Here is a 52,125-nt window from a genome sequence, read left to right on the forward strand (position 1 = left end):
CCGAACGCTGGGGCCGGATCCCCGTCGCTACACTGAGTGTTCTCGTCTTCTCCCTCGGCAGCCTGGCCCTGGCGTTCTCGCCCAACTTTGTCTTCTTCCTGGTGGTCCGGTTTATCCAGGGCATCGGGCTCGGAGCGGAGGTCCCGGTCGCCGCCACGTACATCGCCGAGATCACCGGTGCCCACAAGCGGGGACGCTTCGTCCTGCTCTACGAACTCGTATTCCCCGCAGGCCTTCTGGTCGCAGCTGTCGCAGGCTTCTGGATCGTCCCCAACCTGGGATGGCAGTGGATGTTCATCCTCGGCGCCCTGCCCGCCCTCATCGCGCTCTACCTGCGCCGCAAAATGCCCGAATCACCGCGCTGGCTCCAGCGGGCAGGCCGCGACGAGGAAGCGGACCGCGTACTGCGGCACGTCGAGGAAACCACCCGCCGGGAAACCGGCAAGGAACTTCCCGAGCCCGCACCGGTGGACGCCTCACATGTCTCCCGGCGCGCGAGCTGGCGCGATCTCTTCGCCGGGATCTACCTGCGCCGCACCCTCGTCGTCTGGGTCCTCTGGTTCAGCGCCTACCTGACCACCTACGGCCTCACCGCGTGGCTGCCCACCATCTACCGCACCATTTACAAGCTGTCCTTGAACGATTCCCTGCTCTACTCCCTTGTGACAACGGGCGCGGGTCTGCTCGGCGCGGCCATCTACGCCTTCACCATCGACATCGTCGGCCGTCGGGTTGCACTGGCAGGCGGACTCCTCATTGGCGGCATCCTGCTACTGATCCTTACCGGACTGGGTGCGGGCAGCGCCCCTGAGGTCCTGCTGTGGTCCTCCCTGGCCTACCTCTGGATCAGCGCGGTGTCACTCACCGCCTACTTGTATACCCCTGAGCTCTATCCGACCCGTGTCAGGGCGTTCGGGGTTGGTGTTGCCTCGGCCTGGCTCCGTATCGCTTCGATCCTTGGTCCGTTCGTCGTCAGCGCCGTCATCAGCAGCAGCGGAAACATCACCATCGTGTTCCTCATCTTCGGCGCCGTCGCCCTCGCCGGCGGCCTCATCGTGGCTCTCTTCGGCGTCGAAACCCGCAACAAGATCCTTGAGGAGTTCTCCCCCTAACGTCCCTCAACTAACTATGTTCAGCAGTTCAATCACACAAAGGAAAAAATATGTTCGACCAGTCAAAGAAATACCTGTTCGTCACTCCGGTTCTCCCCTACGCCGCCGACGGCACGATCGACGAATTGCAGTACCGTTCCCTCCTCCGCAGGTACCTCGAACCCCAATACATCGCAGCCGGCATGGCCCTCATCGCCAACCCCGAAGCAGGCGAAATCTTCTACCTCGACCGCGAAGAGAAGCGCCGTATCGTTGAAATCACCATCGAGGAAGCTGCAGGACGCGTCCCCGTCTTCGCCGGCGTCATCGACACCACCACGACAGGCACCGTTGCCGTAGCCGAAGACGCCGCCGCAGCAGGCGCCGACGGACTCTTCGTCATGCCCCCAATCGGAGCCCTGGACATCAGCAGCTCCTGGAACGCGGACCTCTACCCCGAAGTCTTCATCGACATGCTCCACGCCATCACGGACTCCGTTGACCTGCCAATGATCGTCCACCCCACCTCATCAGCAAGCGCCCGCTACGGGATTGGCATTCCGGCGAAGGCGACCCGCGCGATCATCGACGCAGTTCCCCAGATCGTCGGGTGGAAGATGACGTACAACTATGACGGATTCCGTGAGCTGACGCGGACCCTGCGCAGTGTCGAGCGCCCAATTGCGATACTGGGGGCCGTGGCGTCCTACTTCCATGAAAACCTCGCTACCGGTGCCTTCGACGGCACCGCGACGGGCACCTGGAACTATGCTCACGAAGCCATGTTTGAACACATTCAGGCGTGGGAACGCGGAGATATAGAGACCGCAAGAAAAATTTGGGAGGGCGGCCTCGCCCAACTCCACGAGTACGTTTACAGTGACTTCTCCAGGCTCCACATCCGGTACAAGGTTGCTTGCTGGCTCCGCGGAGCCATTGACAGCCCCGCCATGCGCGCACCCCTGCCCCGCCCCCTGCAGGACGAAATCGACACCCTCAAGCAGCTACTCGCCCGCACCGGCCTCCCAGTGATCGACGACTCCGCCATCGAGGCCTACACCACCAGCCACAAAAAGGCACTGGTCGGATAAAATCGCCCCGACACGCCGCGAAACGGACCTCCAAGAGTGGCGCCCCAGGGCTGCGACACCTGCGTCGCAGCCCAGGGGTTTCGGTCTTCGACTGCCACTTTGCCGGGTCCGTGAGGGAGAATCAAGCAGCCTGCAGGAGCGGTGCTACCGAATAGGGTGTCTCCTGGGCCTCCACCATGCACTGTGCACAAGGTTCTTGGACGCTTCGGTGAGGAACGCGCCGGTGGCCAGGTGCGCGATGGTGTCGCGTCTGAGACCTGGCTGGTGGTCAAAGCTGAACTCCTCGAGCGACTTGCGGGCAGGGAACCCGGCTGCCTGGCACGCATCTCCGCGCCGGAGGCTTCGCGGGCGGCGACTTCCCGGGACAGGACCGCGGCGAGGTATTCCTCCTGGGTCCAGCCGGTCTCGCAGGCCTGGTCCGCGAGCCTGGCTGTAACTTCCCAGATCCGTGGTGCCTTCATGGCCCGGGAGTAGTACTCGATCTGCCCGGCAATTTCCTTGGCGTTGGTCATCACGCGACCTGCCCGTCATCGAGCACGACCCCGAACGCCCGGTCGTAGTCAGCCAGATCCCTCAACCCGGCCGTGTCCATGGATGGTGGAGGGTTTTGGAAGGCTTTCCGCATCGTCCGGGAGGCCTCGACATGGTCAGGTCGGTGATCGTCAGGCCAGCGCCCCGGGACCGGGAATGGCATCCGACGCAGCGACCGTCCAGGCTGATCGTCACGGTGTCCAGGTCAGCGGTGACCTCGACGAACCTGCCGATCGCCTGCGGGTGCACGGAGTAGTCGTTGGATCCCATCCGGACGTAGTAGTCCCGCGGCAGCCGAACCCTTGAGGTGAAGCCGGTAACCGGTGGAACCGGTGGCAGCGCCAGCATGGCCGCTTTGTCCGCAGCGAGCAGGTCCGTCGGGCGTGAGCCAGTCCGCCTGACCAGCCGGGTGTTGGCCTTCGGCAGCCACTGGCCGAGCTGGGCGTTGAAGTCCTCCGGTGAGGTGAAGACCCGGCCCGACAGGAAGGAAGTCTCCAGGAACTGGTTGGCCCGCTCCACCACCCCCTTGCTCTCCGGATCATAAGGCTTGACCTGCACGATCCTGGTGGCCAGGACCCCGGCGAATGCCGCGACCCGGCGGCGTAGCTGTTCCGCCGGCCGATGCCGGTTTCGTTGTCCCAGATCAGCCGCCGCGGAACCGCGCCCAGGGATCCGAGCAGCTCCCACATTCCGGCCAGCAGGTCTCCGGTCATCCGGGACGGGATCATCCTGGCCATAATGAACCGTGAATGCGAAGACACCATCACCAGCACCGGCACCGGCACCGGCACGGGCACGGGCAACACCCTAGCTTTGCCGGTGCTGACAGGTATCCGGACCTCTGGGAACCACCGGTCGCACTGCGCCTGATCCCCGGGATCGTACGAAATCCGATCAGCAGGATCAGCCGGAACATACTCGGGCCGGATCCTGGCAACGTTCTCACGAAACCAGGCCGGGGACCCGGACCAGCCCACCCGTTCGGCCAGCACTGTCGCCGGCATCCGCGGGTTCTCCAGCAGCAGCGCACGAATCGCCGGTTCCACAGCCTTGATCCCGGAGTCCTGCGGCGACCGGACGTAAGTGGGCGGACTGTCAGCACTGACTGCCTTCGCGACGGTGTTCCGGGAGATTCCCAGCCGTGCCGCTATCGATCTCATCGGCTCACCCCCGCAAGATGCAACCGCCGAATAAGCGCCCAATCCTTCACTGTGATCACCCACCCAATCGTTTGAAACAGGTGGCTCAGTTTTCAACCGTCACAATGGCTCACTTTTCGACCGTCACCGACAAGGTTATCCACCGCTACTGCTACCAGGGGGCTACCCCAAAGGCTCCCACTTCCAGCCGTGGATAACCCGAATTGACCACGGCCATGGACCGAATGGAGTCGTCACCAGTTCCGGCTGCGTGATCAGCAAGCAAAGGCTTTGCCCGGCCGAGTCAGGTTGACGGAGTAACTGTTATCGGCGTTCCAAGCCGGGTGGGGGAGGGTGCCGAAAAAGTGGGCTTCCGGCGCCTCGGCCGTGAGGCCGGCGGGAGCCAGACGATGCTCATAAATCAGCCGCGTTCAGGGCCGAATGCTAGGAGCCGTGCTCCTTCAGAGCAGATCGAGTTCTCGGGTGAAGCCGAACGGGATATCGGGGCTGAGTGCGACCGTGTAGGTGGTGAAATCCACCCTGGTGACGAGAAGGCCCCAGCTCGTGGCCTTCTCACGCAGTACTGCGCTGGCGTGCTCCAGTTCGCGGTCTACCGAAGCGGCGTCCTTGACTTTGACAACAATAGGCGACGTCTCTGCTGACATGGTGGTTCCTTTTCTGCGCGTGGTTTTCGGGACCTTTTGCGGTTTCATTACGGCGCGTGACGTGCGATTAGAAGTTTGGTGGCCTTACGGCTTGCTCTAGCAGCGGACGCCTAAGTCAGCTCTACAAAAGGTCCGTTATCGGCGCTGAAAGCACGGGAGTAGAAGTAGCTGCGAGAACTCCCGCTCCTTGACGAGTTTGAAGTTCCCGCAGGTCAGAGACGCTTGTGGCGATGACTGCATTCAGCCGCCGGGGTCCGAATTTTGCCGCCGGATTGCTTGCTCCCGCAGGCTTCCTGCATCTAATGCATGTTTCCAGGGTTTAGCGTTGCGGTCAGTGGTGCCATTAGGGGTTTCGGCTCCGGCCAGGCTCGAACGGCCGAGCATTCGACTCATCAGCAAACTACCCGCAATGCATCACAGGATCCGGACTCGGGCCCTCAAGATCTCCACTTCGGTGAGCTCGACACGTTCGTCAGGTATGTTGTTGGGCCAGTGGAAGACCAAGCAGTCGTCTCCGCTGGAGGTGCGGAGGATCATGCCATGGCCGCGGATAAGCGAAGGCGTCATTCCAGAACGGCCTTCTAACTCCTCTGAAGCGGTAGCATCGCAGGCACTACTCCCGTCTCATGAATAACCGCGCATGCCAGTTGAGTGAGAAGAGTAGAAGCGGTTCGGAACTACCGCTGAAACGGCGGGTCGCACGCTTCCTGGTTTTGGTTGTGGGTAGGTGCTGCGGATGACCCGCCTAGGTCATCCTGAAGCGCCGCGGCCAGGCTGAAGCGTCTCTTGAAAGTAGCGGGGACGGTCGCGCAGTGCAGTGCGCAACCGTCCCCCCTACCTTTTTATCCGTGAGTCGCGGCATTCGTCGTGCCTGCGATGTTTCTGCAGGTGGTTAGTGTGGGAGGACTTGGCTTGACACGCCTGCTGCTCCGGGCGTTTGGCTGGTCTCGGGAGTTCCTGCAGCCTGGGTGGGGTTGGGTACGGTCATAACCGCGATCACGCCGACGGCTGCTGCTATGGCCCAGACGGAGAAGTTGATGAAGTTACCGAGGTTCGCCGCTACCAGCACTCCGCCGCCTGAGATGGCGAGAACGGCGCCGATGCGTCCGATTCCTAGCGTGATTCCCAGGGCTGTCGCCCGTGTAGCTCCGGAGAAGTAGGTTGCTACGAACCCGTTGACGAGGATCTGGGCTCCCACTGAGCCGAAGCCGACTACGCCGACCAGGAAGTACATGGCGGGCAGGGGCATGATTCCGGTTCCCATGAGTACAAGGGCTACGCCTGAACATGCGAACGCGGTGGCCGTGACCTTGCGGGGGCCGAATTTGTCGGCCAGGCGGGAGGAGACGAGGACGCCCACGACGGCTCCGATGTTGACCGTGAGCAGGAAGGATAGGGACGAGGCCAGGGAGTATTTGGCAATGACCATCAGCTGGGGAAGCCAGGTGTTCAGGCCGTAGACCAGTGTCTGGCCGCAGATGCCGGCGAGGCAGAAGAGGATCATGGCTCCAAGCAGCCGTCCAGTGAGCAGTGTGCGGAACCGGCCCTTTTCCGGAGCGTCTCCTTCAACACGGGCGGGCGGGAGTTGGTCGAGTCCGTAATCAGCGATGATGCGTTCTGCGCCTGCCCGGTCGCCTTTAGCCGCGAGGTACGCCGCGGACTCCGGCAGAAATTTGAAGAGCACCGGGACGACTGCCACCAGGGGGATGCCGCCGAGGGCAAGCATTCCTTGGAATCCCAGGGAGGACAGGAAGGCCAGCGAGAGCAGGGCGGCGAGGATGCCGCCCACGGCGTACCCGGAGAACATGAGGGCGTTGTTGAAGTTGCGGCGGTTGGATTTCGAGAATTCGACTGTCAAGGCTATGGCCGTGGGAATAACGCCGCCCAGGCCCAGGCCCGCGAGGAAACGGAAAATTCCGAACAGTTCCGGAGTCGGTGCCCACGCAGTCAGCAACATCAGGAGTGAGAAGGCGGCGATGGATACCATCATGATCTTCCGGCGCCCGACGATGTCCGTGAGGTAACCGATGAGGATTGCACCGATGAACATTCCGGCCAGGGCGTAACTGCCGATGGCTCCGGTTTGTACGGGGGTCAGGCCCCAGGGTTCGTAAGCGAGGAGCTTGGGAACGATGGCGCCGTAAACGACCAGGTCGTAGCCGTCGAAAACGATGGCGAGGAAGCAAAGGAAAATGACAGCGGCAGCAGATTTGCGGTGGCGTGCCGGCGATGAGACTGGCGATTGAAAAGCCATTGGGACTCCAGGTGGGATACACGGCATTGTGGTTGGTCCAGAGATTTTGGAGAGCTGTTGTGAGCTACCCCATAACCAAATGTAACATTAGCTCGTTGCCCGTCCATAGATGTGTTGCATGTGTATGGATGCCCGGGCTCGGCGGACGTAACCGAAGTGTGTTGCTCGTACTTATACTTGTTGCACATCGCTCAAGCTGGCCCCAACCCGGGCGGCAGGCAGAATTGGAGGGGTCCTGTGCAGTGGAAACCCAGAGCGCTCATCCTTGACCTTTTCGGGGATTATCTCCGGTACGCCGGCAGCGAGGTAAAACTTGCGGACATCACCGCACTGCTCGCTGTCTTCGAGATCGAGGCCGCTACCGTGCGCGTCAACCTGTCACGGCTGCGCAAGGAAGGGTGGTTCACGACCCGGCGCGTCGGCAGGGAGACGGTCTACTCCCTTACCCCGCACATGTTGGAAATACTTGATGAGGGGCGCGAGCGAATCTTTCACCGTCGCAATGAGGAATGGGACGGCAGATGGACGATGGCCATTTACCAGGTCCCCGAATCCGAGCGGGCAGTCCGCGAGCAGTTGCGCAAGCAGCTCGCATGGCACGGCTTTGGGCAACTCTCGCCCTCCACATGGCTCAGCCCCCACAGCCTCATGGCGGAGGTCCGTCAGGTTGCCGACGAGAACCCCCAGGCAAAAGTGGACGCCCTATGGTGCGGAACCGGAGACCTGCAGGAGGATAGGGACCTCGCAGCGCGGTGCTGGGATGTGGAGCAGCTCGGAAAGGATTACGAGCACTTCATCCGGACCTACGCCGCCCTCGACAATGAGTCCTCCAACGCCGCCAAGGATGGCCGCACCGCTCTGATGGAACGCATGCGCATCATCGGCGACTTCCGCCGCTTTCTCTTCCGCGATCCGTACCTGCCCAAGGATTTGCAGCCCCACGGCTGGCCCAGCGACGAAGCGTGCCGTCTTTTTGGCGCCGTGCACCGCCAGCTGGGCCCGGCGGCCACTGACTACGTCTCCAACATCCTTGGCGAACCGGTCGGCCCCGGTGCAGAGGTTACGGAGGAACTTAGAACCGGCTGATATGTAACAAAATCTTGACGCCTTACATGGATTAGTTTCATAATGGTTTCCGAGACCTCTCTCAATGAATCCCAATCCCTAGAAGGTGGCATCGATGGCACTTCGCGTAGCCTGCATTGGCGGCGGTCCTGGCGGACTGTTCTTCTCAACCTTGTTCAAGCAGACCGTTCCGGACGCCGAGGTTGTATTGTTCGAACGCAACCAGGCCACCGATGCCTTTGGCTTCGGGGTGGTCTTCTCGGATGCGACCCTGAACCGGATCAACGAGGCGGACCCTGTGGTCCGGGACGGACTCCGCGACCACGGGACGCATTGGGACGACATCGAAGTCTGGCTCAAAGGTGAAAAAAAGTCGTTTTCCGGAAACGGTATGGCAGCCATTTATCGGAAGACGCTCCTGCAGCTGATGCAGGAACGCGCGGCGGAAGCCGGCGTCGAGATGCGGTTCGGCCAGTACTTGCCGGACCTGTCAAAGCTTGACGGCTTTGACCTGATCGTCGGGGCCGACGGCGCCAACTCATCAACCCGCGAACAGCTGGGCGAGAGCCTTGGCCACACGGCAGAAACCGCAACCGCCAAATTCATCTGGTTCGGCACCACGCACCTTTTCAAGGGTATGACCTTCCTGCACCGCAAGAGCGAATTCGGCAACTTCGCGGTCCATGGTTACCCGATCAGCGAAAACCTGAGCACCTTCATCGTTGAAACCGACGAGGCGACGTGGCGTAAAGCCGGACTCGACGAGTTCGATGTCAGCCAGCCCCCGGGACCTTCTGATCTGAAGACGCAGCGGTTCCTGGAAAAGCTGTTTGCTGAGGACATCGCCGGCCAGCCGCTCGTGGCGAACAGCTCGCGCTGGGCGAACTTCCGGACCCGTAGGACCCGTTCCTGGCACAAGGGCAACGTTGTGCTGCTGGGCGACGCCGTCCACACGGCACACTTCTCTGTCGGCTCCGGCACCAAGATGGCCATGGAAGACGCCATCTCGCTGGTCCGTGAAGTCGCTGCACATCAGGACGACCTCGAGACGGCGTTCACGAATTACGAAGCCGAACGTCAGCCCCAGGTCGCCAAAATCCAGAACCAGGCCCGCGGCGGACTGAGCTGGTGGGAACACTTCGGCAGGTATTACGACTCCTTCGAACCCACCCAGTTCACCTTCCACTTCTTCTCCCGCAGCATCGACATCGACAAAATCCGCCTGCGGGATCCGGAACTCGTTGAATCCGCAGAACGGGACTGGCTCACTCGCCACGGAAAGGCCCCGCTGGAAACTCCGTTGCCTGCCGGTCCTGCCCGGTTCAGCGGCCGTCTGCTGTCCCTGACCCACGAAAGCGGCAAGGTCCAGTTGCAGGACGGCGGCGCTAGCCTCGCCTTGGTGACCGACCCGGCCCAGGCCGACGCAGGCACCGGCCTGCTGCTCACGGCACCGGACCACGAAGAAGGCTTGAAGGATGCCTTCGAGCAAATCCCCGCCGAAGCAGCCGTTGTGGTGATCCAGGGCGGAAACCCGTTCACCCGTATCCTGCTTTCTGAGGAAGTCCGCCTGGGCCGTGGCGTGACCAGCGTCATTGTTGATGACCGGGGTCCGGCGTCGAACCTGACCCTGGTACTTTCCGGCCGTGCCGACGCCGTTGTTGCAGCCACTGCGGAGGCTTCCCATGCATAGCCTGTCCTCTCTGTTTGCCCCTCGCGGCATCATCGTGGTTGGCGCATCGTCCAGCCCCGAAAAGCTCGGCGCCGTCATGGCGCAATCACTGTCCAGCTACCCCGCGCCGGTGGAACTGGTCAACAGCCGCGGTGAAAACGGCATGCACACCAGCATCGCCGAGGCTGCTGCGGCAATTCCCGGCGGCCCCGATCTCGCCGTGCTGTGTGTGCCGGCTGCTGCCACGGCACAGGCTCTGCGGGACAGCGCCGCGAACGGTGCCAAAGCAGCGTTGGTCTGCGCCGGTGGTTTCGCAGAAGCAGGTGGTCCCGGCATCGAATTCGCGTCCCAGGTCGAGTCCGCTGTCCGGGAAACCGGCATCAGGCTGCTGGGCCCCAACACGTCCGGGTTCTTCGTTCCCCACCGCAACCTCCGCGCCAGCTTCGTCCCGGGTGTCGCTGAATTGGAGCCGGGTTCGGTAGCGGTCGTCGCAGCCAGCGGAGGAGTCAATCACGTACTGGCATTTCATCTGCAGCGCTCTGGAGCAGGGGTCAGCCTTGCCGCCGGTATCGGAGCAGGAACTGACATCACCGCACCGGACGTGCTGGACTACCTCATCACCGATGATCAGACCAAGGCAGTAGCCCTCCATCTGGAAACTGTTTCGGACGGGCCTGCCCTCGTTGACGCCGTCTCACGCCTGAGCGCGGTCAAGCCCGTCGTTGCATTGGTCGTCGGCCGAAACGATGTGTCCGAATTCGCTCAATCACATACCGGCGCCTTGGCTACCTCCTGGCGTACCACACGATCGGTACTCCAGCAGGCGGGTGCGGTAATCGTCGATGACGAGAACCAACTGGTCGCCGCAGTGACCGCCCTGGCCGGTCGCCGGCTGCACCCGGCCGCAGATCCCGGAGTAGGCCTCATCACGGGCCAGGCCGGACCGGGCCTGTTGATCGCCGATGCCCTGCACAGCGCTGGTGTGACGCTTCCGCGACTCGCGCAGAGCAGCCAGGACACCATCGGCGCCTTGCTCCCGCCGCTGACGTTCCAGGCAAATCCGGTAGACACCGGCCGACCCGGGCCCAGCTATGAGCAAATCGTTGCCGCCGTGTCACAGGACCCGGCAATCGACCTTGTGGCGCTTTACGGCCTGACAGAACCGGTGACCGACCTCCCGCTGGCCGTAGCCAATTCGGGCGCGGCGGAGACAATGCCGTTCCTCATCGGCGTCGACGGCCCCGACGGTGACCTGGAGCGAGCCCGCAAGTCTGCGCGACAGCACGACCTTCCGCTGATTACGGGGCCAACCTCGCTGGCTCACGGTATCGCCGCCCTGGTGAACGATGCCCGGGGTCAATTCCAGAGGGCCCAGGCTGCTGAGGGTGCCACAGCCTGGCCGGAGGTAGAAGGTCCGTGGGATGAGAACCGCTCCAAGGAACTTCTCGGTGCACTTGGCATTTCTACGCCCGAACGGCGCGTGTGCAGCACCCGTGACGCTGCCCATGCGGCGCTGGCGGAACTTGGCGGTCCCGTAGCCGTGAAGCTGCTCGACGCAACCGTCCTGCACAAAACAGAAATTGGAGGCGTGCACCTTGGCGTCAAGACCGCCGAAGACATGGACCGGGCCCTGGCAGGTCTCGAAGCCGCCGGCGCCCGCGAGTTCCTGGTAGAGGCAATGGCGCCCTCCGGCGTCGACCTTGTCGTCGGCGTCCGACGCGACCCCGTTTTCGGACCGATCGTGGTTCTGGGGCTGGGCGGCACCGCGGCCGAAGTCTTCGCCGACATCTCCATACGAACCGCGCCCCTTGCACTGCGGGCAGCCGAAAGCATGCCCGCCGAGCTGCAGGCACGCGAACTCTTGTATGGCTTCCGTTCCGGTCCGATGCTGGATACGTCTGAACTGGCCGGCCTCTTGGTCAGACTCGGGGATGCACTCGTCTCCAACGAGACTGTCGCTGAAATCGAAATTAATCCCCTCCGCCTGACCAACAACGGGCTCTTGGCGTTGGATGCAGTAGTTATCAATGTCGAGGAGGACATTCAATGACCAGCCACACCAGTGAAGGTACTTTCCCCTGGCCAGCAGAACTTGCTGCAGAATTCCGCCGGAAGGGCTACTGGGAGGACAGGGCCCTGGGCAGCTATGTCCTGGACACCGCCGACCGCTTGCCCGACAAGGTGGCGTTGGTAGAGGGCGATGTCCGCATCACCTATGCCGAGCTTGCCAACCGGATGGACGCCGCAGCCGAGCGCCTCCTCCAGCTCGGACTCAAGGCAGATGACCGCATCATGCTCCAGCTGCCGAACGGATGGCAGTTCACAATCCTCACCCTGGCTTGTTTCCGTGCAGGGATCATCCCTGTCATGGCGTTGCCTGCGCACAGGAAATACGAGCTGTCCTTCCTGACAGAACTCTCCGAGTCCCGCGCCATCGCAGTACCGGACGTGATCAAGGATTTCGACCACCAGGCCTTGGCCGAGGAACTCGCTTCATCCATTGCGTCCCTTGAGCTGATCCTCGTATCCGGCGCCGCGAACCCCCTGAACATTCGCCTGGACGAAATCCTTGCCCCCGGGACGGACGCTGCCGGTGCCCGGGTCAGGCTGGATGCATCGGCGCCCTCTCCGGATGCACCTGCTCTGTTCCTGCTCTCAGGGGGCACTACGGGGCTGCCCAAGCTCATCACCCGCACCCATAACGATTACGCGTACAACATCAAGGCGACGTCCCTGCCAACGGCCGTTACTGAGGACACTGTTTACCTCGGTACTCTGCCGGCGAGCCATAACTTTCCCCTCGCCTGCCCGGGGATCCTGGGCATACTGTTCGCCGGCGGCCGGGTGATCATGCTGCCCAGCCCCGAGCCACGCAAAGCCTTTGCCGCCATTGAACGCGAAGGCGTCACACTTTCCACCGCGGTCCCGGCAGTGGCGCAGCGCTGGATTGAACACCAGGAGGAAGTGGGCGGCAACCAGCTGGCGAGCCTGCAGGTCATTCAGGTTGGCGGTTCCAGACTTCCGGACGAGATCGCCTACAAGGTCAGGCCCGTGTTGGGTGCAACCTTGCAGCAGGTCTTTGGCATGGCAGAGGGGCTCATCAACACCACCCGGCTGGACGACCCCGAGGACGTCATTTGCACGACCCAGGGCCGTCCGGTATCCGAGGCTGACGAAGTCCGGATCGTTGATGAAGCAGGCAATGACCTGCCCGATGGAGTTGCCGGAGCCATCCTGACCCGGGGCCCCTACACCCCTCGCGGCTATTACCGCGCGCCGGAGGCCAACGCCCGGGCTTTCACTCCTGATGGCTGGTACGCCAGCGGGGACATCGTGGAGCGCCGCCCGGACGGAAATCTCATTGTCCAGGGGCGGGACAAGGACATGATCAATCGCGGCGGCGAAAAAATCTCCGCGGAGGAAATTGAAAGCCTGGTGTACCGGATTGAGGACGTCACCATGGCGGCCGCCATCGCCATGCCTGATCCGGTGCTGGGCGAAAAGCTTTGCCTCTACATCACCGTCAAACCAGGAACAGAAGTAACTCTGGAACAGATCCAGGACCTGCTTCGCCGGACCGGAGTGGCAGCATTTAAGATCCCGGAGCACCTGGTGGTGGTGGATGAGCTGCCCACGACCAAAGTCGGAAAGATCAACAAAAAGGACCTTCGCGCCGACATCGCCGAGCGCCTGGCTTCCACCTCCCCTGCGAAGTGAAAGGAAGACGATGATGGAAAACATTACCCATGAGTCTGTGGCGGCCGGGGTGGTCGTTCCGGAGCCGACTCCGGAGGAAGCGGCCCAGCTTGAACAGCTCTACCGGGATTTCGACAAGGAGAACCTGATCCCGCTGTGGACAGAGATCGGTGACCTGATGCCGATGGTCCCCACCCCCAAGGCAGTCCCCCACGTCTGGCGATGGAACGACCTGTACCCGCTGGCCGCCCGCGCCGGGGACCTGGTCCCGGTGGGCCGCGGCGGGGAACGCCGTGCCATTGCCCTCGCGAACCCCGGCCTTGCTGGAACCCCATACGCCACACCGACACTGTGGGCGGCAATCCAGTACCTCGGTGGCCGGGAAACAGCCCCCGAGCACCGCCACTCCCAGAACGCGTTCCGCTTCGTCGTCGAGGGCGAAGGCGTATGGACCGTCGTGAACGGGGACCCCGTCCGCATGTCCCGCGGTGACTTCCTGCTCACCCCCGGCTGGAACTTCCACGGCCACCACAACGACACCGACGAGCCGATGGCCTGGATCGACGGGCTGGACATCCCGTTGGTGCACTACGCCGACGCCGGCTTCTTCGAGTTCGGCACCGAACGCGTCACCGACGAAGCCACCCCGGACATCTCCCGCTCCGAACGGCTCTGGGCCCACCCCGGCCTGCGCCCCCTCTCCGGCCTGGACGACACCACCAACTCCCCCATCGCCGCCTACCGCTGGAAGTACACCGACGCCGCACTCCGCGAACAGCTCCTGCTCGAGGACGAAGGCCACCCGGCGACCGTCGCCCAGGGCCACGCCGCGGTCCGCTACACCAACCCGACCACCGGCGGGGACGTGATGCCCACCATCCGCGCCGAGTTCCACCGCCTCCGCGCCGGCGCCACCACCGAGCCGCTCCGCGAGGTGGGCTCCAGTGTCTGGCAGGTCTTCGAGGGCACCGGCTCGGTGGTGCTCAACGGCGAAACGAAGGAACTGGCCAAGGGCGACCTGTTCGTCGTCCCGTCTTGGCAGGAGTGGTCCCTGCAGGCCGATACCGAGTTTGATTTGTTCCGTTTCAGCGACGCCCCCATTTTCGAACGCCTGAGCTTCAACCGCACCTACATCGAAGGACGCACCAAGTAATGAGACTCCTTACCCTCCGCACCGAAAACGGCACCAAAGCGGTGCGCCAGGACGGCGACACCCTCACTGAAATTCCCGGGTTTGCCGATGTCGGCGCCCTGCTGCAGGACCCCGCCTGGGAAACCACGGCTTCCGCGGCCAGTGGCCCTACGCACGCCCTGGACGGCGCCGACCTCGCCGCCGTCGTACCTTCCCCGGGGAAGATCATCTGCGTGGGGCACAACTACCGCAACCACATCAAGGAGATGGGCCGGGAAGTCCCCGAGCACCCCACCCTGTTCGCCAAGTACGCCGAGGCCCTGATCGGGCCCAACGACGACCTCGCGCTGCCGCAGGAATCCGACGCGGTGGACTGGGAAGCCGAACTCGCCGTGGTCATCGGCAAGCAGGGCCGCCGCATCAGCGAGGCCGACGCCGCGGACCACATCGCCGGCTACGCCGTCCTGAACGACGTGTCCATGCGGGATTACCAGTTCCGCACTATCCAGTGGCTGCAGGGCAAGACCTGGGAAAAGTCCACCCCGTTCGGCCCCGCTTTGGTCACCAAGGACGAATTCACTGCCGGGCCGCTGATGACCTCGGCCGTGGATGGGGAGGTGCAGCAGAGCACCCCCACCGGAGACCTGGTGTTCACCCCGGAATTCCTGGTCTCCTACATCTCCACCATCATCACCCTGAACCCGGGCGACGTGATCGCCACCGGCACCCCCGGCGGGGTAGGCCACGCACAGGACCCCAAGCGGTACCTGCAGGAAGGCCAGGTCCTGGTCACCACCATCGAAGGACTCGGCCAGCTGACCAACCGCGTGGTCAAGGAAGCCTGATGGTCGCCCGCCACGACCAAGCCACCGACCCGCGCCTGCAGGAACAACTTCTGCAGGCGCGGCGGGGCACCGCTTTTTTCGCGCGGAAGCTCAACGAGCTCACCGACGCAGAACTGGACGGCGACTCGCTGCTGCCCGGCTGGACCCGCCGGCACATCGTCGCGCACGTGGGCTACAACGCCCGCGCGATAGCGCGGCTGGTCGAATGGGCTGCCACCGGAGTTGAAACACCGATGTACCCCTCCCCCGAGGCGCGCAACCATGAGATCAACTTTGGCGCCACGCTCTCCCCCATCGCGCTGCGGAACCTTTTCGATCACTCCGCGGTACATCTGTCCGTCGAGTGGCGTGACCTGCCGGACCCGGCATGGCAGCACGAAGTCCGCACCGCGCAGGGACGCACCGTCCGCGTCTCCGAAACGGCGTGGATGCGCACCAGGGAAGTCTGGATCCACGCAGTCGATCTGAACAACGGGGCGACCTTCAACGACATCCCCGCACCCGTCCTCGAGCGCCTCCTCAGGGACATCACCGGCGCCTGGAAAACCCGCGGCACCGACACGGGCCTCATCATGGAGGTCTCCGGCCAGCCCCAAACAATGACCTTCGGGGACACCGGCGCCGCCCACGCAACGGTCATCGCCGGCTCTTTGCCCGCCATCGCTGAATGGGCAGCAGGCAGAGGCGCCAACGGTGTGACAGCGGAAGGTCCTGGCGCCAACGGCGCGGTTCCCGCTACCCCGAAGTGGATCTAGGCCAGAAAGGGCTTTTGCGATGACGAGAATGCTAATTATTGGACCTCCCGGTTCCGGAAAAGGAACCCAGGCGGAGCGGATCTCGGGACGCCTCGGCGTCGCGGCGATCTCCACCGGCGATATCTTCCGCGCCAACGTGAAGGGCGAAACGCCGCTTGGCATCGAAGCCAAGAAGTACATGGACAACGGCGACTTCGTCCCGGACAGCGTCACCAACAAGATGGTCCGCGACCGGCTCAGCGAGGCCGACGTCGAAAACGGCTTCCTGCTCGACGGCTACCCCCGCACCACCGCGCAGGTGGATTACCTCGACGAGATCCTCGCCAAGGGCGACGAGAAGCTCGACGTCGTCCTGCAGCTCACTGCCGACGACGAGGAACTGGTCCACCGCCTCCTGGGCCGGGCCAAGGAAACCGGCCGGAGCGACGACAACGAAGCCGTCATCCGCCACCGCCTGGACCTGTACCACGAGCAGACCGAAGTCGTGGTGGCCAAGTACGCCGAGCGCGGCATCCTCACCCAGGTCGACGGCTTCGGCCCCATCGACGAAGTGACCGACCGCGTGATGCAGGCCCTCACGACTGATTACAACGTGGTTGCCTGAATCCGCCCCTCGACCCTGTAAGTGAATTACCTGTCGAACAGCAGGAGGTGACATCGCCCGCCCCTTCGCTGCGGCTTTCATCAAGACCCGATTTTTCGGACTATCTTGATGGTTCTCCGGCTACCGCAGCCCGGTTTCCTGCCCCTCCAGCTGTCAGGGTGGGCTCTGAGGACATCATGAGCCACCGTCAACAATGCCGAATCTCGCGCTAATCTGACGCCAGACCGACGCCCCAAGTTGCCTGCACTCCCCCGCCACCCTGTCCAACACTGCTCTAGGGCGAGGCGACCTCCGAGAAACCTTAACAGGCAATGCGTGCGGGGAACCCTCACATGGCTCCTGCTTCCTGGCATTACCCGATAGCTACTTGACCGAATATTTATTATCGGCGCTGGAATTAAGGGGAGTCGAAGGGGCGCTCGTCAATATGTGCCAAGAGGTCATCGGCCCCACCAGCAAGACCGTCCCGGTAAGCAGCTCGGAAAGCTCGACATACGTGCCAGAAGTTTCTTGACCCGCACCTGCCACTAGTGAGACTTCTTAGTCATTGACCTGTGTTTGGTGTCCACCAACCTGAGAGGTCTTCACCTAGTCACGATGTAATCAACGTCTTGACTCGTACATCTACGCATCGGGCGGCCGGATTTGCATCATCAGCCCGAAGAGATCCGGGAGACCGTGCTCTTCACTGATTTGACCATTCGTGAACCGATAAATGTTCATTGCCTGCGTTTGGATCTGTTTGCCTGTTGCAGGGACGCCGAGGAAGTCCCCTTGGTGTGTGCCGCGAAGGATGAATCGAGCGGCTACTGTGTTTCCTTCAATAATGGTTTCTTCCAGCGACCACTGGACGTCGGGAAACGCTTGCCGCATGATCCCGATGATTTTGAGGTAGCCGCCTGGACCCTGCACTGGCTCTGGCAGGAAAGGCACATGGAACGTTGCCGACGGTGAGATGATTTCATCACCAATCCTTTCGTCGGCTGAATTTATGAATTCGACGAAACGGTCCATCCGTTCACGCAGTTCTTCAGTCATTTGTTTGCTTCCTTCACGTCTCTATTTCGCTACGACACAGTATTTTGGTGGCTATCGGATGACGAACTCTGGTTCCCGCAAGCGTCTCAGCTAGGTCGCACTGCAGCGGCCGCCGGCTCGACTGGCATGTAGCAGCCGACCGAGCAGTTCCATGAGTTCATCCGTCTTCTGCTCGGTGAGCACAAGATTCAGTCGCAGATGCAGCTCGGCTTGAACCGGGTGTTCCTGGCCCCTTCCAGCAAGATTCGACCGTCCGCCGTGAGCTCGATGAGGGAGGACCTTCGATCGACTGGGTTAATTCTCCGACGGCAATATCCGGCCTTTTCAATCCGGTAAATGAGCTTGCTCGTGCCTTCGACGGCAGGTCTTTAGGAGTTCGGGAGGGGTGTGGGCTGGTAGGCGACGAATTTCCATTCGTCGCCTTCTTGGATCCATACGGCCAGTGAGCTGTTGTTTATGGTCTTATCGGTTCCGTTGACTGTCAGGTCGGCCTTCATGCGTCCCAGCACCAAAGCTGTATTCCCGATGATGGTGATGCTTTCAATGGAATTCTCGATCCTGTGATAGCGGAGGGTGCCAGTGCGGAGCTTGGCCGTGTAGTCCTGCCTGGAGTCGCGGTTGCCTCCGGAGTGGGAGTAGACGAGTTCGTCATGGCAGAGATCGTCGAAGGTAGCGAAGTCCTGCTCGAGGACGGCCTTGTAGCGCTTCGCTTCCAACTCTTGGATGACGGATTCCGATATTCGTTCGGAGTCAGTCATGGGACTTGGGTATATTGCCGGCCTCTGGGGCGAGGACGATGTCGAATCTGGTTCGGGCCCAGGGCTGGCCAGCGAGGTCTCGGCTGTTGGGTGTGGGGGTGCCGGGTTTCTGTTCGATGAATTTCTTGATCAGGGAGTCCTTGACTCCGAACACGGAGTCGCCGATGGCGATCTGGGGGTCGCCGTCGACGAAGATGTGTGTCACCAGGGTGCGTTGCCCCGGGGCTGTGACCATGAAGTGTAGGTGTGAGGCGCGTACCGGTGACCGGTTGACTGCTGCCAGGAGTTTGCCGACGGGCCCGTCGTGCGGGATGGGGTATGGCGTGGGGGTCAGTCCCCAGAAGGAGTATTGGCCGTTTTCGTCGGCGAACAGGTGGGCGCGGCCGGCGATCCGTCCGTCTGAGTACTGGGCGTCGTAGAACCCTTCGTCGTCGGCTTCCCAGACTTCGATCCGCGCACCGGGGACTGGTTGGCCTCCGGTGGTGGTGACGGTTCCTTCAACCCAGCATGGCTGTCCGGAAGCGCCGCCGGCGATGTCTCCTCCGTTGGGTATTTCGGGGGCGTCCTCGGCGAAGAAGGGGCCGAAGACGGTGGCTTCGGTGGCGTTGCCGTGGGCGGGGTTGTTCACCGCGACCGTCTGCATGGAGGCGCCGAATATGTCCGAGAGCAGGATGAACTCCTGCCGTTTGTCGTCGGTAATGTGCCCGCATGCGGTCAGGAAATTGATCGCTGCGTCCCATTCCTCTTCGGTGAGGCGCACTTCCCGGATGAAGGAGTGCAGGTGCCGGGTCAGGGACACCATGAGCGTCTTGAGGCGCTCGTCCGGGGTGTTTTTGAAGGACGCGACGACAGTGTCTGTCAGTTCCTGTTCGACGGCGGCCTGGACTGGGTCGGGGACCATGGAGGTTCCGGTGGTGGTGGTCATGGGAGTGTCCTTTGTTGTCTTCACAAGGTGGCCAGTTCAGGGGCGGGGACGTCGCCGGCCTGTGCCGCGGAGAGCAGCGCGGTGATGTTCTCCTCCGTGGCAGAGGTCGGGTTCGATCCCGGCACCACGGCAAGGACCCGGCGGACGGCCTCGGGGATGTCTTCTGGGGTGAAGCCGTAGTCGGCGAGGGACTTTGGGGCGTTGAGGCTTTCCCGGAGGCTGTTCAGTGCCTGGACGGCCGAGGTCTTGGTGTCCTCGGTGTGTCCTAGGGCGGCGGCGAGCCGGGCTGCCAGTTCCGGTACGGCCGGGGCGTTGAGCGCAAGAACGTACGGGAGGATTACGGCGTGGGTTTCGGCGTGTGGCAGGTTGAAGGTTCCGCCGAGGACGTGGCAGATCTTGTGGTGCAGCCCGGAACCTGCGGAGGCGAAGGCGACTGCGGCAAGATAGCAGCCATAGAGTGACTGTTCGCGGGCATGGATATTTCCGGAATCCGCCGTGATCCCTGTCAGGCCGGCAGCCAATGCCCGGACTCCTTCCAGCGCGAGTGACTGGTTGATGGGGTCTGCCTTTGGCGCCCACAGTGAATCCACGCAGTGTGCCAGGGCGTTCAATCCCGATGCCACAGACATGCCCGCGGGGAGCGAAACGGTGAATTGCGCGTCGTAGATGACCGTGACGGGCAGGACCCTGTCATCAACCCCCGTGGTTTTGGTGCGGTCTTCTGTCAGGCCCCAGACGTTGGTTGCTTCAGACCCGGCGTAGGTGGTGGGAACCGCGATGATCGGTATCCCGGTTGTCAGAGCGACCGCCTTGGCCAGGCCCGTGGTCGAGCCGCCCCCTACGGATACCAGGAGGTCGATGTCCGCGTCCGCTGCGGCCGCCCGTGCCTTATCAGCCGTTTCCATGGGGACATGCATGACCACGTCGTCGTGCCACATTGCGACTTCGATCTCCGCGCAGGCCTGCCGGGCCATCTCGGTCTCGAACTTCGAGGCGATGACCATCACCTTCTTCGCGTCCAGCCGGGTTACCTCTGCTGCGAGGTAACCGGCGGCTTTCCCGGAGCCGAAAAGCACTCTCTGCCCCAGCGTCGTGTGCTCGAATTCCATTCCCATATCTTCCGTACTCCTGCTCATGCTCATGTCGTGTTGATGCTTGAATCGAGCGCCCCGGGCGGTGCTCATGCCATCCTGATCAACGTGGCATGAGCACCGCCCGAAGCCCCTGAGCCCTGTCGCTCAGGCTGCCTCGCGACTATTTGGCGGGCGCCGCCAGTGCGGTGGGGATTGTGGCTTCATCTCCCAAGCGGAGCAGCTTTTCTGCGTTGCGGTAGCTGATGTTGGCGCGGTCGGCCTCGCTGATGGGTGCGTTGTCCAGGAACTTCGCGGCTTCCTCAATGGTTTCGAACGGGTAGTCGGTGCCGAACAGGATGTGTTCGGAGCCCAGCGCCAGCAATGCACACAGGAGCGGGGCGGGCGAGCACACCCCGCTCGTAGTGACGTACAGGTTTTCGCGCAGGTATTCCGAGGGCTTGCCCTTGGCGAGCTCGATGCCGTGGTGGTTGTGGAAACCCCAGCGTGAATCCATTCGCCACAGAACGTAGGGCAGGCCTTCACCCATGTGTCCCAGAAGCAGCTTCGCGTTGGGGAAGTCGTCAAAGACCCCGCCGAAGATCAGCCGGAGGGCGTGAGTGGAGGTATCGATTCCCCAGCTCCACATCGGACCCACCAGTTCCGGGTGTCCGCTGAGTACGTGAGCCGTGTCCACACCATTTGCCGGGTGCAAGTACAACGGAACGTCGAGGCCTTCTGCCATTTCCCAGACAATGCGGAGCTTCGGATCATCCAAGTACATGCCGTTGGTGTGGGCATTAACCAAAGCACCCTTCATTCCCAGGTCCTTGACGGCGCGTTCCAGTTCCTTGGCCGCGGCCTGGGGATCCTGCAGCGGCAGCGCTGCGAAGCCTGAGAACCGGTCGGGCCTTTCAGCCATGATGCCGGCCAGGAAGTCATTCACTGTCTTGGTCTTGGCAATAGCCACCGCGGAGTCGGTTTCGGCCTGGATGCCCGGGGAGTTGAGAGACAGGACTTCCATGTCGATCCCGTGCAGATCCATTTCCGGCAGCCGCTCCTCCGTAAAGTCCAGGAGTCTGCGGGAGGCATCGGCCCACGCCTGCGGCTGCGCGATGTTCGAGGTGCTGCTGCCGTAGCCCACCAGATCAGGGGTCACGAAGTGTTCTTCGAGGGCAATTTTCTTCATTGGGTCTCCTTTGAACCTTGAGTCACTGCGTTCACTATTATGCATTGACTTTATCTATGATGAATTCTAGTCTTGGGTTGTGTCAAGCATCACAGGAGATGCGTGCCGAGAGATTTGAGGATTTGAGGATGGAAAAGTACGACGTTGCTGTCGTGGGATACGGTCCGGTGGGCATGGCCATGGCGGCCCTGCTCGGGAAGGCTGGGCACAAGGTGATTGTGCTGGAGCGCTACGCCGGCCTGTATAACCTTCCTCGGGCAGCGATTTTCGATGACGAGACCATGCGCACGTTCGCAGAGCTCGGGATAGCCGAGGAACTTCTGCCCAAGGTCAGCGCGCAAAGGAACTATGAGTGGCGCAACGGTGCCGGCGATCTTTTGATCGAGCATGAGTTTGCGTTGAAGGGCGCCTCTGGATGGTCGGAGTGGTACATGATGTACCAGCCCGATCTGGAAAATGCGCTGTCCGCCCTCTGCACTTCCCTTCCTAATGTCGAGGTCAGGTTCAACTCGAAGGTCGACGGATATGAAGACAGGGGTGACGAGGTCCGTGTGAATGTGGCCGGGGCTGAAGCTGTGAGTGTCAAATACGTTGTTGCCTGCGACGGTGGCAACGGCACTACCCGGGCCAAGATCGATGCCGAACTCACAGACTTCGGTTTCTCGGAGCCCTGGCTTGTATGCGATTTCCGGCTTACCGGCGACGCCCGGCCGCCACACGCCCGCCAGGTATGTGATCCCAAACAGCCACAGTCGATCATCTCCCTGGGGCCGGACCACCACCGGTTCAGTTTCATGCTCGACTCTGAAGCCGACTTTGAAATCGAACGTGACCCCGAGCGTGTCTGGAACCGCGTAGCGCCCTATTTGGCGCCGGGTCAGGCGGAACTGGTGCGGGTCGCCACGTACACCTTCAGGTCGCTGCTTGCTAACCCATGGCGAAGGGGAAGGATCATTCTGGCTGGCGACGCTGCCCACCAGATGCCGCCTTTCCTGGGCCAGGGAATGTGCTCCGGCATCCGGGATGCCCATAACCTGGCGTTCAAGCTTGATCTGCTGCTGGCCGGGCAGGCTCAGGACTCGATCCTTGATACGTACCAGTCCGAGCGCGAACCCCACGTAGCCGCCGTGGTACACAAAGGCATCGAACTCGGGAAGGTCCAGACCATGCGTGACCCCGAGGCAGCAACCGAACGGGACCGGCAATATCTGGCCAACCGGGCCCGGAACCACAACCCGGAAAAACTGCGCTTTCCCGGCCTCGGCCCGGGCTTCCTGTCCAGCAACGGCCACCCCGCTGCCGGCCACCTGTTCATCCAGGACGAGGTACGCACCGCGGCAGGGGACCAAGGCCGCTTCGACGGGATCTTCGGCTACGGCCCTCGGCTGCTGCTCCTCCGCTCGGCCTACGAAGAGTTCGCCCCCGAAAACGCCCATGACATCGCCGGCGGAGACGTCGTCGTGGTAAACCCCGCAACTGGTCGGGCCGAAGCATTCACGGATGTCAACGGCAGCTACCGGAGCTGGTTTGAGACCAACCAATGCTCAGCAGTACTGGTTCGCCCCGACTTCTACATCTTCGGGGCCGTACGAACAGGCGGTGAAGTCAATGGACTCATCCGCGAGTACGACAAAAGCTTCGCATTCGAAACCAAAATCCCTGCAACATCAGGAAGCGTGAGCGCATGAGCACCAAAGAACAGACTCAGGGAAAGGAACACATCAGGGCAATCTCCGAGCGCGTTCTGTTGACCGTCGCACTGGTCATTGGCGGTTTGGAAGGCTATGACCTGGCAGTATACGGCGTAACCGTCCCCTCGTTGCTGGCCGACCACGCCCTGAACGTCGACAAGGGCGCCGCTGGCACTCTCGGCTCCGTGGTCGCGGTTGGCATGATGATCGGCGCCGGCCTGGCAGGCGCCATGATCAGCCGCATCGGCCCGAGACGGCTCATCCTGTCCAGCTGCATGATCTTTTCGGTCGGCATGCTCCTTTCAGCCTCGGCGCCCAGTGTCCTCATTTTTGGTCTCGGACGCATCCTGGTGGGGTTGGGTCTTGGAATCGTCCTGCCCACCCTGTTGGCCTACGTGGCTGACTTGTCTCTGCCCGGCCGCCGTAACAGGAATACAGGCATCGTAATGGCCGGATACGCCGTAGGCGGCCTTGCCGCCCCGCTGCTGGGCGCTGCATTGCTCCCCGGCGCCTCATTCCGATGGTTGTACGTCATAGGAATCATCCCTGCCGTGGTGATCCTTCCCTTTGCCTGGAAGCTTCTGCCCGAAACGCCCGTCCACCTTCTGCGCCTGCGTCGTACAGAGTCCGCGCACCGCCTCAGCGCCGCCATGGGCTTGCCGGAGCCAGTCCTCGTCGCTGCAGGGAAGCGACACTTCGCAGGGATCGGACCGCTCTTTTCTGCCGGTGTCGGCGGGGCGACGATCCTGTTCTGGATCATGACCTTCTGCGGGCTCCTCCTGGTGTTCGGTATCACCGCGTGGCTGCCCACGATGATGCAGGCCAACGGTTACTCACTCGGATCCGCCCTTCTGCAGACTGCTGCCATGTGGATCGGCGTCGGCGTCGGCGTCATCGTCGGCGGAAAAATCGCCGACAGAATCGGGGCGAAACCAGTTGTCGTGACTGCATTCCTGATGGGGGCACTCAGCCTGGTAGCTATGAGCTTGAACCCGAACGTCGTCGTACTATTCATCCTGATGTTCCTCAGTGGGGTTGGCTTCATAGGCTCGCAAATTCTTGTCAACGGCTTCATTCTGACCCGGTACCCCGACGACATGCGCGGAAGCGGCCTTGCGTGGGCGCTGTCCTTCGGCCGGCTCGGGGCCATTGTCGGGCCGTCACTGGGCGCATGGGTCCTGACCTCAGGACTGTCCGTCGAATGGAACTTCTACACCTTTGCCATCCCCGCAGTAGTAGGAGCTATCGCATCACTCCTGGTCCCACGGATACGAGTCAGCGAACCTGGAAGCCACGAACAAGTCGGTGCGCTTAGAACAGATGCACCCGGCGAAGTAACTGGATAAAACCGCCGGAACATCGACCGCGATCGATTACCCGACCGATACGATCAAGATCGGCAAACAATGCGTAAGGAAGTGCATGGTCATGAGCGACATGGAAGCCGCCGCCCCCTCAGAACGCCAAGGTATCCAGTCCGTTGAGCTCGCAATGCGGATCATCGAAGCCCTCGAATCCGGCGGCGGCCCCATGTCCCTTTCTGAAATCGCGGAGCGAAGCGGCTTCCAACCCAGTAAGGCTCACCGGTACCTGGTGAGCCTTACCAGGATCGGACTTGTCAGCCAGTCCCCGAAGACCGGCCGGTACGACTTCGGGGCAGCCATGCGCCGTCTAGGGGCAGAATCACTGCGCAGGACCAACGAGGTCTCGGTGGCATCTGACTACACCCCCGATCTACGGGACGAATGTGGACATTCGGTAAACATCGCGGTCTGGGGAGACGACGGCCCGGTGGTCGTCCGCTGGGACTATGGAAGCCACGCACTGCCCATCAACATCCGTCTCGGCGCCACACTCCCCATGCTTACGTCGTCCAGCGGCCAGGTCTTCCTCGGTTTCCTGCCGGAATCCATGTGGGCTGCAACGCTGGCAGCAGAACGCTCCCGGCGGAGCCCCAACGCATACACAGACGAAGATATCCAGCGACTCCGGAGCGAAGTCTCAACTAACGGATATGCCTTTACATCCGGAGGCGTCATCCCGGGTGTGTCCTCGATCGCAGCTCCCGTATATTCATCCCTCGATGCAATCCCATTGACGGTCGCGGTTGTCTTCCCCACCGAAGTCGTCCACGAAGACGAACTGGAACTGGTAAAAACCCAGCTGCTCAGCATCACACGAAAAATCTCAAGTGAGCTCGGCATGCCCTTTGAAGGCGACGCCGCTATATCTGCATAAAAAGGCTCTCGTCCCAGACCCTCGGAGGTAGCGACTCGATTCGAGACACAAAGCAGCACGCGACTGAATCCGTGGGCAGCCTGCACGCTTGAGTGCACGACAGCTATCCCCTTGAGCCAGTGCTCCATAATGCTTGGAAGGAAACACCATGATTCAACTGTGGAAGCACCTGGCCTCTTTGCTTGACGCCAGTGGCCAAGAAAAACCAAAGGGCGCGGCGGAATTGCCCTTCTCGGATACTAGGCTCGACTCAGCCGCATGGATTGGCTGGTACGAGGAAGACGCGTGATATCCACCAAGCACAGGCAGAACCATATCCATACCGTTCCGCCTCTTCTCTACATCTTGTTGCCCGGATGGCGTACACCCAAACCTGACGTCAGTTTTGGGTGGGATTCGCGTCAGACTAGGGCCGACAAGCCCTTTCCCGGACATGCCCACGGATGGCTCTTAGAACTTAATCTGACCTGAGACAGGGGTTGGGCAACTGCCAAGTCCATCCCAGGTTGAGGAGGAAGATGCGCGTGGTGGGCCTAGGTAGTTGCGGGTTCGAACAGCCAGCAACGCACATCGAATAGGCTCGTGCTGCTGGGCTGCAGCCGGAGGGGGCTCTTGGTTGGCCCAGCAAACTGCGATCTCAATGGGCCGGGACGGTCGTCCGCTACTGGCCCACGGAAGCGTAGATTATGGGCATGAATGATGATTCTCATCTTCGCCGCGTTGTTTTCGCTGATCGACTGCTGGATGTCGCAGAGTTCACTCATGCGCACTGGTTCTTCGGTAACCTCTACGAGGTCCTCGTCAAAGTCCCGCATCGGCTAGCCTCGTCCGAGGCCAGCAGTGAACTCCCCCGGTCCCCCTTTGGAGCGGGCAGCCCCGGCCGCTACTACGCACCGATCGCACCGATCAACGCTCCTGCCGCCATCGGTGCCCTCGTGGCCGGCTGGGACCGGCCAAGCACAAGGGTCCCACTGATCGTGGCGGCCGCCAGCTCGGCAACGGGGGCTGCTGCTACCGCCTACGTGCTCCGGTTCCTCAACCCTAAGCTGTTCTTCAGCCCCCTGCCGCCAGGCGAAGACCAGCGCCGACCTTTGCTGCAGCGGTGGTACAGAATTCACGCGGTCAGGCTCATAGCCAGCGCCGTCGCCTTGGCCGCCATCCATCATGCCCGAACGGATCGCCTGCGGAACCCGTGAACGCCTGAAGCAAGAAGGAAGTGATAGCCCGGAGAGTCGTGGCGCCAGAGGGTACTCCGGCTCTATTCCAAATACGATGTGGCGGTCATGCTTCGGTTTATGCCGTTCTTTCTCGAATACGTGACCGACAAGAGTACTGGGTGGTTGGCGGTGGAAGGTATCAGCGTCAACGATGCTTTGACTAAAGCGAAAAGTGCTCTCCGGGGACTGGACTGCACCAGTGCTGTCGTCCGGTACACGCCCAACAACGAATCTGTCCTCGGTGGTGGCCCAGTCGTTGCGGCATACAACAAGGCGGAAGGCTGGCGTCTCACCCGTCCCTGGATGCCGTTGCACCGTTGAGAGAAGAGTCAGCAGTTCATCGTCAGCCAGTTGCGGGACCATATGCTCAGGCGCACGGCCCCGTCGCCGGGGCGGCGTCTATTAGGGGGTGGTATCAGGTCTTGTGCTGATCCATTCGGCGCGGAGTATTGAAAATACTTCCTTGTCGTACCGATTTCCGTCGTAGACCCAGCTGCTGCGAAGAACGCCCTCCGAGCGCATGCGCAGTCGTTGCGCGACAGCGATGCTGCGGTCGTTGTCGGTGCGGCACCGCCATTCAACGCGGGACATCCCCCGCTCTAGGAAGGCCCATTCCATGAGCAGTTCGACGGATCGGGTGATGAGTCCGCCGCCGACAGCATCGGGTTCAAGCCAGCAGCCGATCTCGCAGATGCCCCAGATGGGGTCAAACGCGACAAACATTACGCCTCCAACGATCTTTCCTTCGTCCCAGAGCCCATAGATCCGCGCGCCATCATTCGCTGTGGCTGTGGCATAACGGTGGAGGGTGGCGCGGGCACCGTCGACAGTGTCGGTGATGAAGGCCGGTCCGACCCACGGCCGGATATGCTCTTTGGCCCTGCTCATATGCTCGGCAAAGTCGCCAGCGTGCCATGTCTCAAGCGGCTTCAAGGCCACCCCGCCTCGCACGACTGTTTCAAACATAGTTTCTCCAGAGGATCTGCCCGTGGTCGTGGTTGCCACTGGGGAGGTAATTTTCTCAGACGTGTGCGGCGACTTTATAACCGCCATGGACCGGTCTCCCGTGGTGGGGCGCGTGAGCGGCCGCTGCGCTAGGCACCCAAGAGGAGGTAGTTGCCCAGGGCCTCGAGCAGGCCACGGGTTCCTTTCTCCCGGATGCCGTTGTCAGCCCAGAACTGGTCGAAGAACACGCCGTGCTCGGCGTGGGTGAATCTGGTGCCGTTCTCGATCGGGTCGAACTCCAAGGACGCCACCGATGTCGAGGCGTGGATGCCGTCGAGCCACATGTCGTATGTCGTGACGATGCGGTTGTGCTCGACGATGTCGGTGTATGTGGCCTCATAGCGGGAGACTGGACCGTCGTGAAATTTGCCTTCTGCGACGTCCCTTCCGCCAACGCGGAAGTCGAAGGCCCACTCCCGGGCCTCCATGCTGTCGCCGCCGCCCCACCAGGCCAGCTTCTGCTTCTCGTCAGCGAACGCGCCCCAGACGCGTTCGACAGATGCCGGGTAGTCGCGGGTCAGGGTAAAACCGGAGCGTGCGAGTCGCCGTTTGATCGTCATGGGTAGGTTCCTATCGTGTCAGGGTGATGTGGATCGTGCCGCTTTCGGCGACTTCCGTCCTCACCTGGTGAGTCAACTCGAAGGCGCGAAGGTCATCCCAGAGCCGGTTGCCCCCGCCGAGGAAGATCGGGGCCACGGTGAGATGCAGGTCGTCCACCAGGCCCGCGCGCAGGAAGTCGCGGGCGGTCCCGTAGCCACCGCCCACGCGAACGTCCAGGTCACCGGCGGCCTTGGCCGCTTCTGCGAGCACGTCCTCCAGCGCGGTGCTGCGGAAGTGGAACGTTGTCCCGCCCTCCATCGGGATCGACGGGCGCGGCGCGGTGTGGGTAAGGACGTAGACCGGGGTACCGAACGGCGGTTTGCCACCCCACCAGCCTTTCCAGTCCGGGTCATTTGGAAAAGCGTGGAGCCCGAACATGCCCGCTCCCATGATCTCGGCGCCGACACCCTCGAAGAACGAGTTCGCGTACCGATCATCCACACCGGTCGTTCCAGCTCCGCTGGTGTCACCGAATACCTTCTCCCGGAACGTCCGGGTCGCGGTGTACGCCTCCGTCAGGCGCCCCCAGTCCCTGCCCATCGGATTGTCAGGCGTCGGGTCAGCTGGCGAATATCCGTCCAATGAGGTGAACAGGGCCATACGAACACGGGTCATATCAGATGTCCTTCGGGTGAGTGAGGGTGAGGTGGATGCCTAGCCGATCAGCTTGGTGTTCTGCCGGTGTGCGCTGCTCGCCGAGCCACAGGTGCAGCACGTCGAGGGCGCCCGGGCGCAGGCTCACGGTGCGGACACGACCGTGTTTCTCCGACGTGACCAATCCCGCGTCCTCCAGGACGCGCAAGTGCTGCATGAGCGACGGCAACGCCATCTCGAACGGTTCCGCGAGTTCGGAAACTACCGCCGGGGACTTCGCCAATCGCTCCACGACGGCCCGGCGCGTGGGATCCGCGAGAGCGCGGATCACGGAGTCAAGCTCGGCATAATACTTAGGCACAAACCTAAGTATTTGTGACGGAGAAGGAGGTTGTCAATCGATCCAGTCAACACGGCTTTCAGCAGCGTTCCCGTCGTCAATCCAGGGTTCCGATTTCGGAGATAGAAAAGAAGTCCGGCCTTGCTGGCCGACAAAGCGACGCGCGAATTGACCAGGCGAACGCATCGAGCCGGCAATGTCGACCGTGCTCCCACCGGCCGGCAATCGGAGGCCTATTTGTCGGGCCAGGATGAGCGATGTCTGCCGCTCCGCACGTCAACGCGTTGGGCCTTGGCGGCCCAGGGACACGAGCGAAGCGTCCGGTCAGGTCGTTAGCCCAATGAGGAACACGGACGCCGCCCACCCGAGAAGTAGGACAATCCCCGCGCTCCCCCGGTGACCGCCGGAGGGTCCGAACCCGAATGACATCTTGGGGACGGCATACGCCCGATTCCCAGCTTCCACCCAGCCTTCGCAGGTACGGTCCCGGAGGCGGAGCGCTCCGCCCTCAACTCACCCAGGAGGATGCGTGGGCCCCATCAAGAGTCTCTGGGCGATGGTTCAGGGAGACCCCGTTTTCATGCGCCGCGTCAACGGCTGGCTGGCTATTTTCTGGATCCTGATGATCCCTATTTCGCTGCTGATGGGGTGGCTCGATTCGGTGGTTTACGTCTCGGCACTCTCCCTCTGGGCCTTGGTCTCCGGCCATTGGTCGGCCTGGCAGGCCGCGCGCGTCGAGGTCGCGCAACTCGAGGACGCCAAGCGCCGGGACAAGGAAGACTTGGTTGCCGAGGTGGTCGAGGCACTGCTGGCGCGGACAAACGTCGAGCCCGCGCCAGCCACCGCGACCAAACGGGCTGGGACTTCGACCGTATCCTGAGTCCTACGGCAAGAACCTTTCCGGAACAGCTAGCGTCAATACCCCTATCGTGCCGGCCGCTCAGCAAAGGCGCACCGTCGCGGCCCGGACTGCAGAGGCCCACCTCACGCAATCATTGGGGTTTCCGCGTGGTGGCTGGGCCCGATCCTTGCTGCCGTGGGGCCAGCGTGGGCGGCCAGCCGCGCAGGACGTCGTGGAGGTGTCCTTGATCCGCGGCGGCAACGAGCTGCGCGGCGAGGGCAGAGACTTTGATGTTCGCGTGTTGGCTATGCCCGGCGAGCCGGTCAAAGGCCTCGGCGGCGCCGACATTGAAATAGCCCATGATCATACCCTTGGCTTGTTCGATGAGGCCGCGGGTCGCGTATGCGTTCGCCAAGGCGGCCGCAGCGGCCTGGCCGCTCTCGATGGCCATTGCCCGCGTCAGGTCGATGGTCAGGCCATGGATGGCCGCCACCTTCCCGGTCCCGTCCCGGTCGGCCTCCGCGACGGTCAGGACGCGGTGTTCACGGCCCTTGCCATCGATGATTCGGTGAAAGTTGGAGCCCTGACCGCCGTCGCGAGCAAGGGTCTGAATGAATTGACAGGCCGCGTCCCGGTCATCGGGATGCTTGTGAGCGAGAACGAGCTCCGTGGTGGGGACGACCTCACGCCTGGTGTAGCCGTGGATGCGATACAGGCCCTCGGACCACTCACTCCGACCGGTGCCTAATGACAGCCTGAATGACCCCGTCGGGCACACCTCACCCTCAGGAAGGGGAAAGCCGTACGAGACCCGGTCCTCGTACATAGACACGTCACTCTCCTTGGCATCAGCAAGCCGACCGCACCGCCTCACAACGATATCAACGCCGGTCCACCTGCGAATACTCTTTCAAACTTTAGGCTGCTGGCCCGTGAGCTTGGGTCACTCGGCTACGAATTGATGCTCTGAGCGCGTCTGGCGGCGGGTGCGCTGGGCCGGCACCCAAACGGCGCACGGTATAGGCCTTTCCGGTTGACTGGGGCTAGCAGGAGGAGGGAAAGTGTGGGCAGCCGCTAAGCACGAAGCGGGTGTTTGGTGGGACTCTCCAGCAGCCTTGGAGCCGCGCTGAAACGCATTGTTACGCCAACAGCCCGCACATTCGTGCCGGGCGGGCGGCCCATCCGGCACGAATGTGGCGTGTCAGTTGGATCATGCGTCAGACTGATCTCGATCACCCGCCTTTCTTGGGTTTTGTGCGGCCTTTTTGCACCGGGGACTTCAGGCACCGGCACGGTCTGCAGCATGAAGTCGTCACAGTGCGGGACCGTGAAGCCTGCGAAGCCGTGGACGGGCGTACAGAGCAGGCCCACGTTAATGAGTTCGGATCGTGTTGGGGCCAGGAGGGTGGCCTCCCGTCCCACAACGGCAGCGACGTCGGCGGCCTTTGGGAGTCGGGGCCAGCTGTGCCACAGCGCGCCTGTAGGCGCCCCACGTCACCGTAGGTCCTGGGCCGCCGGGTACGCTTGGCGCGTGGTGGAGGGAGTTCTTGGCACGGGCGATTTTCCATCCAACAGGAAAGCCCGCATCGTTGATGCTGGCTCTCGTGGCAATCGCCAAGGTTTCAGACGCGGGACCTGCCCCGGACGAAGTGGATAATCAGGACGATCACAGCAACTACCAAAAGGATGTGAATCAGTCCTCCGCCGATGTTGGCCAGCAGACCAAGCAGCCAGAGGACGGCGATGATGATGGCGATCCAAAGCAACATGGGAGTCTCCTTCAGTTGTTACTACCGAACTCTTGGTCCCGCGATCCGGGTGCCCAGGTTGGCGGTTGGGGTTCGAACAATGTCAGCCTAATACTAAGCATGCTTATTGCAACTGGCGTGTTTCGATGCGCCTCCGGATTCGTGTCGACTTCTTGGTCGGAATTTCCGACCCCGGCCATCGGCGCATCGCATGCAGCCCAACGGCGGAGGCTGGTGTTTCGCAGGTGGCGACCGGTCCGGGTACACGCCTCTTCTCCGGCGCGCGTGGCGTTGAGTTAACCATTCCCGGACTGCCCGTGACGCGCAGCCGTCCCAGATGGATCCAATGACCCGGGCCGCGAATTCCGCCGCCACTTCAGTGAACTGCGCGGAGCGTTCCCTGCCGGTCGACACGAACTCACTGACGTTCCATGCCAGGACCCCCCACGCTCCCTGCGGAACCGCCGCTTAGAGGTCCACGTGTCCGGTTGTTGGGTTTGAATGTGCCGGCGTTGAATTTGGGACCCATGTCCCCGTGGATTTATAGTGGATTTTTGGTAGTCTAATAGTTCCGAAAGTGAGGTGAAGCGTCGTGAGTATTTCGATTGATGTTGGTGCTGCTCACGGTGGCACTGCCCGTCTAGGGATCCGGGAAATCGTCCGCCAGCTTAACAGCGCGCTCGGAGCAACACTGGTGGCGGCGTTGGCGGGCAGCAAGGACCCCAAAATCAGTTACCGATGGGCGCGGACCGACGGACCGGAGCCTCGCCCCGAAGCGCAGGCCCGGCTGCAGCTTGCCCACCGGGCGTGGACCGCGGTCTCCAGCGTGGAAGGTGAGCACGTGGCCAGGCTGTGGTTTGTCGGCGCCAATCCCTGGCTGGACGAGATCTCACCCATCGAGGCCATCAAGGACATGCGGGCCAAGGACGTTATCGCCGCCGCGACAGCCATGACTGAAGACAGGTTCCCGGGTTGACGGGAGTTTGTGGCAGTACCGGTCTGGCGTATGTGACAGGTCCGGTCAGGGGTTACCGCATCGCGAAATCGTCTTACGGGCCCCTGAATCCCCTGCCCCGAAGCTCGGGGACGATTGACCGTTCCTCCTGGTCGCGCTTCGATACCCCCGGCAGCACCGTATATCTGGCCGGGGATCGGCGCACCGCGTACGCGGAAACCCTGGCCATGGCCAGGGTCGGGAAGGACTTCCGAGACGCCGTCACCTTCGCCGCCGGCCAGTTCGGCATCACCGTCGAGACGGCTCGGAAGATGATCCAGGATGACTGGACCAGGAACGGGAACATGGTCCCCGGCTGGCTGCCGGCCAACTGGCGGGACGGGCGCCTCATGTACACACTGCAAATCCCCAGCCCGACACGGTGGATCGACCTGACAGCAGCCGAATCGATCGCCGCCCTGAACCGCCACCTTGGGCAGCAGCTGGATGATGCCTTCGGCATCGGCACGATCACACTGGGGACACTCGCCGGGGAGAACCGCAGCGCGACCACGGCGATGGCCGAATGGCTGCGTGAGCAGGTTCTTGATGACGGGAACTACGCCGCCGGCGTCCGGGCACATTCAAAGTATGGCGGGGGCCTCTGCTGGGCCTACTGGCTGCGGCGGCAGGACGACAGGCTCGGCCCTGACCCGGTGCTGATTGAAGCCGAAACTGAGATCCACCGCGACGACGCTGATCTGAACTATGTGCTGTCCCTCTACGGGCTGGAATGCCGGTAGCGCCCACTCCCTCTCAACCGTTCCCGCTCGTGGACCGGTCTCCCGACACCTCAATCGGCAAGACTCCCTGGACAACGGGAATTCACTCCGGTCCTCCCCCAGCTGCGCCGGGTAGTCCAAAGAACTTTGGACAAACTCCCCTGATCGATCGCGAAAGCCTCGGCAACGCAGCGGCATCCCCAAACTGTCCTGGCTTGGGCGCCCGCTGATATCAGCTCTGCCCTGACTCAGCTCTCAAGGTTGTGTCCGAGGATCCGCAGAAGATCGCCGGCCAACATCCGTAACTCCTCGAACCCGTGCTGGTAATACAGCGGAGTCATCTGGTGCAGAGGCGTGTCATCCAAATCGGCCAGCAACCTGATGGCCTCTTCAATAACCTCATGGTCGCTCCCGTAGATATGGTGGCAGTCAGGATTGTCGGTCTGGTCATCAGTCATGCGATCCTCGCTTGCCAGGTCGGGTCCGTTGGAGTCGGCGGCTGTGCCCGGCCTGGCATGGAATCCCTGGCGTCAACGGCTGAGACCGTTCTTTGCCCGCTCGGAGCCGACGGCTGCACCCGGACGGGACTTGCGGGCCTTCGCCGCACGCTTGCCCCACGGAGACCGCGGCGCTGGGGTGCGTGCCTTCACTGCGGGCCGCGGCCAGGCGGCCGCTGATCTGGATTTCGCTGGCCCCGGTGTTTTCCAAGGACTCGGCAAACCTCTCATGGTGTTCGGCTGAACCATAGTCGGCGGCCGCCGTGCTTTGGCTATCAGTCCTTGATCCTTTAACCGGCTGCTGTCGTTGCCGATGACACGGTTTTCGATGTCGCGGCCGACGCCTTCGAGGCGTGCGAAAAGTTCCTTTCGGACGTGAGGTCCTCGACGCAGTATTGCAAGTTCCACCCAGACAGGCGAGGCGGCATGGCTCGAGCGCCCGAAACTGCATTGCGCACCGTCCGCGGCCGACCCCGCACCGCAGAGAAATTCACTTGCAACACCTGCTCACGGGGCGCCAGCCGGCACCGCGCCAGCTGGCCTGGAGGCAGGATCTGCGTGGCCTGCTTCACCGTCCCCGTGCGCACGCACGTGTCTCGCCCTGACTGCCGAACAGAGCGCATGCTTCCCGGTCGGCCAGCCGCCCACGGCGGTCAACCGGTCTGTGTCGATTGCGCAGTTACCACACAGGACTACCACTGTTCTCGCTGCGGCACGGACGCCCCGGGCACTACCGCCAGAACACGTGCGCCCGCGGCTCGCTTAGGGAGTACCTCACCGCCCCTATGAAAACGCAGCAATTAGGACTCTGATGCCCGGCAAAGTCGTTGCCACACGGCTTACCAAGGCAAGCCTCGCAGATCAACAATTCCGTCGGGCCAAGCCTCGACCGGCTTGGTCCCCTCGCAGATCAAGGTCGGACCAGCACTCTCAATCACGCTCATGGCATCGCGTGGCGAAACATCTCGAATGCGAGATTCAATAAGCGTGAAGCGGCACGACTGATAGAAAGGCACGATCCCTTCACGGCATCCGAGTAAACCGAAATCGGCAGGAGCCAAACCACGCATAGCTTCTTGCAGCCTAAAAAGAACCTCGCGCCCGACCCCTTGGCCACGTGCCTCGGCCGCTGTCAGGACACCACCCACGCCTGCGACGAGAACCTCATCATTGCCTACACCTATGAAGCGGCGTGCTGAGGCAGCATATCCAACGAGTTTGCCACCGACACGTGCGAAGCAATGCAGCTCACCTCGCGCGTAACCGTAGCCTCACGTCGGATTCCAGGAACCCCAGTCTTCCGAATATTCACTGTCGAATAGAACCGCCATATCGGCGTAGTCACGAGCGGAGAGTTCGGTAGTCCAACGAAGTGCAAGTGTTGTCACCAGGCCACACTAACAATCGCCCCGCCAGCACCAGGCCAGCTGGTCCCGCGGCAGAGGCAACAGCCCGGTCTGGTGGCGGTTTCGCTGGGTCCTGCCGAGCAGGTCACGTCGGCCAGCCTCTCAGGAGAACGTCGACTAAGTCCAGGGTCAGGATGGGTTACTTCAGGTGCCGGACTGCTGCCCCAGTTCGCCACCTGGGTGGGAAGTGTATCGGTGCGGTCGACCCAGAGGGACCACCGGCCCTGTCTGAAGCTGGTTTGGTGCGGAATGCTTTCCTCCATGCCGTTCCTTCTTGAGTACGGGACCGACCACGGAGCTGGCTGGTTCACGGTTGCGGGCACGAACTCCAGGGACGCCATAGACAAGGCTGCGGAGTCTTTGCGGGGTCTGGAGTGCAGCCGTGCGGTGTTGCGGCAGACTACTTACCCGCACACCATTGCCGGGCCGGGACCGGTTGTCGCCGCCTTTACCAGGTGTGGGGGTGGACGGTGCAAGGGGTTTGGCCGGGCCTGTGACGACTTCTGCCACGGGGATCTGGCTGTCACCGAAAGATTGGACGAACTGACAGCGTGCAGTCCGCAGCGGCCGGCTCCATCCTGGTGAGGTTCGTGGGGGCGCACACCCGTGGACTTTCTGGGAGCAAAAGCCCTCCCCGGTGTGTCGCGGAACACTCGTGCAGAGGGCGGCCGACTCACGGGTGGTTCAAGCCCCGCACCCCCGGGTGCTGACGCTAAGCCGACGCGGCGCACAGTCGATGATCTGAACGGCGCCGACGGGGCAACCGAGCCTAGACTCCTGGTCATGATCTCAGTCGAAATGCAGAGCCGAGCCGAGCATCGCTGGCCCGCCGTGATTGGCCTCCTCGCTGCGCTGGGCTTATACGGGACGCTGCCGACGACATTCCTGCCGGGCGTTCGGTACGTCGTCGTGGTGGTCGGCCTTGGCCTCTTGATTCCGTTGGTGGTCCTGAATCCTCGGCGGCTCACCCGCGAAACTCGCTGGTCCAGAATTCTTTCCATTGGCCAGGCACTCCTCCTGGTCGTGGCCAACGAGGCTGCCTTGGTTCAGCTGGTCATTGCCCTGACGACAACCAACAGCAACGGCCCCACCCTTTTGCTCGCCGCACTTCAGGTATGGGTAACGAACGTGATCGCTTTTGCCTTGGTCTATTGGGAACTGGACCGCGGCGGACCCGTATCCCGCCGACACACTCCGCGTCCCCACCTGCCCAGAGCAGACTTCCGCTTCCCGCAAGATGAAGACCACGACGCTGTCAAGGAAGTTGCGGCCAGATCTTCGGTCAAAACCGGCTGGACGGCTGCGTTCATTGATTATCTGTACTTCTCGCTGTCCAACTCCATGGCGTTCAGCCCCACGGATACGATGCCGCTTTCAGCCCGGGCCAAGGGACTTATGGGGTTGGAAGCCTTCGGCGGCTTTGTGCTGCTGGCGTTGGTCATCGCCCACGCCGTCTCCCTGCTTGGCCAATAACCGCCCAGGGTGGTGCCCCCCTAATCCCAGGCTTCACCACCACAAGGGCCACGAAGTGCACTCACCCGCTGCCCGAAGAGATGACCGCCCTCTCTGCGCGCCTACGGGCATGGTGCCCTCGGCGTTGAGGTCGTAGGGATATATTTTGGGTGTGCGTCTCCGTCCGGGTGTTCGGGCGGCCCGGGTCTCGAGTTCTTGCGGGTGCGAGGCGCCCAATTGGGAGGGCTCAACGTGTCTCAGAACGGTCGCCTCGAACTTCCTCGACCGGTCGGCCGAAGCAGGACCAGACTCGCTTGGCTCGCGGGATGTGCTGTCGTACTGCTGGCTGCGTTGACATTGTATTTCGTTTGGAATAACGGAACCGCGGCCGCCAGGGTGACCGGCGACTTCCTCATCCTCGCGGCCGCTGTGGTGGCTGGCATCAGTTGCAGCAGGGCCGGTCGGCGTGGTGAGAATGCACGGGCGTGGTCCCTCCTGGCTGTGGCAGCGTTTACGTGGGCCGCGGGGCAGGCGCTGTGGACTTACTTCGGGCTCGCCAACAACAACACATATCCGTTTCCCTCGGTTGCCGACGTACTCTTCCTTGCGTATTCAATCCCTGCCGCCGCCGCGCTGTTCAGCTTCAAGCGGCCGGCTGACACCGCCCAGGTGGGTTGGGTCAGGTCGGCACTCGATGCCTCGGTGATTGCCGGCTCGGTCTTGGCGATCAGTTGGTACACGGCGCTCGGGCCGGCCCTGAGCTCTGAAGGCGACGTCCTGACCGTGCTGGTCAGCGTCGCATACCCCGTCGTAGACGTGGTCATCACGTCCCTGGTCTTGGTCTTGGCCATGCGCCGGCAACCGGGCGAACGGCTCCCCTGGTTGTGCTTCGGCAGCGGGCTGCTCGCCCTGACCATCACCGACAGCACCTACGTCAGGCTCACGTTCGACGGCGTCACGGGCGTCACGGGATCGCCCCTTGCCCTGGGGTGGATTGGCGCCTTCCTCCTGATCGCGCTTGCACCATTGCTGCCGTACGCGGAAAACCCGCAGCCTGAGCGCAAGGCGTTCGCCCTGGCCCTGGAACTGCTCCCCTACGCGCCGATCCTGGCGGCGCTGGTTGTCGTTGCCGGCCCGCACGTCCAGGAAATGAATACCTTCCTGCTGGTGGTAGCCAGGATAACGGTCGTCCTCATCCTCGTCCGTCAGGTGCTGATCGTTGTTCAGAACCTCACCTTGACCACCGGTCTCGAAAGGGAAGTGGCCGTCCGGACCGCGGAGCTGGAGGGCTTGGGCGCGATCGTGAATTCCTCCACGGACGCCATCTTCAGCACCACTCCGGAGGGCATCATTACCAGTTGGAATCCCGGGGCTCAGCTGCAGTACGGGTACCTTGCCGAGGAGGCCCTCGGCCGCGACGGGCGCATCCTCGTGGCTCCGGGCAGCGTGGACGGGACCGAGGAGATATTCGAACGGCTGAGGGAAAGCGGCGCCGCGGTGAACTTCGAGACCGAACATGTGAGAAAGGATGGGACGCTCATACCGGTGTCCCTGACAGTCTCACCAATCAATAAAGACGGGAACCTTCGCGGCATCGCCGTCATCGCCAGGGACATCACGCTCCGCCGGGCCGCCGAGGACGAACTGAAGGCCGCCAGGGCAGCCGCGTTGGAAGCCAGCAGGCTCAAATCCGAATTCCTTGCCACCATGAGCCACGAAATCCGCACGCCGATGAACGGTGTGGTGGGACTGACCGCACTCTTGCTCGAAACCGGGCTGGATGACACACAGAAGCAGTATGCGCAAGGGGTCAAAGGCGCAGGTGACGCCCTGTTGGCCTTGATCAATGACATCCTGGACTTTTCCAAACTGGAGGCCGGCAAGGTGGATCTGGACTTGCGCCCATTCGATCCCCGGGTTCTGGTCGAGGAAGTCGCAGGGCTGCTGGCAGAGCCGGCACAAACCAAAGGGTTGGAGCTCATCGCCTATTGTGAGCCTGACCTGCCCGGCAGACTGATCGGGGATTCAGGCCGGATCCGCCAGGTCCTGCTGAACCTGGCCTCCAATGCTGTGAAGTTCACCGCTGCCGGCGAGGTGGCCATACGAATAAAGGCCGAAACACGCGATACCCGGCCCGGGTCCGCCGCCATGGTCTACTTCGAAGTCCGGGACACAGGAATCGGCATTGAACCGGCACACCATGCCCGGTTATTCGAATCGTTCTCCCAAGCCGACGCCTCAACAACCCGCCGCTACGGCGGCACCGGACTGGGTCTGGCAATCTGCAGCCGACTCACAGACGCAATGAACGGTGAGATCGGGATGACAAGCGTGCCCGGTCAAGGGAGCACCTTCTGGTTCCGTATCCCCCTGCCGGTGGCACAGCCGTCGACCGATCCCCTACCGACCGCCGAAATTCTCACCGGGCTGCGGGTACTGGTGGTCGACGACAACGCCACCAACCGACTGGTACTTGAATCGCAATTACGCGGCTGGCGGCTGCAACCTGACGCCGCGCCCGACGCCCGGACCGCCCTGGCCAGAGCCCGCGAAGCGGCAGAACGGGGAGAACCCTTCGACCTTGCGGTACTGGATCTCTGCATGCCCGAAACCAACGGCCTGGACCTGGCCCGCTCCATCAAGGCCGACCCCGCCCTGGCAACCATGGAACTGATCATGCTCACCTCCACCATGCAGATCAGCGGCGCAACAATTGCCGAAGCCGGCGTCCGGGAATGGCTGATGAAACCTGTCCGCAGTTCCGAGTTCTACAACCGCCTGATCCGCCTGATGTCCACCAGCGAACAACGCACCCCGGCCGAGAGGCTCACGGCCATGACAAGTGCGGCCTTGCGTGAGCGGCCAGCCACCAGGCCCGCGAGCCCAGGGCATATCCTCGGCCGACTCCTGATCGTCGAGGACAACGAAGTCAACCAGCTCGTAGCCCGCGCAACAGTGACGATGTTGGGCTACGCCGCGGACGTCGTCGCCAACGGCGTTGAAGCCGTGGCCCGCACCGAAAATACGCGGTATGACGCCGTCCTGATGGACTGCCATATGCCGGTCATGGACGGGTTCGAGGCCACCAGGATCATCCGGAGCCGCGAGAACACGAGCAGCCGGCTGCCCATCATCGCCATGACCGCCGGGGCCCTGGACGGGGACCGGGAACGCTGCCTCGCCGCCGGCATGGACGACTACCTCTCCAAACCCGTTGACGCCACGGACCTCGAAACAGTCCTGGCCCGGTGGGTCCCCGATCAGCCAACACGGTTCGTGCCCGGGGAACCCCTGGCCGTCACCGGCCGCCGGACCGCCAGTGACCAAACGTCCCCCCGGGCGGGGCTCGACCAGGGCCGTCTGGCCATCCTTCGAGACCTCGGACCGGTGGACGGGCTGGGCCTGCTGCCCGCGGCGGCAGAAGCCTTCCGGAAAGATGTCCCGCACCGGCTTGCCGCGCTGGACAGAGCAATCAACGACAACAACGGTCCCGCAGTGACCAGGGCCGCACACGCCCTGCGGGGTGCCGCGGCCAACATCGGAGCCACTGCAGCTGCGGCCCTGTGCGGCGACCTGGAAACTCTGGGATCGACCGGGCAGTACGACGACGCTGCGGAGCTGGTCCGCAGGTTGGAAACGGAGCTTGAGCAGGTGGATATCGAACTCGATCGTGCCCTGGACGTCGCCCCATGATGGTCCTGGTGGCAGATGACGACCCGGGCTCGCTGATGGTGGCCAAGGCCGCCGTCGAACGCTCCGGCCATAGCTGCCTCACCGCCAGTGACGGCGATGAGGCGTGGGCCCTGTTTCTGGAACACCAGCCGGACGTGGTGGTCACGGACTGGATGATGCCCGGCCTGGACGGACTAGCGCTGTGCCGCGCCATCCGGGCACGGACCACCGACCTGTACACCTACATCATGCTCCTGACGTCGCAAGGATCCCGGGACGACGTCCTCGCCGGCCTCGAGGCGGGCGCCGACGACTACGTCACCAAGCCGCTGGACCCCTTCGTCCTGCATACCCGGCTGCTCGTGGCACAGCGCGTGACCACACTCCACGCCGACCTGGCACACTATCGGACGATGCTCTCCCACCAAGCCCGCACCGATCCCCTGACTGGCCTGAGCAACCGCCTTAAGCTCACCGAAGACCTCCAACAACTGCACGCACGCAGCCTCCGGTATGGCGAGGAATATTGCCTCGCCATGTGCGACGTGGACAACTTCAAAAGCTACAACGACATCTACGGGCACCAGGCAGGCGACTTCGCCCTGCAGGCCGTTGGTGCCGCCCTCGCCACAGTCGCCCGCGCCAGCGACGGCGTGTACCGGTACGGTGGCGAGGAATTCCTGCTCATCCTGCCAAGGCAAACGCTACAAGGAGCCAAGGAAATGCTGGAAAGGGCGCTTCACGCGGTCCAGACGCTGAACATCACCCATTCCGGAGACCCGACCGGCCACCTGACACTCAGCGCAGGTATTTCAGCCTTCGCCGACTATCACGCCGAGGCCGACAACGTTCTGCGTGAGGCCGACGCGGCCCTCTACGCCGCGAAAGCAACCGGCCGGAACCGGGTAGAAATCACACCCTAAACCGCGTGCGCACCGCGCCCCACGCACTCCCGCGGATTGCGGTGCCAACATCGCATTGTGGACCGCCCGGCGCTTCACCCGAGAACGATACTCACAAAAATCACAGGATTCACCGGGGCCGCCTAACTCACAAAACTCACAGAAACTCATAGGATGGGTCCGTGATTGAAAATCCATTCAGACCCTCGGCGGGAGCGACTCCACCGGAGATCGTCGGCCGGGCAGGCCTCCTTGACGAATTCCAGTACGGCCTCCGGCTTGGCTCGGGCGCCCCGGGCCTGCTCACCATCTTCACCGGCGCCCGCGGGATCGGCAAGACGGTGATGCTCGGGGCAGCCCACGACGCCGCCCGCCAGGAAGGCTGGGCAGTCATCGCCGAGACCGCAACGGAAGGCTTCATGGGCCGCATCGGCGAGGCGATGCGCACTCTGACCGAGGAACTTGGCAGCGGCCCGCAGAACCGGCGCATAACCGCCATCGGCGCGGCAGGCTTCAGCATCACCACCCAGTTGGCACCCGAACGCCAGGTGGCATGGCGCAGGCTCGGCGAAGAACTTCTCCAACTCCTCAACGACAGAAACACCGGCCTGATCATCACAGTGGATGAGATTCACGCCGCGGACCGCAACGAACTGGCGCAGTTGGCAGCGAGCGTTCAACACTTCATTCAGGACCGGCTGCCGATCGGTTTGGTCTTCGCCGGACTGCCCGCCGCGGTATCGGACCTGCTCAACGAAGGCGTTGCGACGTTCCTGCGCCGGGCCGACAAAATAGACCTCCACGCAGCGGGCATCCGCGACGTCGAAAGATCCTTCACCTCCATTTTTGCCGCGGCCGGTTTCGACATACCGCCGCATCTCGTCCAGGAAGCAGCCGCCTCTACCGGCGGCTACCCCTTCCTGATCCAGCTCGTCGGTTACTTCCTCTGGCGCGAAGCCGAGAACAACAACGGCGCAGTGACCGCTGCCGAGGCGGACCGGGCGGTACAGGCCGCACACCGGCGCAACGCCCGCACCGTCATCGAAGCCGCCCTCTCAACCGCGTCCGGAAAGGACCTCGATTTCCTGCGCGCCATGGCCCAGGATGACGGACCGTCCATCGCTGGCGACATCGGACAGCGCCTCAAAGCGAAGACCAACCTCATTGCCAATTACCGCTCACGCCTGCTGGCCGCAGGCCTGGTCGAACCAGCCGGCCACGGCAAAATCGACTTCGCGATACCAGGCCTTCGCCAGTACTTGCGCAAGCTCAACGCCGACTAAAACCACCCAACCGGAACAGTGCAGGCCCCGGGACCAGAGTCAGAACTCCCCGGCCAGCACACGGGTTCAGCGCAGGAATGTCCAGGAACGCCGGCTCCAAAGGCGAGTCGGAACCGGTCATACCGGCCACCCATGAGGCGTGTTCGCCGTGGTCCGGGGCGCGACGGGTCTGCCACGGCTTCCATATGTCCTCACGATGGGGCGCCGGGGCGCAAGCGGGTCGCTGGCGAGGAACCGGTACAAATGCGCGTACTCCCACCCGAAAGCTGCCTGGAGTAACCTGATGGCCGTCGCTCAGGGGCATGCTCCCCCGGAAAATAGCAGGGCCGGGGTTGGGACAGTCTTGAGCGAACATTGTGCCTAACAGGGGCTGCCGTTTGGTAACCGGTCCTAGCCTTGAACCAAGTTCCCGCCGATTGGGGGGTGGGGTCTTGATGTGGGGAAGGGCCGGCGGCTGGGTCATCCATCAACTTCGGTGGGCCCCACCGTCGGCCCGCCACAGTGAATTCTTGGCTGGCCCCACTCTGCGCGCATAGCGGCCGAGGTCAGTCGGGCGGTGAGGTGAATCGTCGAGTATCCGCGTTGCAAACCGTCATGCCAAACGTTGCGCCCGAACCGATGGCCCGGAGCCCCGGCCTTAGGCGCAGGCCCGGCTCCAACTTGGCCCAACGGGCATGGGCGCAGTCTCCGGCGTCGAAGGTGAGCACGTCGCGCGTCTCTGCTGTCACCGCGACAGGCTCCGGGCAGCTGTTTGCCCGGATACTTCCTGGACAAACGGCGTTCACATCGGCCCGCAGCTGCAACTGGGCTGGCTCACTCCGCGGGATTGCGTCGAAGGATCCGGAGCAGATCGCCGACCAACATCCGTAATTCCTCGAACCCGTGTTGATAGTACAGAGGGGTCATCTGGTTCAGCGGGGCATCGTCCAACTCCGCCAGCAACCTGATGGCCTGTTCGATGACCTCCTGATCGCTCTCGTAGATCTGTGGGCGTTTTGGGATATCGGGCTCGTCTGTCATGGGTTCCTCGCTTGCCGGGTGGGTTTCGGCGGAGCCGCCTGGGCCGCCCGTCATTGGTGGTGCCGCCGTCAGCGGCTTAGACCGTTTTTCGCCCGCTCCGTGCCGAGGGCTGCACCTGTCCGGGTTTTGCGTGCCCTCGTCGCACCCTTGCCGATGGTGATGGCAGCGCCGGGGTGCGTCCCCTCGCTGCGTGCCGCGGTGAGCCGGCCGCGGATCTGCGCGTCGCTGGCCCCGGTGTCCTCCAGGGACTCGGCGAATTTTGTGTGGTGTTCGGCTGATCCGTAGCCGGCAGCTGATGCGGTTTCTGCTTTGAGTCCCTGATCGGTAAGGCGAGTGCTGTCGTTGCCTGTGACGCGGTTTTCGATTTCGCGGCCGACGCCGTCGAGGCGGGCGAAGAGTTCCTTTTCGGCCCGCTCATACCGTTGTTCCGTTGATGCAAATTCGGAGCCCGGGAATCCGCCCTCGGCCAAGAGCTTGGCTTCGTGCATCTCTTTGGCTGCTTTCACGAACCGGGGATCGTTGAAGTGGGATTCGCTGGCACCGTTGATGTTGGCGGTGGTTTCTTTGCGCAGCTGGTCGATGTCGGGGCCGTTGATGCCGTCCTTGCCTATGAGGAACAGCCGCTCTTTGATGTCGGCGTCTGCAGCCGCAGCCGCTTTGGGTGTTTTCGCGTTGTGGGCGCGCTGCAGGGCCTGTGTCAGTTCGGGGTTTGCCAGGTACTCGACGGGTACTTGGTGGCGCTCCATTTCGGGTGCCAGCTTTGTCGCCTGGGCTCGAAGTTCTTCCGCCTGTGCAGCCGAGATCAGTTGCATGGCTTTCTCGTGTTCGGCGGCGGCTTTCCGTGCTTCTTGCTGGCTGCGTGCCAGCTCGTCCAGCCTGGCCTGCTCGGTTGCGATGGTCGCGATTCCCGATTCGAGGTAGGCGGTGTCCGTGCCGACGTCGTGTGTGTCGATGCCGTATCGGGCGAGGACTTCTTCGCGGATCTTCGCGGAGGCTTCAAGGGCGGTGGGGTCGTGGTCTTTCCATCCTTCAGCGACGGCGTGTGCCGTGGCGATGTCAGCAGGCTGTGCCTTGTCCCACCACTCGTCCTTCTGCACGGGTGCGAGGACTGCACAGGCTGAGCTGCGTTCAGCCGCGAGGCGCGTCTCGGCTTCCCGTGCAGCCTGGGAGTCGAGGTGTTCCTGCTGTCGCTGGGCTTCCTGCCGGCGGCGGGCCAGCGTCTCTGCGATGCGTGAGGCGACCATCAGGGATTGCCGCATGCCGTTGTCGAGAAAGTCGTCGATGCCGTCTGATTCACTCATTGGTGTTCCCCTTGCACTAGTGGTGTGATTCTTATCGGTCGAGTCCCGGCCCGGTGCCCCGGTTGGGTTGATAGGTCTTCGCTGGTGTGGACGGCGTAAGTGTCGTTGGAACCACCGAACCGGGACGGATCGGTGCCATCCCGCGGCGGGCAATATCAACTGCCCTGGGCGGCACCGCAGCTACTTCGGCGGGTTCCAGTCCTGCTCCTACCGGAACGGTCTTGGGCATGGTTGCGGTGAGCGGGGCCAACTGGTTCTCGACTACTGACCGGATGCGTTGGGCTTCCCGGGCACGGCCGGACTGGGCGTGCATTTCGTACACGGCGAAGGCGGTGTTGATCAGCTGCACCATGAGGGCCGTCTGCGCTGCCGTCTTATTCTTGCTCGACGCCGCCATGAACAACATGGCGGTACCGGCAATGGACGGCAGCGCAACGGGTTTGCCATGCTCCCGTGGGGCTCGGAGCTGAGCCGTGCGGGACAGCTCAGCTGCGGTGGCGGCCAGTGGCCCCGGGGTCGGTTCCAGTCTGTAAGACCATGCTGCGAAGGCGCCGGAAACATCGCGGGCTGCCTTGGCCCAGGTGGCGTGATCATCCCGCGGGATCTTGCGAAGCTCGTCCGCCAGGGTGGCGGTGTTCCGGGTGTAGTCAACCCAGAGCTGCGGGTCCGGTGTGGCCTTCTCCGGGCCGCGGGGGTTGGCTTTGCGTTTGTTCCGGGCGGCGGCATTCCACTCGGCCGCTGCCTCAATCGAGGCCTGCGGGCTGTCCGTCCATTCCTGCCGTAACTGGCCGAGGCGGAGGTCGGTAGCGAGGGTGCCGCCGCCGAACCAGATCGGCCGCTCCCCCGGCTTCGGGCGCTCGGCTACGGAGTAGCCGACGATGACGTCGGTGGTGTTCTTCGCATACCGGGGACGCACCAGCAGGCCGGTGTCTCTGGTGCGGCGGATGAACTCCGCTTCAGTGCCCGACGCTGTGGCGCTGGCACGCACCTTCCTGGCCAGGGAGGCGCGGTGCATTTCCCGTTCATCGCGTGCCGCGGTGGCCTTCTCGGCCCGGTCGTACCCGCGGGTGGCGTGCACGCTGGAGAGCTCTTCGAGCCCGTACTTGGTTTCCAGTTCCCGGCAGGTCTGCTGTGCGCGTTTGTAGTCACCGTGGGTGGAGGCCTTGGTGCCGTCTTCCTGGACGAGGGACACGGCAATGTGGATGTGGTGGTTGCCGTTCTCGCTCGTGCCGTGGTTGATCGCGACCCATCGGCAATGGGCTTTGCCGCTGGCTTCGGTGAAGCCCATCGCGTCCACGAAGTCGTTCGCGATGTCGCCCCACTGCTGGTCCGTGAGGGCGCCTTCTTCAGCGCGGAGGCTCAACGAGCAGTGCCACACGTCCGCGTGCTTGTGCCCGTTCGGCACCCGTTCCTTCGTCACCGGGTCCCAGCGGAAATCCTTCTGCAACACCTCGACACCGAAGGCCTTGCGGGGCTGATCCAAATGCTTCGCGATCGCCGCCGCATCGTCCTTATCCAGGATACCGTCGTCGAACCAAGCCATGATCGCCGCGTCCCCCGCCACCAGGTGCGGGTCCGTGTGCGCGTTCCTCGTCTTATCCGCATCCGTCGACACCAGGTACACCATCAAGCCGGCCATCCTCGAGCCGCGGGTGATGTTTGGAATCATCCCTACATCAACCCCTCAATGGTCCGGTCAATCCGCATCGCCACCTCACGCACATACGCCAGCACAGCCTTGGCATCCTGGGGGAACTCGTCGCCGGCGTTTGCGTGCCGGGCGATCTGGTTCACGTTGTTCGACACCCGCGCCAGCAACGTGTGGATCGCCATCAGCTCCGCCATCGCAGCTTTCCGCTGCGTCGGCGTCTCCGACGATTCCGACAAGGCGGCCGTGAGCAGCAGGTTCGGAACAGTGACCTTCTCCCGCCCCGCCCGGGCAACCAGGGCCGCTTCCTCCTCCGCGGTCACCCACACATCCCGGCGCTTCTTCGTCCCCGCCGGGGAATTCGCACGCCGCCGCCTCGACAGCCTGGAGCGCGGCTTCTCATCCTCTTCAGACACGCACTCCCCCAATCCCTCAAACGGCCCAGCGCAGCGACCCCGAAACCGGGGACCACACGATCAGTGTGCCAAGCGAACAACCACCGGGCTGTGAGCGACACGCCATTTACACCCGTGTAAATGTATAGCTTGCTCCGCGGACGTTGGCTCAGCCGCAGAGCCCGCCGCAGGCGGGTCTGCGGCTGAGAATTGGACCGCCGCTGCGCGTCGCTCCACCAAAGCGGTGGACTGCTGTGGTTACGGTGGGTGCATGCCAACCATCGATATTGAACAGACCCGCAACCAGGCCCGCGCCCTGCTGGACTCCCGCATCGAGTCCGTCACAAACCTGGTCAAGACCAGGCAGCGGATCACCGACCTGCGCGAGCAGCTCGCCCACGCCGAACGTGACGACAAGCGCGCCTACGTCCGCGCCACCAAGGACGGGTGGAGTCCCGAAGAACTGAAGAAGCTCGGGCTCGAATCCGGCGCCGCGACGCGTCGCCGGAAACCGGCCACCACCCGGTCCACGGCCGACGATTCGCCGTCCACAGACGGTGCAGCTACCGGGGCTGAGTAGCCTAGCCCCTCGCCCACTTGGGCACGGCAAAAGCTAAATCCTCCGGTCTTTTCCCGCACATAGGTGGACGACGGGACCCAGCATGACCGGTTGCACACAATCGCCAGCACACCACAGCTGCGAAGGTCACCACCGGGCCCGGCGAATGTGCACAGCCTCGAAACTGCCGGAGCGCCAACGGGCCCCTTCCCCATGGTCCAAGACCGACGCTGCCGACGCACCTAAAAGGGCGGCTGGGTTTTTCAGCCGGGATGACACTGGACTACACAGCGCGGCAACCTTGGGTGCATACGGAACCACTCCCGGGGGCTGGCTTTCAAGGCACAGGGGGCTTCCCGGGACGGTACAGGGCGGTGACAACCACAAGCTGCAGGGCGGTACTTAATCACCACCGACTTCCGCAGACCCGCGTGATCCAAGCAATGGCACCAGCCGCAGCAAAAGGGTTCACAAGATGGTGACCTGGCTCGAACAAACAGAAGGCCGGCAACCCGTCAGGATGCCGGCCTTCATCGTTCAGTTCGTTCGCGGATCATTCGTCCGCGACGGTCTCGCCCTCGGCAACCTGACCGGACGCAATGCGCTCCGCGGTCTTCTCGTAGGCGGCATCGATGTAAGCCGCCAGGTCATCTTCCCGAACCCGCCAGATGCCCCTCGGGCCGAACGTCGCTGCCCTTAATTCACCACTTCGCACCAGCGCGTAGACCATCGGTTTACCGAGGTTCAGGATCTCCTGGACCTCATCTATCGTCAGCATCTTCGGGAACGGCAGGGACGTCCGGACGCCGGTCTTGTTCATGTCTTCGGTCCACTGGCCCATCGCTACGTTCCCTCGTTTCGGTGCTGCATTTCATCCATCGTTCTCTGCCCCCGCCGCAGCGCGCCGGCCAGCACCGGAATCCACGGCTTACCTCCGTTGTACTTGCGCTGCAGACGCTTCACTTCACGCATCGTCGCCCGGACAATAAAGTCCGAAACACTCGCGTCGCCCTCCTGCAAACCTGCCGCTTTGAACGCCGCCCGGACCTGCCCCGCCTGCTCCTCGGTGTAGTAAGGGGTGAAGGCAGCTGTCTTTTTTTGTTGCGTCATCACAGCACCGTTTCAGGCTGCTGCAAGTCCATTTAGGAAATAAGGGTTCACGACTCTCCCTCTGTCTTGTATCCCTGGCCGGCGATGGCGTTCTGCGCCTCGGCCAGGTGTTCCCCCAGCTGCTCGGCCAGGCCAGCGGCCGCACGCATATGCTCGGCGGCCACCGCTGCAGACACTGCGGGATCCCGGCCATCGTCCTCGTACACGTCGTACTCGGTCAACGACCGTTCCAGGCCTGCGGCGAGCTGCCGGAGCGCCTGGGCCAGCATGGGCCCGGTGGCTCCCTTCAGATTGCCCAGCACCTTGTACACCGTTGGGGCCGGATGCGTTTGACTCATGTGGCAGATCGCCCGGACCGAGTCATAGATGGCATCGGCTTCCTGGACAACCGCGGGCATCTCGTCACTCATCTAGAGACTCCTTCTTCGTCGTAGGGGCGCCCCTTTCAGGTGCAGCGTCCCAGATGTTTCTGTTCTGATGTGGACAGTCGGTGTCAGGGCCAGCGTATCTGCTGACCCCGACAGTTGGCCTGCTTAGAAGGGGGGTTCGGAGTCGGGTCCGTTGCCCCATCCACCGGCGGCGTTGCTGGTAGCCGGGACGGCCCAGGGATCATCCTGCGGCCCGGACTGGGGCTGGGCGTTTCCGCCGCCCTGGAAGCCACTCCCCTGGCCGCCCTGGCTGCTGCGCTGGGTGCGGGTGATCTTGGCATTGGCATACGGGAGCGAGGGGCCGATCTCGTCCACTTCGAGCTCGATCACGGTGCGCTTCTCCCCTTCCTTGGTTTCGTAGGAACGGGACTTCAACCGGCCCGTGACAATCACGCGCATGCCCTTGGTCAGGGACTCGGCCACGTTCTCCGCCGCTTCCCGCCACACACTGGCACGGAGGAAAAGCGTCTCCCCGTCCTTCCACTCATTAGACTGACGGTCGAAGGTCCTGGGCGTTGAAGCGATGGTGAAGTTCGCTACGGCCGACCCACTCGGAGTGAATCTCAGCTCTGGATCTGATGTCAGGTTTCCAATGACAGTAATCGTCGTTTCGCCGGCCATGATGGTTCCTTTTCCTCGCGTGCTGGTGATGTTCTCGGTGTCTGTTGGGGGTTCGTTCTGAGGTTCGGTCCCACCCGGTTCGTCGTGGGTGAGGTCGTTGGGTTGGTACTGGTTCGCAGTGTGCGCGTCCCAGAGACCGCCATCCCCGATCGGGGCGCGGTTGATCGTCTCCAGGTACCGGTCGTCCCCTCCCTTGTCCGGGACGGCGTAGAAGCCGTCGTGCAGGTCCTCAATAAGGGGTTCCACAATGGCGGGTTCCACAACGTAAGGGTCCACAATGTCGGGGTGGATCCTGCCGCTGGGGTTGACCTGCCGGAACAGGTCCACCTCCAACGGGATCCGTGGGCTGAGTTTGTACCCGATGACCGGGCGCGGGGTGGTCACGGTCCTCACGCTGCCTTGTGACTCATGGCCGCCTGGACAAGCTTGTCGCGGCGCAGGCCCGACCAGTGATCCTTGTCGTCCGTGTTGTTCACGACGACGGGCGCCTGGGAGTAGCCGAGTTCGGCGGTGATGTACTCCAGCGCTGCCGGGACATCGGTGATGTCCACGGCCGTGTAGGTGATGCCCTTGGAGTCGAAGTAGTCCTTCGTCTTCTCGCAGTTCGGGCAGTCGGGCTTGGTGTAAACCGTGTAAGCGGTGGGCGAAGCAGTCATTTTCAGCACCTGGTTTCGTATCAAATGAGTTTCGTTCGTCTGGCTGACTTGCTACCTGAATTTTAGCAATCATTCAACTGAATGAACAGAGCCTTTACCGCTTATTCTTAGGCTTTCTGGGGAACATTTCTTACGCGCAAATGTGCAATTCCCCCTGCCGCCGATTTCGGTTACGGATGGCGAGTCCCGCCGCTGGCGACTGTGGTCATCCCCGCAGGCTCCGACGGCGGCAGCCCCCATGCGCCTTGGAAGGTTCGTGCCGGCTGTGGTGACGTAGGGGTTTTGGGTAATGGGCGATGTGAAGAGGTGTCGTCCCGGCTGGAGGAATGCGTGCCCTGGTGTTTGGGTTCACCCGGCGGCGTCAGTGGTGGCCCATGGGGAAGGTGTCCGGCCGGGCGGGGTGCCCGGCTGTGGGTAGCCTACGGTGAGGTGTGTGAGGGCCGGCGGTCCAGGCAGGGGAAGCGGGGGTGTTGGTGTATGGGCGGGGCGCGGCGTGCTGCACCGGACGCGGAGTGGGTGCAGATGTATCGGATGGGCCTGCCTGCTTCCAGGATCGCTTCGTTGTCGGCGGCCGCGGAGTCCACGGTCCGGTATCACCTGCAGATCGCGGCCCGGGAAGAACCGTCCCTCCGCGCCGAGCATCGACGGGCGGCGCCGCGCCCTCCGGCGAAGATGGACAGCCGGAGCCTGCAAAACCTCGAGGACGTTATTGCCCTGTACAGGGCGGAAGGCCGGCTGCCCGGTCCCCGGGCGAAGTCTGCGCGGGAGCGCGCCCTGAGCACCTGGCTTGGGCGCAGGCGCCAGGACGCCGACAACGGCGCCCTCTCCCCCACTGTCAAAGCCCGGCTCGGGGAAATCCCGGGCTGGGACGCGCCGCGCCGGCAGAAAGAAAGACGCGAAGCGCTGTGGAATCAGCGCCTGGCCGAACTCTTCGCCTATCGGGCGGAAGGCAAGGACTGGCCGCTGCGCAAGAAAGCCGGCACGGAGCAGGAGCGTGTACTCGGGGTGTGGATCCACAGCCAAAGAATCACCTACCACCAAGGCACATTAACCCCAGCCAGGCAGGCAAGGCTGGACACGGAGCTGCCGGGCTGGCGGCAGGGCCGGCCCCGACGGGGCGGCCGTCCAAAACCTCACTGAGACTCGGGTTCTCTTGTTAACCCGGAAAAGAGCCGGCATGTGCCGCCCCTTTCCGTGATGGGGGCATGGGGAACAGCACTTCATTCGTACCGAAGTCGGCAATGAGGTGATCGCGGGTGACCCTGTGGACCTGCTTTGAATTGGTTCCGGTTCCAACCAGCACGACACCCAAGAGATTCAGTGATGGGTTGAGCCCGACAACGCTGTCCATGCGCGCTGCCACCGCAGCGACACCTTTGCGGTTGGACAAGTCGGTCTTTAGCGGGACCAGGGCGTACCGGGCGGCTGCGGCGGCCGCGGCCTGGAGAGGCTCGTTACCTGGCGGGCAGTCAAGAAGAACGAGGTCGTACTCCCCCGCGATGGTTGCCAGCATCTTCGCAAGCGCTGATATGTAGGCTCTGTTGTCAAGAGTGCATGGATGAGCGACTCCTGGGTTTATTTTCAGGGGTCGCTCATCGTGTACCGGCCGGTCGTGATGCTGTGGGGGGTAGCTGGTCGTTTTTCGGCTGGCAGTGTCAGGCTGATATT

General features: G+C 62.9%; 48 protein-coding genes and 3 pseudogenes (1 of these 51 cut by a window edge). 23 read left to right on the plus strand and 28 right to left on the minus strand.

Features of this window, described 5'->3' with window-relative positions:
- Positions 1–1,112 carry the 3' portion of an MFS transporter gene (locus AB4Y79_RS07450; RefSeq protein ID WP_441860151.1) on the plus strand. It extends 280 nt beyond the left edge of the window, so only the last 1,112 of its 1,392 coding nucleotides appear in the window; its start codon lies beyond the left edge, outside the window; it ends in the stop codon at positions 1,110–1,112.
- A gap of 50 nt (positions 1,113–1,162) precedes the next feature.
- On the plus strand, positions 1,163–2,182 hold the full coding sequence (locus AB4Y79_RS07455; RefSeq protein WP_441860153.1) for a dihydrodipicolinate synthase family protein: 1,020 nt from the start codon (positions 1,163–1,165) through the stop codon (positions 2,180–2,182).
- 198 nt (positions 2,183–2,380) lie between these two features.
- Here the strand turns inward: AB4Y79_RS07455 and AB4Y79_RS07460 are convergent.
- The 5 genes and pseudogenes from AB4Y79_RS07460 to AB4Y79_RS07480 form a co-directional block, all read right to left on the minus strand.
- Positions 2,381–2,694 (minus strand): annotated as a pseudogene (locus tag AB4Y79_RS07460) (ATP-binding protein); the annotation flags it as partial.
- Positions 2,694–3,932 (minus strand): annotated as a pseudogene (gene istA / locus AB4Y79_RS07465) (IS21 family transposase). The pseudogenes AB4Y79_RS07460 and istA, both read right to left, overlap by 1 nt.
- Positions 3,933–4,313: 381 nt before the next feature.
- Positions 4,314–4,517: a hypothetical protein gene (locus AB4Y79_RS07470; protein ID WP_441860155.1), complete on the minus strand. Its 204-nt coding sequence runs from the start codon at positions 4,515–4,517 to the stop codon at positions 4,314–4,316.
- 414 nt (positions 4,518–4,931) lie between these two features.
- On the minus strand, positions 4,932–5,084 hold the full coding sequence (locus AB4Y79_RS07475; protein ID WP_441860157.1) for a hypothetical protein: 153 nt from the start codon (positions 5,082–5,084) through the stop codon (positions 4,932–4,934).
- Between the two features lie 325 nt (positions 5,085–5,409).
- The gene (locus AB4Y79_RS07480; protein WP_441860158.1) at positions 5,410–6,771 is read right to left on the minus strand and encodes an MFS transporter; all 1,362 of its coding nucleotides are present in this window, start codon (positions 6,769–6,771) and stop codon (positions 5,410–5,412) included.
- 237 nt (positions 6,772–7,008) lie between these two features.
- On the opposite strand from AB4Y79_RS07480, the gene AB4Y79_RS07485 reads away from it, so the two are divergent.
- From AB4Y79_RS07485 to AB4Y79_RS07520, 8 genes are all read left to right on the plus strand, one after another.
- Complete coding sequence (locus AB4Y79_RS07485; RefSeq protein ID WP_441860160.1) at positions 7,009–7,857, plus strand: PaaX family transcriptional regulator; 849 nt, start codon at positions 7,009–7,011, stop codon at positions 7,855–7,857.
- Positions 7,858–7,951: 94 nt separating this feature from the next.
- The gene (locus tag AB4Y79_RS07490) at positions 7,952–9,526 is read left to right on the plus strand and encodes an FAD-dependent monooxygenase (RefSeq protein ID WP_441860162.1); all 1,575 of its coding nucleotides are present in this window, start codon (positions 7,952–7,954) and stop codon (positions 9,524–9,526) included.
- Positions 9,519–11,555: an acetate--CoA ligase family protein gene (locus tag AB4Y79_RS07495; RefSeq protein WP_441860164.1), complete on the plus strand. Its 2,037-nt coding sequence runs from the start codon at positions 9,519–9,521 to the stop codon at positions 11,553–11,555. Before AB4Y79_RS07490 ends, AB4Y79_RS07495 begins: the two co-directional genes overlap by 8 nt.
- On the plus strand, positions 11,552–13,222 hold the full coding sequence (locus AB4Y79_RS07500; protein WP_441860166.1) for a (2,3-dihydroxybenzoyl)adenylate synthase: 1,671 nt from the start codon (positions 11,552–11,554) through the stop codon (positions 13,220–13,222). The genes AB4Y79_RS07495 and AB4Y79_RS07500 overlap by 4 nt, the downstream gene beginning before the upstream one ends.
- Positions 13,223–13,232: 10 nt before the next feature.
- Entirely contained in the window at positions 13,233–14,354 is a 1,122-nt protein-coding gene (locus AB4Y79_RS07505) for a cupin domain-containing protein (RefSeq protein WP_441860167.1), read from the plus strand.
- On the plus strand, positions 14,354–15,178 hold the full coding sequence (locus AB4Y79_RS07510) for a fumarylacetoacetate hydrolase family protein (RefSeq protein ID WP_441860169.1): 825 nt from the start codon (positions 14,354–14,356) through the stop codon (positions 15,176–15,178). The genes AB4Y79_RS07505 and AB4Y79_RS07510 overlap by 1 nt, the downstream gene beginning before the upstream one ends.
- Entirely contained in the window at positions 15,178–15,933 is a 756-nt protein-coding gene (locus tag AB4Y79_RS07515) for a maleylpyruvate isomerase family mycothiol-dependent enzyme (protein ID WP_441860171.1), read from the plus strand. The genes AB4Y79_RS07510 and AB4Y79_RS07515 overlap by 1 nt, the downstream gene beginning before the upstream one ends.
- 28 nt (positions 15,934–15,961) lie before the next feature.
- Positions 15,962–16,537 (plus strand): adenylate kinase, encoded by a 576-nt coding sequence (locus tag AB4Y79_RS07520; RefSeq protein ID WP_441860228.1) that lies wholly within the window; start codon positions 15,962–15,964, stop codon positions 16,535–16,537.
- 624 nt (positions 16,538–17,161) lie between these two features.
- Here AB4Y79_RS07520 and AB4Y79_RS07525 read toward each other — a convergent pair.
- The 5 genes from AB4Y79_RS07525 to AB4Y79_RS07545 all read right to left on the minus strand — a co-directional run bounded on the left by AB4Y79_RS07525 (position 17,162) and on the right by AB4Y79_RS07545 (position 21,517).
- Positions 17,162–17,575 carry an ester cyclase gene (locus AB4Y79_RS07525; protein ID WP_441860173.1) on the minus strand — a complete coding sequence of 138 codons (414 nt, stop codon included), beginning with the start codon at positions 17,573–17,575 and terminating at the stop codon, positions 17,162–17,164.
- Positions 17,576–17,943: 368 nt separating this feature from the next.
- On the minus strand, positions 17,944–18,333 hold the full coding sequence (locus AB4Y79_RS07530) for a nuclear transport factor 2 family protein (RefSeq protein ID WP_441860174.1): 390 nt from the start codon (positions 18,331–18,333) through the stop codon (positions 17,944–17,946).
- Positions 18,326–19,258, minus strand: a complete 933-nt coding sequence (locus AB4Y79_RS07535) for a dioxygenase family protein (protein ID WP_441860176.1) — start codon at positions 19,256–19,258, stop codon at positions 18,326–18,328. The genes AB4Y79_RS07530 and AB4Y79_RS07535 overlap by 8 nt, the downstream gene beginning before the upstream one ends.
- Positions 19,259–19,278: 20 nt before the next feature.
- A complete protein-coding gene (locus AB4Y79_RS07540) occupies positions 19,279–20,373 on the minus strand; it encodes a maleylacetate reductase (protein ID WP_441860179.1) in 1,095 nt (364 codons plus the stop codon).
- A gap of 139 nt (positions 20,374–20,512) precedes the next feature.
- Positions 20,513–21,517 (minus strand): amidohydrolase family protein, encoded by a 1,005-nt coding sequence (locus AB4Y79_RS07545; RefSeq protein WP_441860181.1) that lies wholly within the window; start codon positions 21,515–21,517, stop codon positions 20,513–20,515.
- Between the two features lie 128 nt (positions 21,518–21,645).
- Between AB4Y79_RS07545 and AB4Y79_RS07550 the strand changes: the two genes are divergently transcribed.
- The 4 genes from AB4Y79_RS07550 (at position 21,646) to AB4Y79_RS07565 (ending at position 26,642) form a co-directional block, all read left to right on the plus strand.
- A complete protein-coding gene (locus tag AB4Y79_RS07550; RefSeq protein ID WP_441860182.1) occupies positions 21,646–23,205 on the plus strand; it encodes a bifunctional 3-(3-hydroxy-phenyl)propionate/3-hydroxycinnamic acid hydroxylase in 1,560 nt (519 codons plus the stop codon).
- Complete coding sequence (locus AB4Y79_RS07555; protein ID WP_441860184.1) at positions 23,202–24,554, plus strand: MFS transporter; 1,353 nt, start codon at positions 23,202–23,204, stop codon at positions 24,552–24,554. Before AB4Y79_RS07550 ends, AB4Y79_RS07555 begins: the two co-directional genes overlap by 4 nt.
- 82 nt (positions 24,555–24,636) lie before the next feature.
- Complete coding sequence (locus AB4Y79_RS07560; RefSeq protein WP_284978540.1) at positions 24,637–25,446, plus strand: IclR family transcriptional regulator; 810 nt, start codon at positions 24,637–24,639, stop codon at positions 25,444–25,446.
- Between the two features lie 692 nt (positions 25,447–26,138).
- Positions 26,139–26,642: a hypothetical protein gene (locus tag AB4Y79_RS07565; protein ID WP_441860186.1), complete on the plus strand. Its 504-nt coding sequence runs from the start codon at positions 26,139–26,141 to the stop codon at positions 26,640–26,642.
- 423 nt (positions 26,643–27,065) lie between these two features.
- Here the strand turns inward: AB4Y79_RS07565 and AB4Y79_RS07570 are convergent, their stop codons facing one another.
- The 4 genes from AB4Y79_RS07570 to AB4Y79_RS07585 all read right to left on the minus strand — a co-directional run bounded on the left by AB4Y79_RS07570 (position 27,066) and on the right by AB4Y79_RS07585 (position 29,223).
- Positions 27,066–27,629: a GNAT family N-acetyltransferase gene (locus tag AB4Y79_RS07570; RefSeq protein WP_056388678.1), complete on the minus strand. Its 564-nt coding sequence runs from the start codon at positions 27,627–27,629 to the stop codon at positions 27,066–27,068.
- Positions 27,630–27,757: 128 nt separating this feature from the next.
- A complete protein-coding gene (locus AB4Y79_RS07575) occupies positions 27,758–28,228 on the minus strand; it encodes an SRPBCC domain-containing protein (RefSeq protein ID WP_056388677.1) in 471 nt (156 codons plus the stop codon).
- A 10-nt stretch (positions 28,229–28,238) separates the two neighbouring features.
- Positions 28,239–28,883, minus strand: coding sequence for a dihydrofolate reductase family protein (locus AB4Y79_RS07580; RefSeq protein ID WP_056388675.1), 645 nt, complete (start codon positions 28,881–28,883; stop codon positions 28,239–28,241).
- 1 nt (position 28,884) lies between these two features.
- Positions 28,885–29,223: an ArsR/SmtB family transcription factor gene (locus AB4Y79_RS07585; RefSeq protein ID WP_441860190.1), complete on the minus strand. Its 339-nt coding sequence runs from the start codon at positions 29,221–29,223 to the stop codon at positions 28,885–28,887.
- Between the two features lie 508 nt (positions 29,224–29,731).
- On the opposite strand from AB4Y79_RS07585, the gene AB4Y79_RS07590 reads away from it, so the two are divergent.
- Positions 29,732–30,082, plus strand: coding sequence for a hypothetical protein (locus tag AB4Y79_RS07590; protein WP_056388671.1), 351 nt, complete (start codon positions 29,732–29,734; stop codon positions 30,080–30,082).
- 112 nt (positions 30,083–30,194) lie between these two features.
- Here the strand turns inward: AB4Y79_RS07590 and AB4Y79_RS07595 are convergent, their stop codons facing one another.
- Positions 30,195–30,869: a PAS and ANTAR domain-containing protein gene (locus AB4Y79_RS07595; RefSeq protein ID WP_441860230.1), complete on the minus strand. Its 675-nt coding sequence runs from the start codon at positions 30,867–30,869 to the stop codon at positions 30,195–30,197.
- Positions 30,870–31,665: 796 nt separating this feature from the next.
- Positions 31,666–31,812 (minus strand): lmo0937 family membrane protein, encoded by a 147-nt coding sequence (locus AB4Y79_RS07600; protein ID WP_110543403.1) that lies wholly within the window; start codon positions 31,810–31,812, stop codon positions 31,666–31,668.
- A 571-nt stretch (positions 31,813–32,383) separates the two neighbouring features.
- Between AB4Y79_RS07600 and AB4Y79_RS07605 the strand changes: the two genes are divergently transcribed.
- Together AB4Y79_RS07605 and AB4Y79_RS07610 are read left to right on the plus strand one after the other, a co-directional pair.
- On the plus strand, positions 32,384–32,767 hold the full coding sequence (locus AB4Y79_RS07605; RefSeq protein ID WP_056388667.1) for a hypothetical protein: 384 nt from the start codon (positions 32,384–32,386) through the stop codon (positions 32,765–32,767).
- Positions 32,768–32,799: 32 nt separating this feature from the next.
- The gene (locus AB4Y79_RS07610) at positions 32,800–33,528 is read left to right on the plus strand and encodes a hypothetical protein (protein ID WP_441860193.1); all 729 of its coding nucleotides are present in this window, start codon (positions 32,800–32,802) and stop codon (positions 33,526–33,528) included.
- 227 nt (positions 33,529–33,755) lie between these two features.
- Here the strand turns inward: AB4Y79_RS07610 and AB4Y79_RS07615 are convergent, their stop codons facing one another.
- On the minus strand, positions 33,756–33,965 hold the full coding sequence (locus tag AB4Y79_RS07615; protein WP_056388663.1) for a hypothetical protein: 210 nt from the start codon (positions 33,963–33,965) through the stop codon (positions 33,756–33,758).
- 878 nt (positions 33,966–34,843) lie between these two features.
- Positions 34,844–35,257 (minus strand): annotated as a pseudogene (locus tag AB4Y79_RS07620) (GNAT family N-acetyltransferase); the annotation flags it as partial.
- A 936-nt stretch (positions 35,258–36,193) separates the two neighbouring features.
- Here AB4Y79_RS07620 and AB4Y79_RS07625 point away from each other — a divergent pair.
- The 4 genes from AB4Y79_RS07625 (at position 36,194) to AB4Y79_RS07640 (ending at position 42,719) form a co-directional block, all read left to right on the plus strand.
- Entirely contained in the window at positions 36,194–36,883 is a 690-nt protein-coding gene (locus AB4Y79_RS07625; protein WP_134164216.1) for a hypothetical protein, read from the plus strand.
- Positions 36,884–37,213: 330 nt separating this feature from the next.
- Positions 37,214–40,555 carry a response regulator gene (locus AB4Y79_RS07630; RefSeq protein WP_441860195.1) on the plus strand — a complete coding sequence of 1,114 codons (3,342 nt, stop codon included), beginning with the start codon at positions 37,214–37,216 and terminating at the stop codon, positions 40,553–40,555.
- Positions 40,555–41,457, plus strand: coding sequence for a GGDEF domain-containing response regulator (locus tag AB4Y79_RS07635; RefSeq protein ID WP_441860232.1), 903 nt, complete (start codon positions 40,555–40,557; stop codon positions 41,455–41,457). The genes AB4Y79_RS07630 and AB4Y79_RS07635 overlap by 1 nt, the downstream gene beginning before the upstream one ends.
- Positions 41,458–41,618: 161 nt before the next feature.
- A complete protein-coding gene (locus tag AB4Y79_RS07640) occupies positions 41,619–42,719 on the plus strand; it encodes an ATP-binding protein (protein ID WP_321165367.1) in 1,101 nt (366 codons plus the stop codon).
- 813 nt (positions 42,720–43,532) lie between these two features.
- Here AB4Y79_RS07640 and AB4Y79_RS07645 read toward each other — a convergent pair.
- From AB4Y79_RS07645 to AB4Y79_RS07660, 4 genes are all read right to left on the minus strand, one after another.
- Positions 43,533–43,739 (minus strand): hypothetical protein, encoded by a 207-nt coding sequence (locus tag AB4Y79_RS07645; protein ID WP_056388659.1) that lies wholly within the window; start codon positions 43,737–43,739, stop codon positions 43,533–43,535.
- A 68-nt stretch (positions 43,740–43,807) separates the two neighbouring features.
- Positions 43,808–45,040 (minus strand): hypothetical protein, encoded by a 1,233-nt coding sequence (locus tag AB4Y79_RS07650; protein WP_441860198.1) that lies wholly within the window; start codon positions 45,038–45,040, stop codon positions 43,808–43,810.
- Between the two features lie 31 nt (positions 45,041–45,071).
- Positions 45,072–46,709 carry a relaxase/mobilization nuclease domain-containing protein gene (locus tag AB4Y79_RS07655; RefSeq protein ID WP_441860200.1) on the minus strand — a complete coding sequence of 546 codons (1,638 nt, stop codon included), beginning with the start codon at positions 46,707–46,709 and terminating at the stop codon, positions 45,072–45,074.
- 2 nt (positions 46,710–46,711) lie between these two features.
- Complete coding sequence (locus AB4Y79_RS07660) at positions 46,712–47,104, minus strand: MobC family plasmid mobilization relaxosome protein (RefSeq protein ID WP_441860202.1); 393 nt, start codon at positions 47,102–47,104, stop codon at positions 46,712–46,714.
- 250 nt (positions 47,105–47,354) lie between these two features.
- On the opposite strand from AB4Y79_RS07660, the gene AB4Y79_RS07665 reads away from it, so the two are divergent.
- Positions 47,355–47,663 carry a hypothetical protein gene (locus AB4Y79_RS07665; RefSeq protein ID WP_441860204.1) on the plus strand — a complete coding sequence of 103 codons (309 nt, stop codon included), beginning with the start codon at positions 47,355–47,357 and terminating at the stop codon, positions 47,661–47,663.
- Positions 47,664–48,195: 532 nt separating this feature from the next.
- On the opposite strand, the gene AB4Y79_RS07670 is transcribed toward AB4Y79_RS07665, so the two are convergent.
- From AB4Y79_RS07670 to AB4Y79_RS07690, 5 genes are all read right to left on the minus strand, one after another.
- On the minus strand, positions 48,196–48,483 hold the full coding sequence (locus AB4Y79_RS07670; RefSeq protein WP_441860206.1) for a helix-turn-helix domain-containing protein: 288 nt from the start codon (positions 48,481–48,483) through the stop codon (positions 48,196–48,198).
- A gap of 2 nt (positions 48,484–48,485) precedes the next feature.
- The gene (locus AB4Y79_RS07675) at positions 48,486–48,752 is read right to left on the minus strand and encodes a ParB family protein (protein ID WP_441860208.1); all 267 of its coding nucleotides are present in this window, start codon (positions 48,750–48,752) and stop codon (positions 48,486–48,488) included.
- 47 nt (positions 48,753–48,799) lie between these two features.
- The gene (locus tag AB4Y79_RS07680; protein ID WP_441860210.1) at positions 48,800–49,162 is read right to left on the minus strand and encodes a hypothetical protein; all 363 of its coding nucleotides are present in this window, start codon (positions 49,160–49,162) and stop codon (positions 48,800–48,802) included.
- 123 nt (positions 49,163–49,285) lie between these two features.
- Positions 49,286–50,185: a single-stranded DNA-binding protein gene (locus tag AB4Y79_RS07685; RefSeq protein WP_441860212.1), complete on the minus strand. Its 900-nt coding sequence runs from the start codon at positions 50,183–50,185 to the stop codon at positions 49,286–49,288.
- Between the two features lie 5 nt (positions 50,186–50,190).
- Positions 50,191–50,457, minus strand: a complete 267-nt coding sequence (locus tag AB4Y79_RS07690; RefSeq protein WP_441860214.1) for a glutaredoxin family protein — start codon at positions 50,455–50,457, stop codon at positions 50,191–50,193.
- A gap of 531 nt (positions 50,458–50,988) precedes the next feature.
- Here AB4Y79_RS07690 and AB4Y79_RS07695 point away from each other — a divergent pair.
- Positions 50,989–51,597 carry a helicase associated domain-containing protein gene (locus AB4Y79_RS07695; protein ID WP_441860216.1) on the plus strand — a complete coding sequence of 203 codons (609 nt, stop codon included), beginning with the start codon at positions 50,989–50,991 and terminating at the stop codon, positions 51,595–51,597.
- Between the two features lie 16 nt (positions 51,598–51,613).
- On the opposite strand, the gene AB4Y79_RS07700 is transcribed toward AB4Y79_RS07695, so the two are convergent.
- On the minus strand, positions 51,614–52,125 hold a 512-nt coding region (locus AB4Y79_RS07700), incomplete at its 5' end, for a ParA family protein (protein ID WP_441860218.1).

Origin of the sequence: Pseudarthrobacter sp. YAF2, assembly GCF_052113345.1 — a bacterium.
GTDB lineage: Bacteria > Actinomycetota > Actinomycetes > Actinomycetales > Micrococcaceae > Arthrobacter.

Coding starts and splice junctions, on each gene's coding strand:
- AB4Y79_RS07655 (WP_441860200.1), bottom strand. CDS start 46,709: ATGATTCCAAACATCACCCGCGGCTCGAGGATGGCCGGCTTGATGGTG.
- AB4Y79_RS07625 (WP_134164216.1), top strand. CDS start 36,194: ATGATCTCAGTCGAAATGCAGAGCCGAGCCGAGCATCGCTGGCCCGCC.
- AB4Y79_RS07535 (WP_441860176.1), bottom strand. CDS start 19,258: ATGACCACCACCACCGGAACCTCCATGGTCCCCGACCCAGTCCAGGCC.
- AB4Y79_RS07565 (WP_441860186.1), top strand. CDS start 26,139: ATGAATGATGATTCTCATCTTCGCCGCGTTGTTTTCGCTGATCGACTG.
- AB4Y79_RS07540 (WP_441860179.1), bottom strand. CDS start 20,373: ATGGGAATGGAATTCGAGCACACGACGCTGGGGCAGAGAGTGCTTTTC.
- AB4Y79_RS07455 (WP_441860153.1), top strand. CDS start 1,163: ATGTTCGACCAGTCAAAGAAATACCTGTTCGTCACTCCGGTTCTCCCC.
- AB4Y79_RS07575 (WP_056388677.1), bottom strand. CDS start 28,228: ATGACGATCAAACGGCGACTCGCACGCTCCGGTTTTACCCTGACCCGC.
- AB4Y79_RS07500 (WP_441860166.1), top strand. CDS start 11,552: ATGACCAGCCACACCAGTGAAGGTACTTTCCCCTGGCCAGCAGAACTT.
- AB4Y79_RS07545 (WP_441860181.1), bottom strand. CDS start 21,517: ATGAAGAAAATTGCCCTCGAAGAACACTTCGTGACCCCTGATCTGGTG.
- AB4Y79_RS07515 (WP_441860171.1), top strand. CDS start 15,178: ATGGTCGCCCGCCACGACCAAGCCACCGACCCGCGCCTGCAGGAACAA.
- AB4Y79_RS07550 (WP_441860182.1), top strand. CDS start 21,646: ATGGAAAAGTACGACGTTGCTGTCGTGGGATACGGTCCGGTGGGCATG.
- AB4Y79_RS07690 (WP_441860214.1), bottom strand. CDS start 50,457: ATGACTGCTTCGCCCACCGCTTACACGGTTTACACCAAGCCCGACTGC.
- AB4Y79_RS07600 (WP_110543403.1), bottom strand. CDS start 31,812: ATGTTGCTTTGGATCGCCATCATCATCGCCGTCCTCTGGCTGCTTGGT.
- AB4Y79_RS07525 (WP_441860173.1), bottom strand. CDS start 17,575: ATGACTGAAGAACTGCGTGAACGGATGGACCGTTTCGTCGAATTCATA.
- AB4Y79_RS07595 (WP_441860230.1), bottom strand. CDS start 30,869: ATGTACGAGGACCGGGTCTCGTACGGCTTTCCCCTTCCTGAGGGTGAG.
- AB4Y79_RS07695 (WP_441860216.1), top strand. CDS start 50,989: ATGGGCCTGCCTGCTTCCAGGATCGCTTCGTTGTCGGCGGCCGCGGAG.
- AB4Y79_RS07635 (WP_441860232.1), top strand. CDS start 40,555: ATGGTCCTGGTGGCAGATGACGACCCGGGCTCGCTGATGGTGGCCAAG.
- AB4Y79_RS07475 (WP_441860157.1), bottom strand. CDS start 5,084: ATGACGCCTTCGCTTATCCGCGGCCATGGCATGATCCTCCGCACCTCC.
- AB4Y79_RS07645 (WP_056388659.1), bottom strand. CDS start 43,739: ATGACAGACGAGCCCGATATCCCAAAACGCCCACAGATCTACGAGAGC.
- AB4Y79_RS07615 (WP_056388663.1), bottom strand. CDS start 33,965: ATGACTGATGACCAGACCGACAATCCTGACTGCCACCATATCTACGGG.
- AB4Y79_RS07580 (WP_056388675.1), bottom strand. CDS start 28,883: ATGACCCGTGTTCGTATGGCCCTGTTCACCTCATTGGACGGATATTCG.
- AB4Y79_RS07480 (WP_441860158.1), bottom strand. CDS start 6,771: ATGGCTTTTCAATCGCCAGTCTCATCGCCGGCACGCCACCGCAAATCT.
- AB4Y79_RS07555 (WP_441860184.1), top strand. CDS start 23,202: ATGAGCACCAAAGAACAGACTCAGGGAAAGGAACACATCAGGGCAATC.
- AB4Y79_RS07495 (WP_441860164.1), top strand. CDS start 9,519: ATGCATAGCCTGTCCTCTCTGTTTGCCCCTCGCGGCATCATCGTGGTT.
- AB4Y79_RS07530 (WP_441860174.1), bottom strand. CDS start 18,333: ATGACTGACTCCGAACGAATATCGGAATCCGTCATCCAAGAGTTGGAA.
- AB4Y79_RS07670 (WP_441860206.1), bottom strand. CDS start 48,483: ATGGGCCAGTGGACCGAAGACATGAACAAGACCGGCGTCCGGACGTCC.
- AB4Y79_RS07675 (WP_441860208.1), bottom strand. CDS start 48,752: ATGACGCAACAAAAAAAGACAGCTGCCTTCACCCCTTACTACACCGAG.
- AB4Y79_RS07470 (WP_441860155.1), bottom strand. CDS start 4,517: ATGTCAGCAGAGACGTCGCCTATTGTTGTCAAAGTCAAGGACGCCGCT.
- AB4Y79_RS07510 (WP_441860169.1), top strand. CDS start 14,354: ATGAGACTCCTTACCCTCCGCACCGAAAACGGCACCAAAGCGGTGCGC.
- AB4Y79_RS07490 (WP_441860162.1), top strand. CDS start 7,952: ATGGCACTTCGCGTAGCCTGCATTGGCGGCGGTCCTGGCGGACTGTTC.
- AB4Y79_RS07505 (WP_441860167.1), top strand. CDS start 13,233: ATGATGGAAAACATTACCCATGAGTCTGTGGCGGCCGGGGTGGTCGTT.
- AB4Y79_RS07665 (WP_441860204.1), top strand. CDS start 47,355: ATGCCAACCATCGATATTGAACAGACCCGCAACCAGGCCCGCGCCCTG.
- AB4Y79_RS07560 (WP_284978540.1), top strand. CDS start 24,637: ATGAGCGACATGGAAGCCGCCGCCCCCTCAGAACGCCAAGGTATCCAG.
- AB4Y79_RS07650 (WP_441860198.1), bottom strand. CDS start 45,040: ATGAGTGAATCAGACGGCATCGACGACTTTCTCGACAACGGCATGCGG.
- AB4Y79_RS07520 (WP_441860228.1), top strand. CDS start 15,962: ATGCTAATTATTGGACCTCCCGGTTCCGGAAAAGGAACCCAGGCGGAG.
- AB4Y79_RS07570 (WP_056388678.1), bottom strand. CDS start 27,629: ATGTTTGAAACAGTCGTGCGAGGCGGGGTGGCCTTGAAGCCGCTTGAG.
- AB4Y79_RS07680 (WP_441860210.1), bottom strand. CDS start 49,162: ATGAGTGACGAGATGCCCGCGGTTGTCCAGGAAGCCGATGCCATCTAT.